The 57,384-nt window shown below is 67.0% G+C and carries 54 protein-coding genes (2 of these 54 cut by a window edge); 40 read left to right on the forward strand and 14 right to left on the reverse strand.

The features are described from left to right. From H276_RS0104115 to pimB, 4 genes are all read left to right on the forward strand, one after another. Positions 1–199, forward strand: the 3' portion of a protein-coding gene (locus H276_RS0104115) for a hypothetical protein (RefSeq protein WP_019970041.1). The gene continues 44 nt to the left of window position 1, outside the view; only the last 199 of its 243 coding nucleotides appear in the window; the start codon falls outside the window, past its left edge; its stop codon occupies positions 197–199. 172 nt (positions 200–371) lie between these two features. Further along, positions 372–1,514, forward strand: coding sequence for a peptidoglycan hydrolase RipC (gene ripC, locus H276_RS0104120; protein ID WP_026356570.1), 1,143 nt, complete (start codon positions 372–374; stop codon positions 1,512–1,514). After that, positions 1,483–2,352 (forward strand): hypothetical protein, encoded by an 870-nt coding sequence (locus H276_RS0104125; RefSeq protein ID WP_019970043.1) that lies wholly within the window; start codon positions 1,483–1,485, stop codon positions 2,350–2,352. Before ripC ends, H276_RS0104125 begins: the two co-directional genes overlap by 32 nt. A gap of 31 nt (positions 2,353–2,383) precedes the next feature. After that, positions 2,384–3,520 carry a GDP-mannose-dependent alpha-(1-6)-phosphatidylinositol monomannoside mannosyltransferase gene (gene pimB, locus H276_RS0104130; protein WP_019970044.1) on the forward strand — a complete coding sequence of 379 codons (1,137 nt, stop codon included), beginning with the start codon at positions 2,384–2,386 and terminating at the stop codon, positions 3,518–3,520. Positions 3,521–3,542: 22 nt separating this feature from the next. On the opposite strand, the gene H276_RS0104135 is transcribed toward pimB, so the two are convergent. Further along, a complete protein-coding gene (locus H276_RS0104135) occupies positions 3,543–5,339 on the reverse strand; it encodes a long-chain fatty acid--CoA ligase (protein WP_019970045.1) in 1,797 nt (598 codons plus the stop codon). Positions 5,340–5,437: 98 nt separating this feature from the next. Here H276_RS0104135 and H276_RS0104140 point away from each other — a divergent pair, with 98 nt between their 5' ends. From H276_RS0104140 to H276_RS0104160, 5 genes are all read left to right on the forward strand, one after another. After that, positions 5,438–5,827: a hypothetical protein gene (locus tag H276_RS0104140; protein ID WP_019970046.1), complete on the forward strand. Its 390-nt coding sequence runs from the start codon at positions 5,438–5,440 to the stop codon at positions 5,825–5,827. Positions 5,828–5,906: 79 nt separating this feature from the next. Further along, entirely contained in the window at positions 5,907–6,344 is a 438-nt protein-coding gene (locus H276_RS0104145) for an SRPBCC family protein (protein ID WP_019970047.1), read from the forward strand. A 1-nt stretch (position 6,345) separates the two neighbouring features. Next, positions 6,346–7,596: an ArsA family ATPase gene (locus H276_RS0104150; protein WP_026356572.1), complete on the forward strand. Its 1,251-nt coding sequence runs from the start codon at positions 6,346–6,348 to the stop codon at positions 7,594–7,596. Further along, positions 7,593–7,979 carry a hypothetical protein gene (locus H276_RS0104155; protein ID WP_019970049.1) on the forward strand — a complete coding sequence of 129 codons (387 nt, stop codon included), beginning with the start codon at positions 7,593–7,595 and terminating at the stop codon, positions 7,977–7,979. Before H276_RS0104150 ends, H276_RS0104155 begins: the two co-directional genes overlap by 4 nt. Positions 7,980–8,067: 88 nt before the next feature. Then, on the forward strand, positions 8,068–8,796 hold the full coding sequence (locus H276_RS0104160) for a 1-acyl-sn-glycerol-3-phosphate acyltransferase (protein ID WP_019970050.1): 729 nt from the start codon (positions 8,068–8,070) through the stop codon (positions 8,794–8,796). Positions 8,797–8,859: 63 nt separating this feature from the next. On the opposite strand, the gene H276_RS0104165 is transcribed toward H276_RS0104160, so the two are convergent. Further along, positions 8,860–10,155 (reverse strand): glycosyltransferase 87 family protein, encoded by a 1,296-nt coding sequence (locus H276_RS0104165; RefSeq protein ID WP_019970051.1) that lies wholly within the window; start codon positions 10,153–10,155, stop codon positions 8,860–8,862. A gap of 84 nt (positions 10,156–10,239) precedes the next feature. Between H276_RS0104165 and H276_RS0104170 the strand changes: the two genes are divergently transcribed. The 3 genes from H276_RS0104170 to H276_RS0104180 are packed head-to-tail and all read left to right on the forward strand — an operon-like array spanning position 10,240 to position 13,026. Continuing rightward, the gene (locus tag H276_RS0104170; RefSeq protein ID WP_019970052.1) at positions 10,240–11,091 is read left to right on the forward strand and encodes a hypothetical protein; all 852 of its coding nucleotides are present in this window, start codon (positions 10,240–10,242) and stop codon (positions 11,089–11,091) included. After that, a complete protein-coding gene (locus H276_RS0104175) occupies positions 11,091–11,633 on the forward strand; it encodes a polyadenylate-specific 3'-exoribonuclease AS (protein ID WP_019970053.1) in 543 nt (180 codons plus the stop codon). Before H276_RS0104170 ends, H276_RS0104175 begins: the two co-directional genes overlap by 1 nt. 4 nt (positions 11,634–11,637) lie before the next feature. After that, positions 11,638–13,026: a class II 3-deoxy-7-phosphoheptulonate synthase gene (locus H276_RS0104180; protein WP_019970054.1), complete on the forward strand. Its 1,389-nt coding sequence runs from the start codon at positions 11,638–11,640 to the stop codon at positions 13,024–13,026. An 18-nt stretch (positions 13,027–13,044) separates the two neighbouring features. Here the strand turns inward: H276_RS0104180 and H276_RS0104185 are convergent, their stop codons facing one another. Beyond that, on the reverse strand, positions 13,045–14,295 hold the full coding sequence (locus tag H276_RS0104185) for a protein kinase domain-containing protein (protein ID WP_019970055.1): 1,251 nt from the start codon (positions 14,293–14,295) through the stop codon (positions 13,045–13,047). Positions 14,296–14,331: 36 nt separating this feature from the next. On the opposite strand from H276_RS0104185, the gene H276_RS0104190 reads away from it, so the two are divergent. Next, on the forward strand, positions 14,332–14,736 hold the full coding sequence (locus tag H276_RS0104190; protein ID WP_019970056.1) for an Rv2175c family DNA-binding protein: 405 nt from the start codon (positions 14,332–14,334) through the stop codon (positions 14,734–14,736). A 142-nt stretch (positions 14,737–14,878) separates the two neighbouring features. Here the strand turns inward: H276_RS0104190 and H276_RS0104195 are convergent, their stop codons facing one another. The 4 genes from H276_RS0104195 to H276_RS0104210 all read right to left on the reverse strand — a co-directional run bounded on the left by H276_RS0104195 (position 14,879) and on the right by H276_RS0104210 (position 18,928). Further along, positions 14,879–16,414, reverse strand: a complete 1,536-nt coding sequence (locus tag H276_RS0104195) for an alpha-(1->6)-mannopyranosyltransferase A (protein ID WP_019970057.1) — start codon at positions 16,412–16,414, stop codon at positions 14,879–14,881. Continuing rightward, the gene (gene idsA2 / locus H276_RS0104200; protein WP_019970058.1) at positions 16,411–17,499 is read right to left on the reverse strand and encodes a bifunctional (2E,6E)-farnesyl/geranyl diphosphate synthase; all 1,089 of its coding nucleotides are present in this window, start codon (positions 17,497–17,499) and stop codon (positions 16,411–16,413) included. The genes H276_RS0104195 and idsA2 overlap by 4 nt, the downstream gene beginning before the upstream one ends. An 87-nt stretch (positions 17,500–17,586) precedes the next feature. Continuing rightward, complete coding sequence (locus H276_RS0104205; RefSeq protein WP_051111382.1) at positions 17,587–18,231, reverse strand: LppM family (lipo)protein; 645 nt, start codon at positions 18,229–18,231, stop codon at positions 17,587–17,589. Between the two features lie 82 nt (positions 18,232–18,313). Continuing rightward, positions 18,314–18,928, reverse strand: a complete 615-nt coding sequence (locus H276_RS0104210; RefSeq protein WP_026356573.1) for an N-acetyltransferase — start codon at positions 18,926–18,928, stop codon at positions 18,314–18,316. Positions 18,929–19,166: 238 nt separating this feature from the next. Here H276_RS0104210 and H276_RS0104220 point away from each other — a divergent pair, with 238 nt between their 5' ends. The 20 genes from H276_RS0104220 to H276_RS0104315 all read left to right on the forward strand — a co-directional run bounded on the left by H276_RS0104220 (position 19,167) and on the right by H276_RS0104315 (position 40,936). Further along, positions 19,167–19,565 (forward strand): DUF3040 domain-containing protein, encoded by a 399-nt coding sequence (locus H276_RS0104220; protein ID WP_018599515.1) that lies wholly within the window; start codon positions 19,167–19,169, stop codon positions 19,563–19,565. A 315-nt stretch (positions 19,566–19,880) separates the two neighbouring features. After that, positions 19,881–20,312, forward strand: a complete 432-nt coding sequence (gene mraZ / locus H276_RS0104225; protein WP_019970062.1) for a division/cell wall cluster transcriptional repressor MraZ — start codon at positions 19,881–19,883, stop codon at positions 20,310–20,312. Then, positions 20,287–21,435 carry a 16S rRNA (cytosine(1402)-N(4))-methyltransferase RsmH gene (rsmH, locus tag H276_RS0104230; protein WP_369758397.1) on the forward strand — a complete coding sequence of 383 codons (1,149 nt, stop codon included), beginning with the start codon at positions 20,287–20,289 and terminating at the stop codon, positions 21,433–21,435. The genes mraZ and rsmH overlap by 26 nt, the downstream gene beginning before the upstream one ends. Next, complete coding sequence (locus H276_RS0104235) at positions 21,432–22,496, forward strand: hypothetical protein (protein WP_019970064.1); 1,065 nt, start codon at positions 21,432–21,434, stop codon at positions 22,494–22,496. The genes rsmH and H276_RS0104235 overlap by 4 nt, the downstream gene beginning before the upstream one ends. Next, complete coding sequence (locus H276_RS0104240) at positions 22,493–24,394, forward strand: penicillin-binding protein 2 (protein WP_026356574.1); 1,902 nt, start codon at positions 22,493–22,495, stop codon at positions 24,392–24,394. The genes H276_RS0104235 and H276_RS0104240 overlap by 4 nt, the downstream gene beginning before the upstream one ends. A 43-nt stretch (positions 24,395–24,437) precedes the next feature. After that, entirely contained in the window at positions 24,438–26,012 is a 1,575-nt protein-coding gene (locus H276_RS0104245) for a UDP-N-acetylmuramoyl-L-alanyl-D-glutamate--2,6-diaminopimelate ligase (protein ID WP_019970066.1), read from the forward strand. Continuing rightward, positions 26,009–27,577, forward strand: coding sequence for a UDP-N-acetylmuramoyl-tripeptide--D-alanyl-D-alanine ligase (murF, locus tag H276_RS0104250; RefSeq protein ID WP_019970067.1), 1,569 nt, complete (start codon positions 26,009–26,011; stop codon positions 27,575–27,577). Before H276_RS0104245 ends, murF begins: the two co-directional genes overlap by 4 nt. Beyond that, complete coding sequence (gene mraY, locus H276_RS0104255; protein WP_019970068.1) at positions 27,574–28,653, forward strand: phospho-N-acetylmuramoyl-pentapeptide-transferase; 1,080 nt, start codon at positions 27,574–27,576, stop codon at positions 28,651–28,653. Before murF ends, mraY begins: the two co-directional genes overlap by 4 nt. 130 nt (positions 28,654–28,783) lie before the next feature. Continuing rightward, positions 28,784–30,226 (forward strand): UDP-N-acetylmuramoyl-L-alanine--D-glutamate ligase, encoded by a 1,443-nt coding sequence (gene murD / locus H276_RS0104260; protein ID WP_026356575.1) that lies wholly within the window; start codon positions 28,784–28,786, stop codon positions 30,224–30,226. A gap of 5 nt (positions 30,227–30,231) precedes the next feature. Then, positions 30,232–31,854, forward strand: coding sequence for a putative lipid II flippase FtsW (gene ftsW, locus H276_RS0104265; protein WP_019970070.1), 1,623 nt, complete (start codon positions 30,232–30,234; stop codon positions 31,852–31,854). Between the two features lie 17 nt (positions 31,855–31,871). Next, positions 31,872–33,017: an undecaprenyldiphospho-muramoylpentapeptide beta-N-acetylglucosaminyltransferase gene (gene murG / locus H276_RS0104270; protein WP_019970071.1), complete on the forward strand. Its 1,146-nt coding sequence runs from the start codon at positions 31,872–31,874 to the stop codon at positions 33,015–33,017. Between the two features lie 38 nt (positions 33,018–33,055). Beyond that, entirely contained in the window at positions 33,056–34,504 is a 1,449-nt protein-coding gene (murC, locus tag H276_RS0104275; protein ID WP_369758401.1) for a UDP-N-acetylmuramate--L-alanine ligase, read from the forward strand. Next, positions 34,501–35,460, forward strand: coding sequence for an FtsQ-type POTRA domain-containing protein (locus H276_RS0104280; RefSeq protein ID WP_019970073.1), 960 nt, complete (start codon positions 34,501–34,503; stop codon positions 35,458–35,460). Before murC ends, H276_RS0104280 begins: the two co-directional genes overlap by 4 nt. 172 nt (positions 35,461–35,632) lie before the next feature. Continuing rightward, the gene (gene ftsZ / locus H276_RS0104285; protein WP_026356576.1) at positions 35,633–36,787 is read left to right on the forward strand and encodes a cell division protein FtsZ; all 1,155 of its coding nucleotides are present in this window, start codon (positions 35,633–35,635) and stop codon (positions 36,785–36,787) included. A 43-nt stretch (positions 36,788–36,830) separates the two neighbouring features. Further along, complete coding sequence (gene pgeF / locus H276_RS0104290; protein WP_155942942.1) at positions 36,831–37,550, forward strand: peptidoglycan editing factor PgeF; 720 nt, start codon at positions 36,831–36,833, stop codon at positions 37,548–37,550. Further along, positions 37,547–38,392 carry a YggS family pyridoxal phosphate-dependent enzyme gene (locus H276_RS0104295; RefSeq protein ID WP_036460604.1) on the forward strand — a complete coding sequence of 282 codons (846 nt, stop codon included), beginning with the start codon at positions 37,547–37,549 and terminating at the stop codon, positions 38,390–38,392. Before pgeF ends, H276_RS0104295 begins: the two co-directional genes overlap by 4 nt. Continuing rightward, positions 38,376–39,017 carry a cell division protein SepF gene (locus H276_RS0104300; RefSeq protein ID WP_019970077.1) on the forward strand — a complete coding sequence of 214 codons (642 nt, stop codon included), beginning with the start codon at positions 38,376–38,378 and terminating at the stop codon, positions 39,015–39,017. Before H276_RS0104295 ends, H276_RS0104300 begins: the two co-directional genes overlap by 17 nt. A 134-nt stretch (positions 39,018–39,151) precedes the next feature. Beyond that, positions 39,152–39,442, forward strand: coding sequence for a YggT family protein (locus H276_RS0104305; RefSeq protein WP_019970078.1), 291 nt, complete (start codon positions 39,152–39,154; stop codon positions 39,440–39,442). 221 nt (positions 39,443–39,663) lie between these two features. Next, positions 39,664–40,485, forward strand: coding sequence for a DivIVA domain-containing protein (locus H276_RS0104310; RefSeq protein ID WP_019970079.1), 822 nt, complete (start codon positions 39,664–39,666; stop codon positions 40,483–40,485). Positions 40,486–40,540: 55 nt separating this feature from the next. Then, on the forward strand, positions 40,541–40,936 hold the full coding sequence (locus tag H276_RS0104315; protein ID WP_019970080.1) for a hypothetical protein: 396 nt from the start codon (positions 40,541–40,543) through the stop codon (positions 40,934–40,936). Here H276_RS0104315 and H276_RS0104320 read toward each other — a convergent pair. Next, positions 40,933–41,616: a phosphoribosyltransferase gene (locus tag H276_RS0104320; protein ID WP_019970081.1), complete on the reverse strand. Its 684-nt coding sequence runs from the start codon at positions 41,614–41,616 to the stop codon at positions 40,933–40,935. The genes H276_RS0104315 and H276_RS0104320 overlap by 4 nt on opposite strands. 27 nt (positions 41,617–41,643) lie before the next feature. Further along, entirely contained in the window at positions 41,644–42,366 is a 723-nt protein-coding gene (locus tag H276_RS0104325) for a type 1 glutamine amidotransferase (protein ID WP_019970082.1), read from the reverse strand. A 45-nt stretch (positions 42,367–42,411) separates the two neighbouring features. On the opposite strand from H276_RS0104325, the gene H276_RS22535 reads away from it, so the two are divergent. Continuing rightward, positions 42,412–42,795, forward strand: coding sequence for a DUF2784 domain-containing protein (locus H276_RS22535; RefSeq protein WP_019970083.1), 384 nt, complete (start codon positions 42,412–42,414; stop codon positions 42,793–42,795). 54 nt (positions 42,796–42,849) lie between these two features. On the opposite strand, the gene H276_RS0104335 is transcribed toward H276_RS22535, so the two are convergent. Both H276_RS0104335 and H276_RS0104340 read right to left on the reverse strand, forming a co-directional pair. Next, complete coding sequence (locus tag H276_RS0104335) at positions 42,850–43,521, reverse strand: response regulator (protein WP_019970084.1); 672 nt, start codon at positions 43,519–43,521, stop codon at positions 42,850–42,852. Continuing rightward, positions 43,514–45,142 carry an ATP-binding protein gene (locus tag H276_RS0104340; RefSeq protein WP_019970085.1) on the reverse strand — a complete coding sequence of 543 codons (1,629 nt, stop codon included), beginning with the start codon at positions 45,140–45,142 and terminating at the stop codon, positions 43,514–43,516. Before H276_RS0104340 ends, H276_RS0104335 begins: the two co-directional genes overlap by 8 nt. Before the next feature lie 110 nt (positions 45,143–45,252). Here H276_RS0104340 and H276_RS0104350 point away from each other — a divergent pair, with 110 nt between their 5' ends. The 4 genes from H276_RS0104350 to H276_RS0104365 all read left to right on the forward strand — a co-directional run bounded on the left by H276_RS0104350 (position 45,253) and on the right by H276_RS0104365 (position 48,794). Beyond that, positions 45,253–46,248, forward strand: a complete 996-nt coding sequence (locus H276_RS0104350; protein WP_036460567.1) for a tripartite tricarboxylate transporter substrate binding protein — start codon at positions 45,253–45,255, stop codon at positions 46,246–46,248. After that, positions 46,245–46,769 (forward strand): tripartite tricarboxylate transporter TctB family protein, encoded by a 525-nt coding sequence (locus H276_RS0104355; protein WP_019970088.1) that lies wholly within the window; start codon positions 46,245–46,247, stop codon positions 46,767–46,769. The genes H276_RS0104350 and H276_RS0104355 overlap by 4 nt, the downstream gene beginning before the upstream one ends. After that, on the forward strand, positions 46,770–48,311 hold the full coding sequence (locus H276_RS0104360) for a tripartite tricarboxylate transporter permease (RefSeq protein ID WP_019970089.1): 1,542 nt from the start codon (positions 46,770–46,772) through the stop codon (positions 48,309–48,311). It abuts the gene before it with no gap. A gap of 93 nt (positions 48,312–48,404) precedes the next feature. After that, on the forward strand, positions 48,405–48,794 hold the full coding sequence (locus H276_RS0104365) for a universal stress protein (protein ID WP_019970090.1): 390 nt from the start codon (positions 48,405–48,407) through the stop codon (positions 48,792–48,794). A 79-nt stretch (positions 48,795–48,873) separates the two neighbouring features. On the opposite strand, the gene H276_RS0104370 is transcribed toward H276_RS0104365, so the two are convergent. From H276_RS0104370 to H276_RS0104380, 3 genes are all read right to left on the reverse strand, one after another. Beyond that, on the reverse strand, positions 48,874–51,474 hold the full coding sequence (locus tag H276_RS0104370) for a LuxR C-terminal-related transcriptional regulator (protein WP_019970091.1): 2,601 nt from the start codon (positions 51,472–51,474) through the stop codon (positions 48,874–48,876). A gap of 120 nt (positions 51,475–51,594) precedes the next feature. Beyond that, positions 51,595–52,719, reverse strand: coding sequence for a catalase family protein (locus H276_RS0104375; protein ID WP_369758402.1), 1,125 nt, complete (start codon positions 52,717–52,719; stop codon positions 51,595–51,597). Next, positions 52,692–54,467 carry a peroxidase family protein gene (locus H276_RS0104380; protein WP_051111384.1) on the reverse strand — a complete coding sequence of 592 codons (1,776 nt, stop codon included), beginning with the start codon at positions 54,465–54,467 and terminating at the stop codon, positions 52,692–52,694. Before H276_RS0104380 ends, H276_RS0104375 begins: the two co-directional genes overlap by 28 nt. Before the next feature lie 463 nt (positions 54,468–54,930). Between H276_RS0104380 and H276_RS0104390 the strand changes: the two genes are divergently transcribed. Both H276_RS0104390 and H276_RS0104395 read left to right on the forward strand, forming a co-directional pair. After that, on the forward strand, positions 54,931–56,775 hold the full coding sequence (locus H276_RS0104390) for a S8 family peptidase (RefSeq protein WP_019970095.1): 1,845 nt from the start codon (positions 54,931–54,933) through the stop codon (positions 56,773–56,775). A gap of 18 nt (positions 56,776–56,793) precedes the next feature. Then, positions 56,794–57,384: the start of an alpha/beta fold hydrolase gene (locus tag H276_RS0104395; protein WP_051111385.1), read on the forward strand. The gene runs 774 nt beyond the window's last position; 591 of the gene's 1,365 nt are visible here — the first part of the coding sequence; it begins with the start codon at positions 56,794–56,796; the stop codon falls past the right edge of the window.

Here is a 57,384-nt window from a genome sequence, read left to right on the forward strand (position 1 = left end):
CAGCGTGACCATCGACTGCGACGACTGCGCGGTCCGCGGTCCCGGTTGTGAGGACTGCGTTGTCAGTGTGTTGCTCGGCGTGCCCGAAACGTTGCTGGACGACGAGCGGCGGGCGCTGGAGGTGCTGGCTGACGTGGGATTGGCACCGCGATTGAGGCTTGTTCCGATTCACCGAAACGGGACGCCCGGGGTCGCCTGACGACACGCACCGCCCGGCGCACAGGAAAATATTCCTCTGAGGCTGTTAGATTTGCATGTCCCGTCGGGGGATTTATATCTCTTGTGGACAAGACCGATACCGTTTCGTAACCTATCTGAGACCTAAGAGCAGTTCGAGGCGGCTCGCTAACGCCAGTTGTGAGGACGAAAACTTGAGGCACGACCGCGCGCACCGGCCCACAAGTCGTGTCAGGCGACCCGTTGCAGGCGCAATCGTGGGCTTGACCGTATTTACCGGCCTGCTCGCCGGCACCGCGCAGGCCGACCCTGCGCAGGATGCTCTGGCAAAGCTCAATGAGTTATCCAGGCAGGCGGAGCAGACTACCGAGGCGATGCACTCGGCAGAGATCGACCTGAGTAAAAAGGTTGCCGCACAAGAGGCTGCGGATAAGCAACATGCTGACGACGTTGCGGCCGTGGACACTTCCAAGGCGCAGCTGGCAACCTTTCAGACGGCAGTCGACAAGGTGGCTGCCGCCCAGTACATGGGTGGCCGGACGTCAGGCTTCGACGCGATGCTGACCGCCGATTCGCCGCAGCAGCTGATCGATCAGCTCGCCGTGCAACGGGTGATGGCCGCCGAGATGGCCGGGCAGATGCAGAACTACCGCGAGGTGGGGACGAAGGCCGCCGCCGCCGAGGCAGCGTCGGCCAAATCGGCCGCTGACGCCAAGACCGCGGCTGAGCAGGCCGCCGCGGTGCGCGCCGACTTGCAATCCAAGCAAAGCCGGTTGCAGGTGCAGATCGCCATCGTCAAGTCGCAGTACCAGGCCCTTACGCCCGGGCAGCGCGAGGCGCTCGCAGCTACCCCGCCCGCACCGGTGGCCCCGCCGCCACCAGCTCCTGAGGCATTACCGCCCGCTCAGGATCCCAGTATTCAGGCCTCGGCGCCCGACGGGATTCCGCCCGGCGACGTAGCACCGCCGGAGGCCGCGACTCCCGGCGGCAACGGGCATTCGGCAACCGTCATCCAGGCCGCGCTGAGCCGTATCGGCTCACCGTATTCCTGGGGCGCGGCCGGTCCCGGTTCGTTCGACTGCTCGGGTCTGGTGATGTGGTCGTTCCAGCAGGCCGGCATCTCATTGCCGCATTCCAGCCAAGCCCTGGCCGCGGGCGGGCAGCCGGTGTCGATGGACCAGATCCAGCCCGGTGACCTGGTCACGTACTACTCGGACGCTTCGCATGTCGGCATCTATATCGGTGACGGAATGATGGTGCACGCGTCGACTTACGGCACCCCCGTTCGGGTCGCCCCGGTCAACAATGCGCCGATCTACGACATTCGCCGGTACTGACCTGTCCTTCTCTCGCTCGGTACTGGGCACCGCGCTACTGGTCGAACTGGTCGCCGCGGCCGCGGTGATCTGGTCGGCTGCGCCGCCCGCCCACTCTCCGCCGGTCGCGCAGTCGGCTCAGGCTGTGGTGAACATGTCTCCTACGGTCAGCGTCCCCCAGCCGGTGACGTCGGTGGTCCTGCCGGACGGCCGCACCGCACAGTTGCTCGGACTGGGTGGAGAACGCACCGCGAAGCTGCTGGGCCGCTTGGACACCGAGCTGGGTACCGCTGTGGCGGTGGTAACTGCGTTCTGGGGAGCCGATTGGCCGCACGACATCGTCATCGTCGTCGCCGGATCCGACGACGAGTTCCGCGTACTGGCCGGCGGTGCCGCAGACATCGCCGCGACCACCACAGCCCAGCGCATCATGTTCGCCCCGGAGGCTGCCAATATGAGCCCGTCCGCGTTACGAATCGTGCTGCGCCACGAGCTGTTCCACTACGCGGCCCGGGCACGGACCGCGGCCGATGCGCCGCGTTGGCTCACCGAGGGCGTCGCCGACTATGTCGGCCGCCCCGCCGAGGCCCTCCCGGGCCCGGCACGTGCTGCCGAGCTGGCCAAGTTGCCCACAGACGCCGAACTGGACTCGATCGGTGCCGATCGATCGCTGGCGTACGACCGGGCCTGGTGGTTCAGCCGCTACGTGGCCGACCGTTACGGCCCCGATGCGCTGCGCGAACTCTATTTGCGCGCCTGCGGATTCGGTCACCCCGATGTGGCCGCCGCGGTCCGTGAAGTGCTGGGAAGCGATCTCACGGAGGTAGTCGCCGGCTGGCGGCGATGGCTGAGCCGCTAACCTGAACGCCAATGGGTAAGGTAACGGCGCAGTGACGCGGGTTCTGTTGGTCACCAACGATTTTCCGCCACGTCGCGGTGGTATCCAGTCGTATCTCCAGGCGTTCGCCGAGCAGTTGGTGAGCTCGGGTGAGCATCGGTTGACGGTGTACGCGCCGAAGTGGAAAGGCGCCGAGACCTATGACAACACGGCGTCTGGTTACCACGTGGTGCGGCATCCCACCACGCTGATGATCCCCGAACCGACCGTTGCCACGCGGATGTGCCGGCTCATCGGCGAACACGACATCGATACCGTGTGGTTCGGCGCAGCCGCGCCGCTGGCTTTGCTCGGACCGTTGGCGCGGCGGGCCGGGGCGAGCCGGGTGGTCGCAAGCACCCACGGTCACGAGGTGGGCTGGTCGATGCTGCCGGTGGCCCGCAGCGCGTTGCGCCGCATCGGCGACGACGCCGACGTCGTGACGTTCGTCAGCCACTACACGCGGGGACGGTTCGCCTCGGCGTTTGGACCCCGTGCCGCCCTCGAACACCTGCCGCCCGGCGTGGACACCGACCGGTTCCAACCCGACGAGGCGGCCCGCGCCGAAATGCGCAAGCGTTACGGCCTGGGCGGCAGCCCGGTGGTGGTGTGCCTGTCGCGATTGGTGCCGCGCAAGGGGCAGGACATGTTGATCCGGGCGCTGCCGGCGATCCGGCAGCGCGTGCCCGGCACTATTTTGGTTGTCGTCGGCGGCGGACCGTATCTGGACAAGCTCAAGCAGCTCGCACACCGCTGCTGCGTCGTCGAGCATGTGGTGTTTACCGGCGGGGTGCCGGGCGACGAACTGCCCGCACACCACGCGATGGCGGACGTGTTCGCGATGCCGTGCCGCACGCGGGGTGCCGGGCTGGACGTCGAGGGTCTCGGCATCGTCTATCTGGAGGCATCGGCCAGTGGCGTGCCCGTGGTGGCGGGAACCTCCGGCGGGGCACCGGAAACCGTTCTCGACGGGCAGACCGGCACCATCGTCGACGGCACCGACGTCACCGCGATCGCCACCGCGGTCGGTGATTTGCTGGTAGACCCGGGGCGGGCTGCCGCCATGGGCGTGGCGGGCCGACACTGGGTCGTGGACAACTGGCAGTGGCGGGCCAAGGGGACGCGCCTCGCCGAGCTGCTGACCGGCTGAGCCGATTACCGCCCGCGGCGCCTCAGCTGTAGAGCGCCGCGATCTCGTCGGCGAACTTCTCCGCGACCACCTTGCGCTTGACCTTCAGCGTCGGCGTCAGCTCGCCGGTTTCCTCGGTGAAGTCCACCGGCAGGATGCGGAACTTGCGGATGGCCTCGGCCTTGGACACCGCCTCGTCGGCCTCCTTGACCGCCAGGTCAACCTCGGCAACCAGATCTGGGTCGTCGGTCAGGTCGGCCACGGTTGCCGCGGCGTCCTTGCCGTTGTGGTGCTTCCAGCTCTCGAACGCCTCCGGGTCGATGGTGATCAGCGCGGCGATGAAGGGCTGCTGGTCACCGACGCACATGGCCTGGCTGATCAGCGGGTGCGCCCGCAGGCGGTCCTCGAGAACGGCGGGAGCGACATTCTTGCCGCCCGCGGTGACGATGATCTCTTTCTTGCGGCCCACGATGGTCAGGAAGCCGTCGTCGTCGATGGAGCCGAGATCGCCCGTGTGGAACCAGCCGTCGTGGATGGCCTCGGCCGTGGCCTTCTCGTTGTTCCAGTAACCGTTGAACACCACGCCGCCCCTGACCAGCACCTCGCCGTCATCGGCGAGCCGCATGCTGTTGCCGGACAACAACTTTCCGACCGATCCGACCCTGAGCGCACCGACCTGGTTGACGGTGATGGCCGCGCTGGTCTCGGTCAACCCGTAGCCCTCGTAGATGGTCAGGCCGACGCCGCGGTAGAAGTGCCCGAGTCGCGCGCCCAGCGGTGCGCCACCGGAGATCGAGGCGCGGCAGTTTCCGCCCAGCGCCGCCCGCAGCTTGCCGTACACCAGCTTGTCGAACAGCGCGTGCTTGAGCTTCAACAAGAGGTCAGGCCCACCGTGATCCTGGGCCTGGCTGTATTCGATCGCGGTGGCCACGGCCTGGTCGAAGATCCAGCCCTTGCCGTCGTTGCGGGCATTCTGCTCGGCGGTGTTGTACACCTTCTCGAACACTCGCGGCACCGACACCACCAGCGTCGGCTTGAACACCCCGAACATCGGGACCAGGTTCTTGATGTCGCTGCTGAACCCGAGCGCCACCTTGTTGGTGAACGCGGCGACGGTGATCGCCCGCGACAGCACATGGGCCAGCGGCAGGAACACCAGCATCCGTTCGCCCTTGGTCAACAGGGCCGGGAACGCAGCCTTGGCGCCGTGGATCTCGGAGAGCAGGTTGGCGTGGGTGAGCTCGCAGCCCTTGGGCAGACCGGTGGTACCCGACGTGTAGATCAGTGTGGCCGGGTCGGACGATTTGACCGCGGCGAGACGTGCTTCGAATTCGCTGGGGTCGACGGAGGTGCCCGCTTCAGCCAGTCCGTCGAGTGCGGCGGGGCCGGTACCCGCGATGCGCAGCACCTTGCGCACGGTGGGCACCTGATCATGTAACTGCTCGACGCGTTCGGCGTGCGCGTCGGTTTCGGCGATCACCAGTACCGCCGAGGAGTTGTCCAGTACGTGGCGGATCTGCTCGGCCGCCGAGGTCTCGTAGATCGGCACCGTGACCGCGCCGATGGACAAGATGGCGAAGTCGATGATCGGCCACTCGTAACGGGTCGCGGACAGGATCGCGACCCGGTCGCCGGGCTGCACCCCTTCGGCGATCAAACCCAAAGCAGTCGAACGGATCTGCGCCGCGGCCTGGGCACACGTGACATCGGTCCACGCGCCGTCGACCAGACGCTGGAAAATGACGTAGCCGGGATCGTCGCGCTCGTGGGTGTAGACGGCATCGACGACCGTGTCATGCTCGCCGATCTGGAACGATGCCGGAACGCTGTACTCACGCACGATCTGGGCCCCTTAGTCGCCGATGGCGGAACTTCCGCGCGCCAAGCCTAGTCGGCCGCGTGGATCACCCGGCAGCGCATGTGTGAAGCTAGTTACTCATGAACAGCGTCCAGATCGCGGATGAGACCTTCATTTGCGCCGATCCCGCCGATGTCGGGCGTGCCGTGGCGGATGCCGTCGCCTGGGGGCGCTGGTGGCCGGACTTGCAGCTGACGGTCATCGAGGACCGGGCCGAGAAAGGACAGCGCTGGACCGTGGCCGGCGCCCTCACCGGCACCATGGAAGTCTGGCTCGAAGAGGTGCTCGACGGGGTGATCCTGCATTACTTCCTGCATGCTGAACCGGCGGGCGCCGCGGCATGGGAGCTGGCCAAGATGGATCTGGCCAAGATGAATCATCAGCGCCGGGTGGCGGGCAAGGTGATGGCGTTCGAGATCAAGCAGCGGCTGGAGGCATCCCGGCCGATCGGGGTTCCCCGCCTGGCCTGACAATGGGTCGCAGGCGATTCGGGGGAGTAGATTTCTCCGCGAGGGCGGTAGCTCCGTGTGGCGGGCAGAAGGGCGTGCAGTGGCCGACAAGACGGCGCAGACCATCTATATAGAGGCCGATCCATCGACGGTGATCGACGTCATCGCCGATATCGAGTCTTATCCGGAGTGGGTGGCCGAATACAAAGAGACCGAAGTTCTCGAGGTCTATGAGAACGGCCTGCCGAAAAAGGCCCGGCTGGTACTCGATGCGGCGGTGCTCAAGGACACCATGGTGTTGTCCTACGTGTGGCCCGCTGACCGCAAGTCGGTGAGCTGGACGTTGGAATCGAGTTCGTTGCTGCGTGCGCTGGAGGGCACATACCGCGTGGCGTCCAAGGGATCCGGCACGGACGTCACCTACGAACTGTCGGTCGATCTGGTCATCCCGATGATCGGGCTGCTCAAGCGGAAGGCCGAACGTCGGCTCACCGACACCGCGCTGAAAGACCTCAAGAAGCGAGTCGAGGTGCACTGACCTGAGCGGCGATCGTGCGCGGATCAGCCTGTTCGTCGGCAAGGGCGGGGTGGGCAAGTCGACGCTGGCAACCGCGACCGCGGTACGTGACGCCCGAGCCGGGCTACGCGTGCTCATCGTCTCCACCGACCAGGCGCATTCGACGGGTGACGTGCTCGGCACGGTGCTGAGCCCGACCGGGCAACGAGCACCCACCCGGGTCTTGGCCGACGACGCCGATGTCGGCGGCGGATTCCTCGATGCGCTGGCGCTGGACACGCTTGCCCTGCTGGAGGCCCACTGGGTCGAGATCGCCGCTGTGCTTTCGGCGCGGTTCGGTGAATCGGATCTGGGCGATGTTGCGCCCGAGGAGCTTTCGGCGCTGCCCGGAATTCAGGAAGTGCTCGGTCTGTATGAGGTGGGTGAGCTTGCCGCATCAGGTCGGTGGGACCACGTCGTGGTGGACTGCGCCTCGACGGCCGATGCATTGCGGATGCTCACGCTGCCGGCCGCGTTCGGGCTGTACCTGGAGCGGGCCTGGCCTCGGCACCGCCGGCTGTCCGGCGGTGCCGATGATCCCGCGACGACGGCCATCGTGGCGTTGCTGGAGCGTATCGACGCCGGTGTCTCCCAACTCGGGGCCATGATCACCGACGGCACCTGGGTGAGTGCCCATCTGGTGCTCACGGCAGAGCGTGTGGTGGCCGCCGAGGCGGTCCGCACACTGGGTTCGCTGGCGCTGATGGGTGTTGGTGTGGCGGAAGTCATCGTCAATCAGGTTTTGGTGCAGGATGATTCGTTCGAGTACTCGAACCTTCCCGCGCACCCGGCGTTCGACTGGTACTCGGAGCGGATCGCCGAGCAGCAAGCGGTGCTCGACGAACTCGACGCGAACATCGGCGACGTGCAGCTCGTGATGGTGCCGCATCTGGCCGGTGAACCGATAGGCCCCAAGGCGTTGGGGGAGCTGTTGGAGTGCGCCCGCAGGCGTGACGGGTCACCGCCGCCGGGGCCGTTGCGCCCGGTCGTGGACCGGGAATCAGGGTCTGGGCTCGAGGCGGTGTACCGGCTGCGGCTAGAGTTGCCGCAGGTCGACTCCTCTGCGCTGACGCTTGGCCGGGTCGATGACGACTTGATCATCGGTGTTTCAGGTGTGCGGCGCCGGGTTCGGTTGGCGTCCGTGCTGCGGCGGTGCACCGTGGCGGACGCGCAGTTACGAGGCAGTGAGCTCACGGTGCGATTTCGACCGAACCCGGAGGTATGGCCTGTATGAGTGGGTCTCATCCCGATCTGGGCCCGGAACTACGACAGCTGGCGCAGGCCATCCTGGACCGCATCGACCCTGCAGTGCGGCTCGCAGCGGCCGGGTTGGCGGCAAGTGCTGCCGGAGGGCCGGGCAAATGCCAGCAGGTGTGGTGCCCGGTGTGCGCGCTGGTGGCGTTGATCAACGGCGAAGAGCATCCGTTGCTCGGGGCCGTCGCCGAGCACAGTGTGGGGCTGCTGACGTTAATCCGGGCGATCCTCGACAACGATGACGACGAGGACGCGACTGGACCGTCAGGACCTGACGGCGGATCGGATTCTCCGCCGCCCGATGGTGCGCCACCATTAGGGCCCGGCCGATACCAGCGTATTTCCGTCACTGTGGAGGATTGAGACCGTCCCTCTGCGAACGCGCGGTTCCGTGGTAGGCGCTACACCCCCTGGGTACAGTTGTCCGAGAGCATTCCGATGGGGAGGGTCCATGTGGTTCTGGTTCTACAAGTTCATCCTGATGGGCCCACTGCTGCGAATCCTGGGTCGGCCGAAAGTGACTGGGCTGGAACATATTCCATCGTCTGGCGCGGCAATTCTGGCCAGTAACCACCTGGCGGTGGCAGACAGTTTCTATCTGCCACTCGTGGTGAGTCGCCGGATCACCTTCCTGGCCAAGGCCGAATACTTCACCGGAACCGGACTCAAAGGTCGGCTCAACAAGTTCTTCTACTCGTCGACCGGTCAGGTGCCGATCGACCGCACCGACGCCGATTCGGCGCAGAGTGCGTTGAGGACCGCGGAGCGGATCCTCAGCAAGGGCAAGTTGCTCGGGATGTACCCCGAGGGCACGCGGTCACCCGATGGATTGCTTTACAAGGGCAAGACGGGTCTGGCGCGGTTGGCGCTGCAGACCGGCGTTCCGGTGATTCCGGTCGCGATGGTCGGAACCGACGTCGTCAACCCGCCCGGAAGCAAGATGTGGCGGTTCGGCCGGGTCGAGGTGCGCATCGGTAAGCCGATGGATTTCAGTCGGTTCGACGGACTGGCCGGCAATCGCTTCATCGAGCGCGCTGTGATCGACGAGGTGATGTACGAGCTGATGGGTCTCTCGGGCCAGGAATACGTCGATCTCTACGCCGCCGACGTCAAGGAGAACATTCCGAGTGCTGCGGTGGGCAATCCGGCGGCGCGACTCCCGCAGGCAGCCGCCGGCTGAGCCGGCAGTTCAGCTTGGGTCGGCTGAGCCGGCAGTTCAGCTTGGGTCGGCTGAGCCGGCAATTCAGTGATAGGACGCGACAGCCGTTTCGGCGCTCCGGTTCCCGGTGTGGCTCGCCGACGTCAGCCCTGTCACGGCGATCACGGCCAGCGCCCACCAGACATAGGAGCAGCCGACCAGCTGCCGCCACAGTGACGCCGTGGTCTCGTGGTGCGGGGACATCAAGGTGATGGGCGTCCAGATCATCAACGCGATCCCAGCCACCGTCACCACGGTGAGCAGGGCACTGCGCCGGCGGTAGGCGGTTATGGTCGTCACGATCAGGGCAGGCAGTGTCCAGACCCAGTGGTGCGACCACGACACCGGGGAGACGACCAGCCCGAACATCGCCACACTGATCAACGCCAGCATCGACGAGGCGTCGGCCTCGTCAGGATTTCCCGTGGCGACGCGTAGTGCCCGGCCAGCGGCCCATACGGTCAGCGCCAGCACCGCGAGGCAGGCCAGTACCCACAGCACGAACCGTGGCCCCTCGCTGAGCCCGAGGCGAGCCAGTACGCCTGCGATGTTCTGGTTGGTGTTCAGCGTGGCGGTGCCGATGCGGTCGGTGTTGCGGACGGTTTCGGTCCAGTACTCCACCGAATCCCGAGCAGCCAGCGCGAAACCGGCAAGTGTGGCGACGATGGTCGAGCCGACGGTCCACAGCAGGGTTCGGACGTCGCGGCGCAGTAGGAAGTAGAGCAGGAACACGGCAGGGGTGAGTTTGACTGCGATGGCCAGGCCCAACAGGATGCCGCGTGGCCACGGGGTGCGGCGTGGCACGCAGTCGGCGATGACCAGCGTCATGAGCACGACGTTGATCTGGCCGAACTCGAAGTTCGACCGGATCGGTTCGAGGTAGGTCACCGAGGGCGCGACCACTGCGGCTGCCAACCAGCAGCGGCGCAGCCAGGCCGGTTCAGATGTGACCGTGCTGTGCGGCCACACGTTCAGCCTGGTCAGCACCATGATGGTCGAGACGATCAGCAGCACCAGCGTTGTCAGCGTGATCGCAGCGCTGGCGGCAGGCAGTGGCAGCCAGGCGAACGGCGCGAACGAGATGGCCGCCAGCGGGGGATAGGTGAACGGTAGATCCAGGCCGCCCTGGGTGTGGAAGACGGCGCCGTCGGAATACAGCGGCTGACCGTCCAACCAGGCTCGTCCACCCATCCGGTAGACGTCGATATCGATGCGGTAGGGAGTGTGTCCCAGCAGCTTGTAACCCGCCCAGGCCAGTGCCGACACAGTCAGCAGCTGGAAAATTCGCCATGCGATGGTCGGTGCCCAACCAGCCCAGCCGGGCGCCTGCCGCTTACTCATGTCGTCAACAGACTATCGGTGGCTACCGGACACAGGTGCATCCACGGCCCCGACGCGCTCTGCCCGGCGGTAAGTTTTCTCAGCATGCACGTGACCGCCCATCTCTATCTCGTGATTCGCGATCGCATGCCCTTGCTGTGTTGTCTGGTGGCGTTCATTCTCACCTTCTTCGTCACCAGAACTGTGGTGCGTTACATCCGTCGGCACGCACACAGTGACAAGCCGCCCAAATGGTGGCAGCCCCGCAATATTGGGCACGGCACGTTGCACATCCACCACATGGTGATCGGGATCGTCCTGGTGATGGTCTCTGGGGTCACGATGGTCACGCTGGCGGTCAGCGGCGGGGTCCCCGAGTTCACCGTGGCGTCGACCTTCTTCGGCATCGGTGCGGCGCTGGTGCTCGACGAGTTCGCGCTGATCCTGCACCTCTCCGACGTGTACTGGGAGGAGGACGGCCGCACTTCGGTCGATGCGGTGTTCGTCGCGGTCGCCGTCGCCGGATTGCTGATCCTGGGTTTCAACCCGCTGTCGTTCTTCGATATCAATATCTGGCGCACGGATCAGACCGTGCTCGCCCGGACGGTCGTTGTGGTGGTCGCGGTTGTGACCCTGCTCCTCGCGGTCGTGGTGTTGCTCAAAGGCAAGGTGTGGACCGGATTGGTTGGTATGTTCATCACCCCGTTGCTGTTCGTCGGGGCTATCAGGTTGTCGCGGCCGCATGCGCCATGGGCGCGCTGGCGCTACACCGCAAGGCCTCGCAAGATGCACCGCGCGCTGGAACGGGAGCGCTGGCTGCGCCGCCCCGTCGTACAGGCCAAGCTGTGGGTGCAGGATACGATCGCCGGGACTCCGAAGTTTCCCGACGACGCCGAGGTCGACAAGCAGCTGGATCGGGAGATCCACGCGGCACCGGCGCCGGGGCAGGCGGCCTGATGCGCTATTTCTATGACACCGAGTTCATCGACGACGGTCGCACCATCGAATTGATCTCGGTCGGGGTGGCCGCCGAGGATGGTCGCGAGTATTACGCGATCTCGACGGAATTCAATCCGGATCGGGCCGGTACCTGGGTGCGCAAGCACGTGCTGCCGAAGCTACCGTCGCCATCCTCGAAGCTGTGGCGCTCCCGTCGCCAGATCCGCTCGGAGCTGGAGGACTTCTTCGGCGTCGATGGTGACGAGCCCATCGAACTGTGGGCCTGGGTGGGTGCCTACGACCATGTGGTGCTGTGCCAGCTGTGGGGCCCGATGACCGACTTGCCGCGGGCCATCCCGCGGTTCACCCGGGAGCTGCGCCAGTTCTGGGAGGAGCGGGGCTCGCCGAGGATGCCGCCGCGACCGAACGATGCGCACGACGCACTCGTCGATGCCCGGCACAATCTGGAAAGGTTCCGCATGATGACCGGGTTTGCCCCGGCGCCGCATCTCGAGGTCACGCAGGCCGCGGAAACAGGCGCTCACCGGCGGCTACCATGAACGGGTGAACTGGACCGTCGACATTCCCATCGAGCAGCTGCCGCCGTTGCCGCCGTTGACAGACGAGCTGCGGCAGCGCTTGGACGCGGCCCTGGCCCGGCCGGCTGCTCAGCAGCCGAACTGGGACGCCGATGCGGCCAAGGCCATGCGTACGGTCCTGGAGAGTGTGCCCCCGGTCACCGTGCCGTCGGAGATCGAAAAGCTCAAGGGCCTGCTCGCCGACGTCGCGCTCGGCAAGGCGTTCCTGCTGCAGGGCGGCGACTGCGCCGAGACGTTCGTCGACAACACCGAACCGCATATCCGGGCCAACATCCGCACGCTGCTGCAGATGGCCGTCGTGCTGACGTACGGCGCGAGCCTGCCGGTGGTGAAGGTGGCCCGGATCGCCGGGCAGTACGCGAAGCCGCGCACGACCGAGATGGACGCGCTCGGTCTGAAGTCCTACCGCGGCGACATGATCAACGGGTTCGCCCCGGACGCCGCGGTCCGCGACCACGATCCGTCCCGGCTGGTTCGCGCCTATGCCAATGCCAGTGCGGCGATGAACATGGTGCGCGCGCTGACCTCTTCGGGGCTGGCCTCGCTGCACCTGGTCCACGACTGGAACCGCGAGTTCGTCCGAACCTCGCCGGCCGGAGCCCGCTATGAGGCGCTCGCCGGCGAGATCGACCGCGGGTTGCGGTTCATGTCGGCGTGCGGGGTGGCCGATCGGAACCTGCAGACTGCGGAGATCTTCGCCAGCCACGAGGCGCTGGTGCTCGACTACGAACGCGCGATGCTGCGGCTGTCCGACGAACTGGACGGCACGCCCAGGCTGTACAACCAATCCGCGCACTATCTGTGGATCGGTGAGCGCACCCGCCAGCTCGACGGTGCACACATCGCGTTCGCCGAGGTGATCGCCAACCCGATCGGGGTGAAGCTCGGGCCGACCACCTCGCCGGAGCTGGCCGTGGAGTACGTCGAGCGGCTCGACCCGCACAACGAGCCTGGCCGGCTGACGCTGGTGACCCGGATGGGCAACAACAAGGTCCGCGATCTGCTGCCGCCGATCATCGAGAAGGTGCAGGCCACCGGTCATCAGGTGGTCTGGCAGTGCGATCCGATGCACGGCAATACCCACGAGTCGTCGACCGGCTACAAGACCCGGCATTTCGACCGCATCGTCGACGAGGTGCAGGGCTTCTTCGAAGTGCACCACGCCCTCGGTACACATCCGGGCGGTATCCACGTGGAGATCACCGGTGAGAATGTCACCGAGTGTCTCGGTGGGGCGCAGGACATTTCGGACTCGGACCTGGCCGGTCACTATGAGACGGCCTGCGATCCGCGGCTGAACACCCAGCAGAGCCTCGAGCTGGCGTTCCTCGTTGCGGAGATGTTGCGGGACTAGGTAATTCGGCCGCCTGGGCTAGATGAGCGTGGCGATGTTGCTGCCGAGCGTCCAAGCCGTGGCGGCGACCAGACCGGTGAGTGTCAGTACCGCGATCACCCAGAAGGCCAGTGCGCGTTTGGCGCGCTGCTGTGCCCAGTAGAACTCGCTCATCTCGATTCCCGCGAATTGCTTTGCTGCTGCGGGGTATTCGGCGTACTCGCGGGGATCGGCCGGAATCGGGTCCCAATCCTGGTCGCGGGTGAGTTCGCGGGTGAGTTGCCGGGGCGGCACCGCGACGGGTGGCGGGTTGGGGGATGGCGACGAGGTCACTTCCGTGCGTGCGCCCTGACGGCTGTGCATGCGCGTCTCCGCCAGGTGCTGCGCAGAGTTGTGTGGCGCCGGAACCCGGAAGCCGGGCAACTCGAGTTCGTCGACGATGGCTTGCAGATCGTCGCCCATTTCGTCGGCGTCGGCGTAGCGGTCCGCGGGGTCTCGGGCCGTGGCCCGGCGCACCAGATCGTCGAATTCCGCGGGCACCCCGGCGATTACGGTGCTCGGTGGGCGAACGTCATGGTCCAGCCGCCGGTAGGCGACCGCTAGTGCGGTGTCGCCCATGAACGGTGTGACTCCGGTCAGCAGTTCGTAGGTCAGGACGCCGACTGCGTAGACGTCGCTGCGCGGGTCGGCGTCACCGGTGCCGACCTGTTCGGGCGACAGGTACGCCGCGGTGCCCAGAATCACGCTGGTCGAAGTGATCTTGGCTTCGGCGACGGCGCGGACGAGCCCGAAATCGGCGATTTTCACATCGCCGTCATCGGAGATCAGCACATTCTCCGGCTTGATGTCGCGGTGCACCAGGCCGGCCCGGTGTGCGACGGCAAGCCCACCCAGCACCGGAGTCAGGACTGCGGACACCGCGTGCGGTGGCATCGGGCCCCGCTCGGTCAGCAACTCGCGCAGTGTCCCGCCCTCGATGAGTTCCATGACGAGAAAAGGCGGCTGCTGGGCAGTGCCCCCGCCGCCCTGGTCGTAGACGGCCACGAGGCCGGGATGGGTCAGCCGGGCCACCGCGCGGGCCTCGCGCTGGAACCTCGTCAGGAAATGGGCGTCACCGGCGTACCGGGAGTCCATCACCTTCAGGGCCACCGGACGGTCGAGTCGGGTGTCGAGCCCGCGGTACACCGTCGACATTCCGCCGGTGGCAATCGGGGTCTCAACCTGGTACCGCCCGTCCAGCACCGTGCCGACGAGCGGGTCCGATTGCTGGTTGGCCTCCACCGAACACATGTTACGAGTCGCCCGAGTGGTCCTAGAATCAGTGCGGTGAGCAGCATTCCGGCCGCCGATGACGTTCTGGATCCCGGCGAAGCCGTCTATGACATTCCGACAGTCGCCGACCTGCTCGGCATTCCGGTCAGCAAGGTGCATCAACAGTTGCGTGAGGGCCAGCTCATCGCGGTGCGTCGCGACGGGACGATCGTGGTGCCCAAGGTCTTCTTCGACGCCACCGGGCATGTGGTGAAATCCTTACCCGGTTTACTCGTGGTGCTGCGCGACGGTGGTTATCGCAGCACCGAGATCGTACGGTGGCTGTTCGCCCCGGACTCGTCGCTGACGATCAGCCGGGACGGGTCTACCGATCGGCAGGTCAACGCACGTCCGGTCGACGCACTGCATTCGCATCAGGCCCGCGAGGTGGTCCGCCGGGCCCAGGCAATGGCCTACTGACCGCCGCACCGCGGGCGGGCGTGTCTGCGCGCGACGCGCAAGGGCTATGCCGGCATTGCGCGCACCGTCGTCTCGCGTGAGGGTGCGCGGAGTGCTGTTGAAACACGGTGTGCCGGGCAGCAGACACGCACGCTCGGCGGAACTAGGCCGCCGCAGGCTCGGGTTCGTCGGCTCCCGCGGTGTTCGGCTCCGGCGCCCGATACAACGAGTACCAGGCCACCGCGGCGCACGCCGTGGTGAGCAGCACGTGGGCCCACGAATACATGCCGTGGGCGCCATCGGGTTTCCACATCACCGTGATCCAGGTGGAGAACCCGGCGATCGCCGCGATCGCGGGCCGGGTCTGGATCAACGCGGCGGCCACCGCCAGTGGCCAGGTGTAGTACCAGGGCAGCGCAGCCGGCACGAACAACACCACGACGACCATCGCGAGCGCGATGCCGGTGAGTGCTTCCCGGTCGGTGTGCCGGAACCGCCACCACAGCAGCGGCAGAGCGATCACGATCACGACGATCCCGATGATCCGCGCTACCTCGAGCACCGCGTAGAAGTTCACCGGGAAGACCAGGCCGCCAATGGCGTTGATGAGATTCGATGCCGCAGTCGGCACCGTCAGCCAGTTGATGATCTTCACCGAGCCGGCCAACGCCGTCAGCCAACCCAGCCCGACCCCGGCCGCGAGTGACAGCACCGCGAACACCGCCACGAAGATCAGCGCCGACGCTGCCGTGGCGAGTGCAAACGCCCGCAGCGGGGACAGATCGCGTCTGTCCCGCAGTTGCCGCATCCACACCCAGACCAGGAACGGGAGGGCAAGTCCCGCGGTGGCTTTCACCGCGACCGCCACCGCGATGAGACTGACGCCCCACACCGGGCGACCGGCGAAGGTCAGCGCGATCGCGGCCATCATCAGCCCGACCATCAGCATCTCGTTGTGTACGCCGCCCATCAGCTGAATGATCACCAGCGGGTTGAGCACGCAGATCCACAGCGATGCAGCCCCGTTGGCGCCGACGTGGCGGGCCACGCGTGGCGCCGCCCAGATCAACAGCACCAGGCCGGGCAGCATGCACAACCGCAGCAGCATGGTGCCCGAGACGATGTTGTTGCCCACCAACATCGTGACGAACTTTGCGACGAGGATGAAGGCCGGACCGTACGGCGCGGTGGTGGTGGTCCAGATCGGACTGACGTCCTCCAGCAAGGAGTTCGGGTTGTCCACCGGCCCGACCACATAGGGATCGAGGCCGTCCCGCAGCAGCGCGCCCTGGGCCAGATAGGAGTAGGTGTCTCGGCTGAACAACGGCACGCTCAGCAGCAGCGGAGCCAGCCAGAAACCCGTGGTGGCGATCATGGTGTATTCGGTTGCGGTCCGGTCGATCACCCGCCGGCCGAGCCACAGCCAGGCCCCGAGCATCAGCGCGACGCCGACCCACAACAGCACCGACGAGATCACCAGGCCGTGGCCGAACCGCAACCAGGACAGGTGCATTGACTCCAGCAGGGGATCATGCAGCCGGGTGCTGCCCGCGCCGAGCCCGCCGATGGTCAGCAGTACAGCCCCGAGGAACCCCAGCCGCGCCTGCGCCCCCTGAGGTGACATGGCGAATCCGGCCAAGCGCGAAAGATGATGCATCAGACCGCTGTTCGAGGTCTTAGATTCGGTCGGCGCGGTCATGCCGACCGGTTGGCGGCGAGCCGCGCCAGTTCGGCGATGCCGGCTTTGGCCTGGGTGTGCACGGGCGCGGCGGTCAGCACTTCGAGTGCACGCCGGGTGAGCATCCCGATGTGCTGTTCCACGGCGGCCAGTGCGCCGACGGATTCGATGGCCAGGCGCAGCTCGCGCACCTGGCCATCCGTCAGCTCGGTGCCGATCGTGGTGCGCAGCAGTTTGGCGGCGACGGGGTCGGTCTTGTCGGCCAGTTCCAGTGCTTCTGCGAGCAGCACGGTGCGTTTGCCGGACCGCAGGTCGTCGCCGGAGGGTTTGCCCGTGACAGCGGGATCACCGAACACCCCGAGAACGTCGTCGCGCAGCTGAAAGGCCACCCCGAGGTCGTTGCCGATCCGGTGGAAGATCTCCTGCACGTCGGGTCGGTCGGCGGCCGCGGCGGCGCCCAGCTGCAGCGGCCGGACCACGGTGTAGGACGCCGTCTTGTAGGTGTTGACGTTCATCGCCGAGGCCACCGATTCCGCACCGTTGGATTCGGCGACGATGTCCAGGTATTGGCCACCGAGCACCTCGGTGCGGATGTGTGCCCAGACGTCCTGAACCCGCAGGCGGGCGTCGGCGGGCAGGTCGACGGTGGCCACGATGTCGTCGGCCCAGGCCAATGCCAGGTCACCGAGCAGGATCGCGGCCGACAGGCCGAACTGTTCGGAGGATCCGCGCCAGTGCCGCTCGCGGTGCCATCCGGTGAACAGTCGGTGCACTGTGGGCAGGCCGCGCCGAGTCGCCGAATCGTCGATCACGTCGTCGTGGACCAGGGCACACGCCTGAAGCAATTCCAGAGCTGCGAAAAGGCGCAACGCCTCGCGACCGGCCGGGGAATCGGGAGAATCGGTGACCGCGCGCCAGCCCCAGTAGGCGAACGCCGGGCGCAGCCGCTTGCCGCCGCGCAGCACGAACTCTTCGAGGGTCGCGGTCAGCTCCGCATATTCGGTGCCGATGTAAGCGCAGTCGTGTCGACGTTCCTGCAGGTATTCACGCAACTGTTCGGTCACGGCGCCGGCCAACTCGGCAGCCGACGGTGCCGCTGCTTCCACGCTCAGCGCCCTGCCCCTTTCGTGTGCTCGTGGCCCCCGCGGTGTCTTCAGAGTAGAGCCTGCCACGGGCTTTTCCGGAACGCTTGCTCAGTCGCGCGCGGTCGCAGGCTCGCCCGGTTTCGACGAGCGGTCCCGGCTGTTCCAGGCCAGCGCCCCGATGACACCGGCGACCACGAACGCACCCACCGCCAGCCAGATGGCGGCGGTGGTGAACGAGCGGGCGCTCGGATCGGTGTAGCGGGCCTGGGCGTTCATCGTGCTCACCACACCCGGCCGCAGTTTCCACTCCACGATCGAGGAGCTCACCCGGTCACCGTTGGTCGAGGTCACCTCGCCCGGGAAGGACACGGTCAGGAGTACGTCGGCCTCGGGATCGTTGAGGGTGGTGAGATCGACGCGTCCCTCGAGGATGACGAGCTCGCCGGCGCGCCGCAGCGAGATGTCCACGCCTGCCGCGTCGCGGTTCATCGCGGCCAGTTGCGGCAGCTCGGAGAAGCTGAGGTCGGAGAACACGGCCTCTGAGCCCACATAGTCGTCACGGCTGTACGGGGTAACCGAGACCTTGGTGGCGAACGGCAGGTTGTTGAGCAGCTGCGGGCCCTTGTCGTTGGCGTCCCGGGGTTTGGCGGCGGCGATGATCTGGCCGGAGACACGGTCATCGGGCGACACCGTGAGCGACGTGCGGACGCGGACGCAGCCCACGGCCATCGGCAGCACCAGCAGCAACAACATCAGCAGTGCCGGCAGTCGGCTCTTGCTCCTGGACCATATGAACCGCTTGCGCACCTGGTCATCGTGCCAGATGGGGCGGGGGTCACAGCGGTAGGGCGCGGCCCAGGACGGCGAAGGCGCGGGGGTCGCCCGCGAAGTGGTAACCACGGATGACGTCGGTGAATCCCAGGCGGCGGTACAGCCGCCAGGCGCGGTTGGCCTCGCCGTTGATCTCCGGGGTGGACAGCAGCACGTGGGCTTCGGTGCGGCCGTTGAGCAGGCGTCTGGTCAGTGCTTCGCCCAGACCCCGGCCCTGGGCCCCGGGCTCGATATGCAGTTCGGTCAACTCGAAGTAGCTGGTCATCAACTCGTCGATGCGTGCCGGGTCGGCGCCGACCTGATGTAAACCGGCCACCACCTGCTGCTGCCACCACTGATCGGGCGCGCCGCAGTAGCCGTAGGCGATGCCGAGGAGTGGGGCAGCGGCCAACTCCTCGGTACCCGGCGTCGCGTCCTTGTCGGAGTTGGGCCGGGGGTCGGCGACCTCGACGGCGGCGACGCCTTTCCACCCCTGCCGCCGCGTGTGTTCCACCCACAGCGACGCCCGCTGTTCCTCGGTTCCGCGCGGGTAGCGCATGGCGTCGACGTACACCCGCAGCGCTTCGGGGAGCCGGCGCTGCATGTCGTCCGGCGACAGATCGATGAGATACATCGCCAATTCGGTTGCCTTTCCCGCGGCCGTCGGTGTCGTCACACTCAATTATCGAAGTCATTATCCGGGCGGTGAGGTGCTCGGTCGCGGTTGTGCGCAACGACATACAATCGACGACGAACGAGGTGGTACGGCTCGGATCGACCTCGTATCATTACTGTCAGGTGGCCGTGATGTCGGACACCTGAGGGTTTGGTCAGATTACTTCGGACAATGCGACGGCGGCGTCGGCAAGGAGGGACGAATGCCACTCTCCGATCATGAGCAGCGCATGCTCGATCAGATCGAGAGCGCGCTCTATGCCGAGGATCCCAAGTTCGCCTCGAGCGTTCGCGGTGGGAACTTACGCGCGCCTTCGGCGCGCCGCAGGCTGCAGGGTGCTCTGCTGTTCATCCTCGGCCTGGCGATGCTCGTCGTCGGTGTCGCCGTCAAGGCGACGATGATCGGCGGCTTCCCGGTCTTATCGGTTCTCGGCTTCGTGGTGATGTTCGCGGGCGTGGTGTTCGCCATCACCGGCCCGCGTGTCACGGGCGGACGTGACCACTCGGCTGCGGCACCCGGTTCACCGCGGCAGCGCCGCCAGCGTGGTGGTTCGTTCACCAATCGCATGGAGGACCGTTTCCGCCGGCGCTTCGACGAGTAGGCCGGGATTCGTCCAGGGGTAGCCCACGCGGGCTACCCCTTTTTTGTGCGTCGCGTCGGTCGCCGACACGCCAGTACGCAGCCGCGGATCGACACTTCCCCCACTTCGCCCCACTCCTCCTTCATGCTTATCGACCTGCGGGTTTTCTGTTAACTACTGGCTCGCTCAGGGGAATTCACGCCAGGTGATCTCTTCATCGGTGGCACATGTGGGGCTTCGCAACCAAGTTGTGTCGTCAATGGGAGCAAAGTGGGGGATTGTGGGGTAAAGTGGCGGTCAACGGGGAAACCGGAACCCCGTGTGGGAGGTGGCCAGATGTTTCTGGGCACCTACACGCCCAAGCTCGACGACAAGGGGCGGCTGACGCTGCCCGCCAAGTTCCGCGACGCGCTGGCAGGAGGATTGATGGTCACCAAGAGCCAAGATCACAGCCTCGCCGTCTACCCGCGCGACGAGTTCGAAAAGCTGGCCAGGCGCGCTTCACAGGCCTCTCGGAGCAATCCGGAAGCCCGTGCGTTCCTGCGCAACCTGGCCGCCGCAACCGATGAGCAGCACCCCGACGCGCAGGGCCGGATCACCCTGTCGGCAGATCACCGTCGCTACGCCAACCTGTCCAAGGACTGCGTGGTGATCGGATCGGTCGACTACCTGGAGATCTGGGACGCTCAAGCCTGGCAGGAGTACCAGCAGACCCACGAAGAAAACTTCTCCGCGGCCACTGATGAAACTCTGCGCAACATCATTTGATTCGGACGGTAACCCGAACGAGGCCCGTGCGGCGTGGCCTCTGCCCGAGCCGGCCCTGGCGTACTTCCCCAACGCCAGGTCCCAGGTTTCGGACAGAGACCTCGCCGCAGGGGCAGCCCTTAGCGGAGGTGTTGGTGTGGTCTCGGATGTGGGTGACCACGGTCATGTCCCGGTCTTGCTGGACCGCTGTGTCGAACTGCTCAGCCCTGCGCTGACCCGTCGCCACAGCGACGGATCCGACGCGGTGCTCATCGATGGGACTCTGGGCGCCGGCGGACATTCTGAACGGTTTCTCACCGAGTTTCCCGGTCTGCGGCTCATCGCCCTGGATCGCGATCCCAATGCCTTGGCCATCGCCGGTGCGCGACTGGCCCCCTTCGCCGACCGGGTGACATTCGTCCGCACCCGCTACGACGGCATCCCCGCCGCCATCGCCCAAGCCGGTGCTGACCGGGTCGACGGCGTGCTGTTCGACCTGGGTGTGTCGTCGATGCAGCTCGACCAGGTGCAGCGGGGGTTCTCCTACTCGGCCGACGCTCCGCTGGACATGCGCATGGATCCCGATGCCCGGCTGACTGCCGCCGAGATCCTCAATACCTACGACGCCAAGGAGCTGGCGCGCATACTGCGTGACTTCGGCGAGGAGCGGTTCGCCAGCAGGATCGCCGACAAGGTCGTCAAGCGGCGCGCCGAGCACCCGTTCGAGACAACGGCCGAACTGGTCGAGCTGCTCTACGAGGCCATCCCGGCGCCGGCGCGACGGACCGGGGGGCACCCGGCCAAACGCACGTTCCAGGCGTTGCGCATTGCCGTCAACGGCGAGCTCGATTCGCTGCGGGCCGCGTTGCCTGCCGCATTGGCGGCGTTACGGCCGGGCGGACGCATCGTGGTGATGGCCTACCAGTCGTTGGAGGACCGCATCGTCAAGAATGCGTTCGCCACCGCGACCGCATCACGCACGCCGCCCGGCCTGCCCATCGAACTACCGGGCCACGAACCGGAATTCGTGGCCCTGACCCGAGGCGCCGAGCGGGCCTGTGCCGACGAGATCGAACGCAATCCACGTAGCGCCCCGGCGCGGCTGCGAGCACTTGAAAAGGTTGGGGGAAGGGGCGGCTCATGAAGACCAAGCGACCGGCACCGGCATCGGAGCACACGCGTCGACGCAACGCGCGCAAGCCGGCTCGGGCCGCGGCCCGACGTGCCACCGAGGCCCCGCCCCGCACCCGTAGGCCCGGTACCGATCAGCGTCGCGCCGCGCCGGCGCCGGCAACCGGTCCGATCCCGCGGCCCAAGACTCAGCCGGTGCGCCCCAAGAGCACCAGTCAGGCCAAAGCCCGCGCCAAGGCCCGGAAAGCCAAGGCGCCCAAGGTTATTCGTCCGCCGCTGCGGGAACGCCTGCTGGTCAGGCTGGCCTCGATCGAACTGAACCCGCGGGAGCTGATCGCCAGGGTCCCGTTCGTTGCCCTCGTGATCGCGGCGTTGGGCTTCGGGTTGGGGGTCACGCTGTGGCTGTCCACCGGCTCCGCCGAGCGGTCCTATGAGCTGGGCCATGCTCGGCAGACCACGCAGGGACTGCAGCAGCAGAAAGAGGCACTGGAGCGCGATGTGCTCGAGGCGCAGGCCGCGCCCGCATTGGCCGAGGCGGCCAGGAACCTGGGCATGATCCCGTCACGCGACACCGCCCATCTGGTACAAGACCCGACCGGGAGTTGGACGGTGGTGGGCACGCCGAAACCCGCTGAGGGTGTTCCGCCGCCTCCGATGAACGTTCCGCTACCCGATCCGACCACGCCGCCGCCCGCGCCGCCCGCACCGCCGGCACCGCGTGTCATCGATCCGCGTGAGGTGACCGTGCACATGCCGGAGCCCGGCCAGGTACTGCCGGGACAACCCGCGCCGGCCCCGCAAATTGCCGCACCTCCGGCTGCACCGCTGGTCGCACCTCCGGCCGCACCGCTGGTCGCCGCACCTGCACCCGCACCCGCAGCCGCGCCACCTCTGCCCGCGCCTGTCGCCGACGCGCCGCCGGCCGTTGTACCTGCACCCGTCATACCGGCACCCGCCGCACCTGTTCCGGCCCCGGGCCCGCCCGTGGCCGGGGTGCCGTTGCCCCCGGGCCCGCCCCCCGGCGCCGGACAGTTCGCCCCGGCCGACGCCCCCGTCCCCGCACCGGCGGCATGAGGAGGCGGCCGCAGCCGCCCACGAAGGCGGACCTGACCGGCCAGGGTCGTCCGGCGCGGGCCCGGCGGGTCCGTATCGCCAGGGCAAGCGGTTCGGGCAGTGGATCATTCATGTTCCGGCACCGCGCCGGCAACATCGTCATCTTCGCCGTGCTGGCGATCGCGGTGGCACAGCTGTTCAGCCTGCAGGTTCCGCAGGCGGCAGGCCTGCGGGCCGAGGCCGCCAGCCAGCTCAAGGTCACCGATGTCGAACCGGCACTGCGGGGCAGCATCGTCGACCGCAACGGCGACAAGCTGGCCTTCACTATCGAGGCGAGGGCACTGACCTTCCAGCCGGTCCGGATCCGCAAGCAACTGGCCGACGCCAAGGCCAAGTCGCCGAAGGCGCCAGATCCGGATCGCAGGCTTTCCGACATCGCGAACGAGGTGGCGGCGCGGCTGAACAACAAGCCCGACGCGAAGACGGTACTGCGCAAGCTGAAGAGCGACGACTCGTTCGTGTATCTGGCCCGAGCGGTCGATCCGTCGGTGGCCAACGCCATCATGGACAAGTTCCCCGAAGTAGGTTCGGAACGGCAGGATCTGCGCCAGTACCCGGGTGGAGCCCTGGCGGCCAACATCGTCGGTGGTATCGACTGGGACGGCCACGGGCTGCTCGGGCTCGAGGATTCGCTCGACGCCGAACTGTCGGGCTCGGATGGGTCGCTCACCTATGACCGGGGTTCCGACGGTGTGGTGATCCCCGGTAGCTACCGCAACCGCCACGACGCGGTCAACGGGTCCACCGTGGAGCTGACGCTCGACGACGACATCCAGTACTACGTGCAGCAGCAAGTCCAGATGGCCAAGGACGCGTCCGGCGCCAAGAACGTCTCAGCGGTGGTGTTGGACTCGAAAACCGGTGAAGTGCTGGCGATGTCGAACGACAACACGTTCGACCCCTCCCAGGACATCGGCCGTCAGGGCGACCGGCAGATGGGCAATCTGCCGGTGTCCTCCCCGTTCGAGCCGGGATCGGTCAACAAGATCATCACGGCGTCCACGGCGATCGAACTCGGCCTGACCACGCCCGACGAGGTGCTGCAGGTCCCGGGTTCGATCAACATGGGCGGCGTTACCGTCCGGGACGCCTGGAACCACGGTGTGATGCCGTACACCACAACCGGAGTGTTCGGGAAGTCGTCCAACGTCGGCACGCTGATGCTGGCTCAGCGCATCGGGCCAGACCGGTTCTACGACATGGTCCGCAAGTTCGGGCTGGGGCAGCGCACCAACGTCGGCCTACCCGGCGAGAGCTCCGGTCTGGTCCCCCCGATCGACCAGTGGTCGGGCAGTTCGTTTGCGAACCTGCCGATCGGCCAAGGTCTTTCGATGACGCTGCTGCAGATGACCTCGATGTACCAGACCATCGCCAACGACGGCGTGCGGATGCCGCCGCGGATCATCAAGTCGACCATCGGCCCGGACGGCAGCCGCAAGGACGAGCCCCATCCCGACGGGGTGCGGGTGGTCTCGCCAGAGACCGCGCGCACGGTGCGCAACATGTTCCGCGCGATCGTGCAGCGCGATCCCATGGGCTACCAACAGGGCACCGGTCCGCAGGCTGCCGTCGAGGGCTACCAGATTGCCGGCAAGACCGGCACCGCCCAGCAGATCAACCCGGCCTGCGGCTGCTACTACGACGACGTCTACTGGATCACCTTCGCCGGTATGGCTCCGGCGGACAACCCGCGGTATGTGGTCGGCATCATGATGGACGCGCCGCACCGCGCGGCGGACGGCTCGCCGGGGTCGTCGGCGGCACCACTGTTCCACAACATCGCCTCCTGGTTGCTGCAGCGCCACAATGTGCCCCTGTCTCCTGACCCCGGTCCACCACTGACGCTGCAGGCGACCTGACACCGCAGATCGCCGGATCGACGGTAGGTACTGTGGCAGGGCCATGAAGCCGCGTCCCAGCCATCCCGCCGGCGAACTTCTCGTGTCGCTGGCTGAACAGATCCAGGCCGTTCCCTTCGATGCGTCCCGGCTGCCCGAACTCCGGGTGACCGGTGTGACGCTGCGCGGCCAGGATGCTCGCCCGGGTGATCTGTTCGCCGCGCTGCCGGGTTCGGCCGCGCACGGCGCACGCTACGCGGCCGATGCGGTGTCGCGCGGTGCGGTGGCCGTGTTGACCGATGCGGCCGGTGTCGCCGAACTCGAGGACTCGCTCGGCGTGCCGGTGCTGGTTCATCCGGAACCCCGCTCGGTACTCGGCCAGGCCGCGGCCGCGGTCTACGGCAACCCCGCCGAGCGGCTGCGGGTCATCGGTGTCACCGGAACCTCGGGGAAGACCACCACCACCTATCTGGTGGAGGCCGGGCTGCGGGCGGCGGGCCGGGTCGCGGGTCTGATCGGCACCGTCGGGGTCCGTATCGACGGCAACGATCTGCCCAGTGCGCTGACCACCCCGGAGGCGCCCGATCTGCAGGCGCTGCTGGCTGTCATGGTCGAGAGCGGGGTGGACACCGTGGTGATGGAGGTGTCCAGCCACGCGTTGATGCTCGGCCGCGTGGATGGGGTGCGCTTCGCCGTCGGCGGGTTCACCAACCTGTCCCGCGATCATCTTGACTTTCACCCGACGATGGCGGACTACTTCGAGGCCAAGGCCCGGTTGTTCGATCCCGCGTCGCCGAATCACGCGGCCGCAGCCGTGATCTGTGTAGACGACGACGCGGGGGTGGCCATGGCCGAGCGGGCCGACGACCCTGTGACGGTGAGCGCGACGGGCCGGCCGGCGGACTGGGCGGTGCAGGCGGTCACAGCGGCGGGACCGGGAGCCCAGGAATTCATTGTGGTCGACCCCGCCGGTGTGCACCACGAGCTGGGCGTCGGGCTGCCCGGTCGCTACAACGTGGCCAACGCCGCGCTGGCGTTGGGTCTGCTCGACGTCGTCGGGGTTTCGCCCGTACAGGCAGCGCCCGGACTGCGCAGTGCGGCAGTCCCCGGTCGACTGGAGGCGATCGACCGCGGCCAGCCGTTCCTGGCGTTGGTCGACTATGCCCACAAGCCCGGTGCGCTGCGGGCGGTGTTGGAGACGCTACGGACCGCGGGCGCGGCGACGGGGCAACACCGTACCCGGCTGGCAGTGGTCTTCGGTGCCGGGGGCAACCGGGACGCCGGCAAGCGTGAGCTGATGGGGAGCGTGGCCGCCGAGCTGGCCGACCTGGTGGTGATCACCGATGACAATCCGCGTGACGAAAATCCCGCGACGATCCGGGCCGCCATCATGGCCGGCGCGGTCGCCGGAGCCGCCGACGTGGTCGAGGTGGGTGACCGGCGGAAAGCCATCGACCACGCCGTGGCCTGGGCGCGGCCGGGCGACATCGTGCTGATCGCCGGCAAGGGTCACGAGTCCGGGCAGACCAGCGGTGGCCAGACCCGCCCCTTCGACGATCGCACCGAGCTCGCGGCGGCACTGGAGGCGCTGTCGGCAGTGGGGGCAGAGGTCGGGGAGCCAGGGGAGTCGGGCGCATGATCGAGATGACAGTCGCCAGGGTCGCCGAGATCGTCGGCGGCGAACTGGCCGACATCACCGCCGAGCAGGCGGCGCAGACGCGGGTTACCGGCACTGTCGAGTTCGATTCCCGCGCAGTCGGTCCCGGTGGGCTGTTCCTGGCGCTGCCGGGGGCCCGGTCGGATGGTCACGACTTCGCCGCGGCTGCGGTGGCGTCGGGGGCGGCGGCGGTGCTGGCCACGCGGCCGGTCGGCGTGCCCGCGATCATCGTCCGGCCTGAACCCGGGGCGGCCGACGCGGCGTCGGGAGCCCTCGAACACGACACCGACGGATCGGGCGCGGCGGTGCTGGCCGCGCTGGCGCGGCTGGCCGCCGCAGTGGCCACCGAGCTGGCCGAGGGCGGGCTCAAGATCATCGGTGTCACCGGATCGTCCGGTAAGACGTCGACCAAGGATCTGCTGGCCGCGGTGTTGTCCCCGTTGGGGGAGGTGGTCGCCCCGCCGGGTTCGTTCAACAACGAACTCGGCCATCCGTGGACGGTGCTGCGCGCCACCACCGACACCGACTACCTGATCCTGGAGATGTCGGCGCGCCATCCCGGCAACATCGCAGCACTGGCCGCGATTGCCAGGCCGTCCATCGCCGTGGTGCTCAACGTCGGTACCGCCCACCTCGGCGAATTCGGCTCGCGCGAGGTCATCGCCAAGACGAAAGCCGAGCTGCCGCAAGCTGTCCCCGAGACCGGCGTGGTGGTGCTCAATGCCGACGACACCGCGGTGGCGGCCATGGCCGCCCTGACCGACGCCCGCGTGGTGCGGGTCTCGCGCGAGCCGGGGGCGGCGGTGGACCTGTGGGCCGGTCCTGTGACGCTCGATGGATTGGCCAGGCCGCGGTTCACCCTGCACACCGCCGCCGGGCAGGTCGAGCTCGCGTTGGCGGTACACGGCGACCATCAGGTGTCCAATGCGCTGAGCGCGGCGGCGGTCGCGCTCGAATGCGGGGCGACGCTGGAGCAGGTCGCCGAGGCGCTGTCGGGCGCCGGGCCGGTCTCGCGGCACCGCATGCAGGTGAGCACCCGGGCCGACGGCGTGACGGTCATCAACGATGCGTACAACGCGAACCCCGATTCGATGCGGGCCGGGTTGAAGGCGCTGGCCTGGATGGCCAGTGAAAAGTCCGGCGAAGGCGCCACTGTGGGCCGGCGCAGCTGGGCGGTTCTCGGTGAGATGGCCGAGTTGGGTGAGGATGCGATATCCGAGCACGATCGCATCGGCCGGCTGGCGGTGCGCTTAGATGTTTCTCGACTCATCGTCGTCGGAACCGGAAGGTCGTTGAGCGCCATGCACCACGGAGCGGTAATGGAGGGCTCATGGGGCTCGGAGTCCAGGATGGTCGCCGATGCTGACACTGCACTGCACCTGTTGCGCGCCGAGCTGCAGCCCGGTGACGTGGTGCTGGTGAAAGCCTCCAATTCGGCGGGGCTCGGCGTGCTCGCCGACACCCTGGCGGCTGACGCCGGAGGCGTCGGTGAGGCGGCCGACGCCGGAGGCGTCGATGAGGCGGCTGACGCCGGAGGCTGCGGATGAAGCTGATCCTCATCGCCGTCGGCATCGCGTTGACGGTGTCCATCCTGCTGACCCCGGCGTTGATCCGGTTGTTCACCAAGCGGGGGCTGGGCCACGAGATACGGGAAGACGGCCCGGCCAGTCACGCCAAGAAACGCGGGACCCCGTCGATGGGCGGGGTGGCCATCGTCGCCGGCATCTGGGCCGGTTACCTGGGCACCCACCTGGTCGGCATGGCGATGGGTGGGGACGGTCCGTCGGCGTCGGGCATGCTCGTGCTCGGTCTGGCCACCATGCTTGGCGGTGTCGGTTTCCTCGATGATCTGATCAAGCTGCGCCGGTCGCGCAACCTGGGGCTGAACAAGACCGCCAAAACGGTCGGTCAGCTGCTTGCCGCGGTGTTGTTCGGCGTGCTGGTCCTGCAGTTCCGCAACAATGACGGGCTGACACCGGGCAGCCCGGAGTTGTCCTATGTGCGTGAGATCGCCACGGTCACGCTGGCGTCGTGGGTGTTCGTGCTGTTCTGCGTGGTGATTGTCAGTGCATGGTCGAATGCGGTGAACTTCACCGACGGTCTGGACGGCCTGGCCGCCGGCGCGATGGCGATGGTCTGCGCGGCGTACGTGCTGATCACCTTCTGGCAGTTCCGTAACGCCTGTGCCACCGCACCCGGGCTGGGCTGCTACAACGTGCGCGACCCGCTGGATCTGGCGCTGATCGCCGCCGCGGCGGCGGGTGCCTGCATCGGCTTCCTGTGGTGGAATGCCGCCCCGGCCAAGATCTTCATGGGTGACACCGGCTCGTTGGCTCTGGGTGGCATCATCGCCGGCCTGTCGGTGATGAGCCGCACCGAGATCCTCGCGGTGGTTCTGGGCGCGCTGTTCGTCGCCGAGGTCACCTCGGTGGTGGTCCAGATTCTCGCGTTCCGCACGACGGGCCGCAGGGTGTTCCGCATGGCGCCGTTCCACCACCACTTCGAGTTGGTCGGTTGGGCGGAGACGACGGTCATCATCCGGTTCTGGTTGTTGACGGCGATCGCCTGTGGGCTGGGCGTAGCCCTGTTCTACAGCGAATGGCTGACCGCTGTCGGGGCCTGACGTGGCCGGGCGGCCCGCACGTGAGGAGGACAGAAAACGGCCCGCACGTGAGGAGGACAGAAAACGGCCCGCACGTGAGGAGGACAGAAGACTTCCCGCACGTGAGGAGGACAGAAAACTTCCAGCGCCGTTGATCGCGGGTGCGCCGGTGCTCGTCACGGGCGCAGGCATCACCGGCCGGGCCGTGCTGGCCGTGCTGGCGCCGCTGGGGGTCGCCGCGACACTGTGTGACGACAACGTCGAGGCCCTGCGGTCGTACGCGGACGAGGGTGTCGCCGTCGTGGATCCGGCCGGGGCTGTTGCTGCGATCGGGGATTTCGCGCTGGTGGTGACGAGTCCAGGATTTCCACCGAGCGCGCCGGTGCTGGCTGCCGCCGCGGCCGCGGGTGTGCCGATCTGGGGTGACGTCGAGCTGGCCTGGCGTCTGGATGCGGCGGGATGCTTCGGGCCACCGCGGCGCTGGCTCGTGGTCACCGGGACCAACGGCAAGACCACGACCACCTCGATGCTGCACGAGATGCTCGTGGCGGCCGGCCGACGCAGCGTGCTGTGCGGCAACATCGGTGACCCCGTGCTGGCGGTGCTCGATCAGCCTGCAGAACTGCTGGCCGTCGAGCTGTCGAGCTTCCAGCTGCATTGGGCGCCCTCGCTGCGGCCCGAGGCCGGTGTGGTGCTCAACGTGGCCGAGGACCATCTCGACTGGCACGGGTCGATGGAGGCCTACGCGCGCGACAAGTCCCGCGTGCTCGACGGCGGGGTGGCCGTGGTGGGGCTCGACGATCCGGTCGCCGCCGGGCTACTCGGCTCCGCGGGTGCGCCCGTGCGGGTCGGTTTCCGGCTCGGTGAGCCGGCACCAGGGGAGCTCGGGGTGCGTGCCGGCAAGCTCATCGACCGGGCGTTCGGCAGTGACGTCGAGTTGGCTGACGCGGCGACCATCGGGGTCGCAGGCCCGGTTGGCGTGCTCGACGCGCTGGGGGCGGCAGCGCTGGCGCGGGCCGTGGACGTACCGCCCGAGGCGATCGCGGCCGCTCTCGCGTCATTCCGGGTCGGTCGGCACCGGGCCGAGATGGTCGGGACTGTCGACGGGGTGCGCTACGTCGACGATTCGAAGGCCACCAATCCGCACGCCGCGCAGGCTTCGATCACCGCATACCCGCGGGTGGTGTGGATCGCCGGCGGGCTCTTGAAGGGCGCTTCGGTTGATGAGCTGGTACGACACGTCGCGGGCCGGCTCGCCGGGGTGATCGTGATCGGGCGCGACCGCCGAGCGGTTGCCGAGGCGTTATCGCGACACGCACCGGATGTCCCCGTCGTCGAGCTTGTGGCGGGGGAGGATTCTGGGGTGCTTGAGACTAGTGGGTCTATTGGTAAACATGTGACTCGTGTGATCGAAGTGGCGGGGCGGCCGGTCTCCGAAGCTGTCATGGCCGCCGCCGTCGACGCCGCCCGCCAGCTGGCGAGGCCTGGCGACACGGTGTTGCTGGCCCCGGCCGGAGCATCCTTCGATCAGTTCAGCGGCTACGGCCAGCGCGGCGACATGTTCGCTGCGGCCGTGCACGCTGTCACCGGGTAACTGCTGTGGGCAACATCCTCAACCGGCTGCGGCGCCGCGGCGGTGCAAAGGGTGAAGGCGATGACGCCGGCGCAGAAGCCGCCGCCGATCCGGCCGCGGGCAGCTCGGAGTCTGCTGCGACGGTGAGCGAGCCGCGCACGCGGTTCGGGGCCTGGCTGGGTCGGCCGATGACGTCGTTCCACCTCATCATCGCGATTACGGCTTTGCTGACGACACTTGGCCTGATCATGGTGCTCTCGGCGTCGGGCGTGTACTCCTACGACATGGACGGCTCACCCTGGGCGGTGTTCGGTCGCCAGGTGATGTGGACGGTTGTGGGTCTCATCGCGTTCTATGTGGTGCTGCGCGTGCCGATCAAGACGATGCGACGGTTCGCGTTCCCCATGTTCGCGATGACGATCATCGCGTTGATATTGGTGCTGATCCCCGGCATCGGCACCTACTCCAACGGTTCGCGCGGCTGGTTCGTGGTCGCCGGGTTCTCCATGCAGCCCTCCGAGTTGGCCAAGATCGCGTTCGCGATCTGGGGTGCGCACCTGCTCGCATCGCGGCGTCTGGAACATGCGTCGCTGCGGGAAATGCTGATCCCGCTGGTTCCCGGGGCGGTGGTCGCGTTGGCACTGATCGTCGCCCAACCGGACCTCGGTCAGACGGTGTCGATGGGCATCATTCTGCTGGGCCTGCTCTGGTACGCCGGCCTGCCACTGCGGGTGTTCGTGACTTCGCTGCTGGCGGCGGTCGCCGCGGCAGCAGTGCTCGCGATGTCCGCGGGCTACCGGTCCGACCGCGTGCAGTCCTGGCTCAATCCCACAGCGGATGGTCAGGGTTCGGGCTATCAGTCGCGTCAGGCGCGGTTCGCACTCGCCAACGGCGGCGTGTTCGGCGACGGGCTGGGACAGGGCACCGCCAAGTGGAACTACCTGCCGAACGCGCACAACGACTTCATCTTCGCAATCATCGGTGAGGAACTCGGCCTGGTCGGTGCGGTCGGACTGCTCGCCCTGTTCGGCCTGTTCGCCTACACCGGTATGCGGATCGCGCGCCGCTCGGCCGACCCGTTCCTGCGGCTGCTCACCGCGACCACCACGCTGTGGCTGGTCGGTCAGATGTTCATCAACGTCGGCTATGTGGTGGGTCTGCTACCGATCACGGGTCTGCAGCTACCACTGATATCGGCTGGCGGATCAGCCCAGGCGACAACGCTTTTGATGATGGGTCTGATCACCAATGCGGCCCGGCACGAGCCCGAGGCGGTCGCTGCGCTGCGCGCCGGACGGGATGACCGGATGAACCGCCTGCTCCGGCTGCCGATGCCCGAACCGTATGTGCCGACCCGGCTGGAATCGGCCCGGGACCGCCTGCACACCCGCAAGGTTGTGGCAGCCGCCAAGGCCAGGCCGCCCCGCAAGGCGGACCGCAAACCGGACCGCAGAATCGATCGGCGCCCCGACCGCAAGGCGGTGGACAGCCGGCGTAAACCTCAACCGACCGATCGAGCGGTGCGCCGCTCCGGGCGGACGGGCGCCCAGCAGCCGGCTGGGGGCGGAAGGGCAACGGTCCGATATGGTTCGGGCCAACGTAACCAGGGCCGTGGGGCCCGAGCACTGGAAGGTCAGCGTTACGGGTGAGCGAGGCTTCACGGGGGATGTCGCGACGCGATGGGCGGGCCATCTCCGTCGTCCTGGCCGGCGGTGGCACTGCCGGCCACGTCGAGCCGGCGATGGCGGTGGCCGACGCGTTGCGCGCTCTCGACCCTGGTGTCCGGATCACGGCACTGGGCACGGCGCGTGGCCTGGAAACCCGGCTGGTGCCCGAGCGTGGCTATGACCTCGAGCTGATCACACCCGTGCCGTTGCCGCGCAAGCCGTCGGGAGATCTGGTCCGGCTGCCACTGCGGGTCCGCACGGCCATCCGCCAGACCCGCGCGGTGCTGTCCGGTGTCGACGCCGACGTGGTGGTGGGGTTCGGCGGGTACGTCGCGCTGCCCGCCTATCTGGCGGCGCGCCGCGGCGTGCTGAGCCGCCGTCGGCAGGTGCCGGTGGTAATCCACGAGGCCAACGCGAGTGCCGGGCTGGCCAACCGGGTAGGCGCCCGTTCGGCGAGCCGGGTGCTCTCCGCGGTGCCTGATCCCGGGTTGCGCCGTGCCGAAGTGGTCGGGATGCCGGTGCGGGAAGCGATCACGTCGCTGGACCGCGCGGCGCTGCGGCAGGCCTCGCGAGCGCATTTCGGCTTCGCCGAGGATGCCAAGGTGCTGCTGGTGTTCGGTGGTTCGCAGGGCGCCCAGTCGATAAACCGGGCGGTCTCGGCCGCGGCCGACCAGTTGGGTGCGGCGGGTATCTCGGTGCTGCACGCCCACGGTCCCAAGAACACCTTGGATTTGCCGGAACCCCCTGGTGCGGAACGGCCCCCGTACAAGGCGGTGCCATATCTGGACCGGATGGACCTGGCCTACGCGGCGGCCGACCTGGCCATCTGCCGCTCGGGCGCGATGACGGTGGCGGAGGTGACGGCCGTCGGCCTGCCGGCGGTATATGTCCCGCTGCCGATCGGCAACGGAGAACAACGGCTCAACGCTCAGCCGGTGGTGGCAGCGGGTGGCGGGATGCTCGTCGACGACGCCGAACTGAGTCCCCAGTACGTGGCCGACACCGTCGTCGGGCTGCTGATCGACGACGCCCGGCTCACCGCGATGACGGCGGCGGCCTCGCTGTCGGGGCATCGTGATGCTGCGCGCCGGGTGGCCCAAGTCGTCTTCGACGTGGCGTTGGACGGACGAAAGAAGCTGCAGTGAACGGCAATTCGCTACCTGTCGAGCTGCAGCGGGTGCACATGGTCGGCATCGGCGGGGCCGGTATGTCCGGCGTGGCGCGGATCCTGCTGGATCGTGGTGCGATGGTGTCGGGTTCGGATGCCAAGGAGTCACGCGGCGTGGTGGCACTGCGGGCTCGCGGTGCGGAGATCCGGATCGGCCATGACGCCTCCTCGCTGGACCTGTTGCCGGGCGGTCCTACCGCGGTGGTGACCACGCACGCTGCGATTCCCAAGACCAACCCCGAGCTGGTGGAGGCGCGCCGTCGGGGGATCCCGGTGATTCTGCGTCCGGTGGTGCTGGCCAAGCTGATGTCCGGGTACACCACGCTCATGGTGACGGGGACCCACGGCAAGACCACCACCACCTCGATGCTCATCGTGGCCTTGCAGCACAGCGGTTTCGACCCGTCGTTCGCCGTGGGCGGTGAGCTGGGCGAGGCTGGTACCAATGCGCATCACGGCAGCGGTCGCTGTTTCGTGGCCGAGGCCGACGAGAGCGACGGCTCGCTGCTGGAGTACACCCCGGATGTGGCGGTGGTGACCAACATCGAGGCCGACCACCTGGATTTCTTCGGCAGTGAGGACGCCTATGTCGCGGTGTTCGACGCTTTTGTCGAACGGATCGCGCCGGGTGGAGCGCTGGTGGTGTGCACCGACGATCCCGGGGCGGCCGCATTGGCGAACCGCACGGATGCACTCGGAATCCGGGTGCTGCGGTACGGCAGTAGTCCCGGAGACGACCTGGCCGGCACGCTGCTGAGCTGGGAGCAACAGGGGACCGGTGCGGTGGCGCACATCCAGCTCTCTGGCGAGCCGCATCCGCGGACGATCCGGCTCGCGGTGCCGGGCCGACACATGGCGCTCAACGCGCTGGCCGCGGTGCTGGCCGCGGTGGCGGTCGGTGCGCCCACGGAGGTGGTGCTGGACGGGCTGGCCGGTTTCGAGGGTGTGCGCAGGCGCTTCGAGCTGGTCGGCAGCACCGACGGCGTCCGGGTTTTCGACGACTATGCGCACCATCCCACCGAGGTGCGCGCCACGCTGGCGGCGGCCCGGTCGGTGGTGACGGCCACCGGCGGTCGGCTGATCGTTGTGTTCCAGCCCCATTTATATTCGCGCACAGAGACTTTCGCACCCGAATTCGGTTCGGCTCTCGACGCTGCCGACCAGGTGTTCGTGCTCGACGTCTACGGCGCGCGGGAACAGCCGATAGCGGGTGTCAGCGGTGCCACCGTCGCCGGGCACGTCGGTGTCCCGGTGACCTACGTCCCGGATTTCTCGGCGGTGGCGGCCGCGGTAGCGGCGGCGGCCCGCCCGGGTGACGTGGTGATCACCATGGGTGCCGGGGATGTCACCATGCTGGGCAGCGAGATTCTCACTGAGTTGCAGATCAAGTCGAACCGCAGTGCACCCCGCACGCGAGGAGGACCGGATTCACCCCGCACGCGAGGAGGACAGGGAACGCCGTGACCGGACCTGATCCCGAAACGGCAGAGTCCGACGAGGAACAGGCACCCGCGGAGGGCGGGACGATACCGCCTGCGGCGGCTGGTGCCGAATTGCCGCCTGCGGCGGCTGGTGCGGAACTGCCGCCTGCGGCGGCGGAAGACTACGAGGGTCCGCGCCGGCGGGCGCGTCGAGAGCGTGAGGAGCGCCGGGCGGCTCGCGATCGGGCGATAGCCATCGAACAGGCACGTCGGGAGGCCAAACGCCGGGCGGACGGTTCGGTCGGCGAATCGGCGAAAGCGCCTTCCTCGGGCGCGATTCGGGGTGTGAAGGTGCTGTTGTGGTCGGCGCTGGCGAGTGTGGTGGCGGTGTCGATCGGCCTGTTGCTGTACTTCACCCCGATCATGTCGGCCCGCAATGTGGTGGTGGCCGGGCTCTCCACTGTGAGTCGCGAGGAGGTGCTGGCGGCCGCTGCCGTCCCGTCGGGTGCCCCGCTGTTGCAGGTCAACACCGACGCGGTCGCCGAGCGCGTGGCCGCGATCCGGCGTGTCGCGACGGCGCGGGTGCAGCGCGAGTATCCGTCGACGCTGCGCATCACGGTGGTCGAGCGAGTTCCAGTGGTGGTCAAGGACTATCCGGACGGCCCGCACCTGTTCGACCGCGACGGAGTCGATTTCGCGACCGGTCCGGCACCGTTGTCGTTGCCCTACCTCGATACGGACAATCCCGGACCGAGCGATCTGCCGACACTGGCCGCCCTCAAGGTGATTCTGGCGCTGCCGCCCGAGGTGGCCGGACAGGTCGGCCGCATCGCCGCTCCGTCGGTGGCGTCGATCACGCTGACCCTGACCGACGGTCGGATCGTGGTGTGGGGCACGAACGATCGGACCGACGAAAAGGCGATGAAGCTGGCGGCTTTGTTGACCCAGCCCGGACACACCTACGACGTCTCGAGCCCGGATCTTCCGACGGTCAAGTAGAAATTGCCGCGCGGCACGTCGGCGCGCCTGACGCGTTCACACGGGTTGGCCCCCTACGGTTCTGTTTGCGCGGAACTACTTGACATAACTCTAAGCCTATGGTTGAGGTTGAGGGTTTACAGGAGAGGGGTTCGGCGTCACGAACACCCCAGACCAGGGAGGAAGACGATCCATGACCCCCCCGCATAACTACCTGGCAGTGATCAAGGTGGTTGGCATCGGCGGCGGCGGCGTCAACGCCGTCAACCGGATGATCGAACAGGGCCTCAAGGGCGTTGAGTTCATCGCGATCAACACCGACGCGCAGGCGCTGTTGATGAGCGATGCCGACGTCAAGCTCGATGTCGGCCGCGATTCCACCCGTGGGCTCGGCGCCGGAGCAGACCCCGAAGTGGGCCGCAAGGCAGCCGAGGACGCCAAGGACGATATCGAAGAACTGTTGCGCGGCGCCGACATGGTGTTCGTCACCGCCGGCGAGGGCGGCGGCACCGGCACCGGTGGCGCGCCCGTCGTGGCCACCATCGCGCGCAAGCTCGGCGCGTTGACCGTCGGCGTGGTGACACGGCCGTTCTCCTTCGAGGGCAAGCGCCGCAGCAACCAGGCCGAGGCGGGCATCACCGCACTGCGCGAAAGTTGCGACACCCTGATCGTGATCCCCAACGATCGGCTGCTGCAGATGGGCGATGCCGCAGTGTCGCTCATGGATGCGTTCCGCAGTGCCGACGAGGTGCTGCTCAACGGCGTCCAGGGCATCACCGACCTGATCACCACACCCGGACTGATCAACGTCGACTTCGCCGACGTCAAGGGCGTGATGAGCGGTGCCGGTACAGCGCTGATGGGCATCGGCTCTGCTCGCGGTGACGGCCGTGCGCTCAAGGCTGCTGAGATCGCCATCAACTCACCGCTGCTGGAAGCCTCGATGGAGGGCGCGCAGGGTGTGCTGCTGTCCGTCGCGGGTGGTAGCGATCTCGGGTTGTTCGAGATCAACGAGGCCGCCTCGCTGGTGCAGGACTCGGCCCACCCCGAGGCCAACATCATCTTCGGCACGGTGATCGACGACTCGCTCGGCGACGAGGTCCGGGTCACGGTGATCGCGGCGGGCTTCGATTCCGCCGGTCCCAGCCGTAAGCCCGTGGTCGGCCCGGGCCAAGCCCCGACGCAGCCGATCGCCACCGCGCACGCAGGCAAGGTGACCACGTCGCTGTTCGAACCGACGGATGCGGTCAGCGTGCCGGCGCATACCAACGGTGCGACGGTCAGCATCGGCGGTGACGGCGGTATCGCTGACGACGATGTCGACGTCCCGCCGTTCATGCGGCACTGAGTCGGGCCCGCGACAGCTGGCTGCTGATTCGGATACTGGGATTGTGAGTGTTCGTATACGTCGGGTGACCACCACTCGTTCCGGTGGTGTCTCGGCTCCGCCCTTCGACTCCTTCAATCTCGGCGACCACGTCGGCGATGATCCGGCCGCGGTGACGGTCAACCGTCGTCGATTGGCCGTCGCGATCGGCGCGGACGCCGTGGTCTGGATGAACCAGGTCCACGGTGATCGGGTGGTCACCGTGACCGAACCGTCCGCATCGGGTGCCGCAGTCGATAATGCTGACGCATTGGTGACGACCACGCGCGGTTTGGCATTGGCGGTGGTGACCGCCGATTGCGTTCCGGTATTGCTGGCCGATGCCCGCGCGGGCGTCATCGGCGCGGCGCATGCCGGTCGGGTGGGCGCGCAAAAGGGTGTCGTGGTGCGCACATTGGAGGCGATGCTGGCCGTAGGTGCACACGTTCAGGACGTCACCGTCCTGCTCGGCCCCGCGGTCAGTGGCCACAATTATGAGGTACCTGCCGAGATGGCTGACGAGGTCGAGGCGGCGTTGCCGGGTAGCCGCACCACCACCGGACGTGGCACGCCGGGTTTGGACCTCCGTGCCGGAATAGCCCGGCAACTAAAGGATTTGGGCGTCTGCGCGGTCGACGTGGATCCGCGCTGCACGGTCGATGACCGAACCTTGTTCAGCCATCGCCGGGACGCTCCGACCGGACGCCTGGCGTCGCTGGTGTGGATGGAGTCGAGCCGCCGATGAGGACCGAGCAGCGGTCGCGCGATGCCGATCGGGTCGGCGAATTGACCACTGCGCTGGGGGCGGCGCGGGCGCGGCTGGCGCGGGCCGCCGAATCGGCCGGACGAAATGTCAATGAGATCGAATTACTTCCCATTACAAAGTTCTTCCCGGTCACCGATATACGTATTTTGCATCGGTTGGGCTGTCATGCATTCGGGGAATCCCGCGAACAGGAAGCGGCCGCCAAAGTCGCGGCGCTACGTGAGGAATTGCCCGACGAGCCGGTTCGCTGGCACATGGTGGGCACCATTCAGCGGAACAAGGCGCGCGCCGTCGTCAACTGGGCGTACGCCGCGCACTCCGTCGACAACGTCCGGCTCGTCGGTGCGCTGGACCGCGCGGCGACTGCCGCACTTGCCGGCGGTATTCGGACCGAGCCGTTGCGGGTCTACCTGCAGATCAGCCTCGACGGGGACATCGAGCGCGGCGGTGTCGACATTTCACGGCCCGATCTGGTGGATGAACTCTCTGCGGCGGCCAATGTCGCAAAGGGTCTCAAGTTCGTCGGGTTGATGGGGATACCGCCACTGCAGGCCGATCCCGAGGAGGCCTTCGCTCGGCTGGCAGGGGAGTTGGAACGGGTGCAGCGGGACTACCCGCAGCGCCTCGGACTGTCGGCGGGGATGTCGAAGGACCTGGAGATCGCCGTGCGACACGGTTCGACGTGTGTGCGTGTCGGTACCGCGCTTATGGGACCGCGGCCACTAACGTCACCACCGATAGTCACACCAGTCACACCTTCATCACAGACATCAAAACTCCACGGTCAGCAGAAGGGTCGCCGAGATGAGCACACTGCATAAGGTCAAGGCCTACTTCGGCATGGCGCCGATGGATGACTACGACGACGAGTACTACGAGGACGACGACCGTGGTGCCGCTCGTAGCTATACCCGGCGACCCCGTGAGGATCGCTTCGAGGAAGAGGGTTACGCCTACGAGGGCCGGGAGTTCGACGAGGGGCCGGCTTACCGCGCGGGTTACCCCGGTGGCGGTTACGCCGAGGAGCCCCGGTTCGAGTCGCGGATGCGCGGACCGCGCGAATTCGAGCGCACCGCACCGCGATTGGGCACATTGGCCGGTTCCACCCGCGGGGCCTTGGCGATGGATCCCCGTCGGATGGCCGAGCTGTTCGAAGCGGGCAGCCCGCTGTCGAAGATCACCACGCTACGGCCGAAGGACTACAGCGAGGCGCGCACGATCGGCGAGCGGTTCCGCGACGGCACCCCGGTGATCATGGACCTGGTTTCGATGGACAACGCCGACGCCAAGCGACTGGTCGACTTCGCCGCCGGCCTGGCCTTTGCGCTGCGCGGTTCATTCGACAAGGTGGCGACGAAGGTCTTCCTGCTGTCCCCGGCCGATGTCGACGTGAGCGCCGAGCAACGCCGTCGGATCGCTGAAGCCGGCTTTTACGCCTACCAGTAGTCATTCACGTCTGCGCAGCCGTCCGGCCTTAAAGCGTGGCCGGGTAGGCTGGCGGCGTCGCGCAATCGGCTGGTAGCACCGCTGAGGCGACGTGTATCGAATGTCACACATCTGCCTGAGTGAGGTCGGCCCCGTTGTCGCTGCTCTTCGAGATCCTGTTCTTCGCGCTGTTCATCTTCTGGCTTTTGCTCATCGCGCGGGTCGTTGTGGAGTTCATCCGGTCGTTCAGTCGAGACTGGCACCCCAGGGGGCTGACCGTAGTGATCCTGGAGGTCATCCTCACCCTCACCGATCCGCCGGTGAAGCTGCTACGCCGCGTCATCCCGCAGCTCACGATAGGTTCGGTCCGGTTGGATCTGTCGATCATGGTGCTGCTGCTCGTGGTGTTCATTGGCATGCAACTGGCCCTCAGTGCGGCCGGCTGACCGGGGTGCTGCGGAGCGTCCAGCCAGGACCCAGATCGTTTGCCGGAGAGTCCGCAAAGGCGCAGGAAGATTGAAATTCACTCTTAAAAATCGGCCTCGACTGCAACCGCCGGGTCTGGTGTGACAGGATGGACGCCAGTTGCGTGCAAACAAGGCTCTACACAAATTAGGCTCTACACTTTGAGATCGGTTGACGGTCCAAGATTCCAAGGGGGCAGACAATGCCGCTCACACCGGCGGACGTCCACAACGTCGCGTTCAGTAAGCCGCCCATCGGCAAACGCGGATATAACGAGGACGAGGTCGATGCCTTTCTCGATCTGGTTGAGAATGAGCTGACCCGACTTATAGAAGAGAACGCAGATCTGCGGCAGCGGGTCGCCGAGCTCGACGCAGAGTTGGCGTCGGCGCATTCGGGCAGCGGTGGCGCGGCCCAACCGGCCAAGCCGGTTCCGCTCTACGAGCCCGAACCCGAGCCGGCCCCGGCGCCGAAGCTGGTCTACGAGGCACCGGCAGCGCCTGCTGCGCCGTCGGTGACCAACGAGGACACCGCGGCGCGTGCCGCCCGTGTTCTCAGCCTGGCTCAGGACACCGCCGACCGGCTCACCGGCTCCGCCAAGGCCGAGTCGGAGAAGATGCTGGCTGACGCCCGGGCGCAAGCCGATGCCATGGTCAGCGATGCACGTAAGACGGCCGAGACCACGGTCACCGAGGCCCGCCAGCGTGCCGATGCCATGCTGGCCGACGCACAGACGCGTTCGGAGACTCAGCTGCGTCAGGCTCAGGAGAAGGCCGATGCGTTGCAGGCCGACGCCGAACGTAAGCACTCCGAGATCATGGGGACCATCAACCAGCAGCGCACGGTGCTGGAGGGTCGACTGGAACAGCTGCGGACGTTCGAACGTGAATACCGCACCCGTCTGAAGACATACTTGGAATCACAGCTCGAAGAGCTCGGTCAGCGCGGTTCGGCTGCGCCGGTCGATTCCAGTGCCAACAGCGACGCCAGCAGCTTCGGCCAGTTCAACCGGGGCAACAACTGACCTCAGACCGGCACGCCACCGTTGGTCGGGCGACCGACCTAGCTAGGGTTGAACGATGCTGATCATTGCGCTAGTGCTTGCCGTCATAGGCTTGGCTGCGCTGGTGGCCGCCGTGGTGACAAGCAACGAGCTGATCGCTTGGGTGTGTATCGGCGCGAGTGTGCTCGGAACGATCCTGCTGATCGTCGACGCGCTTCGGGAACGCTCACGCGGTGCCGCCGATAGGTCGGGGGACGAGGCCGCGGTCGCCGATGCCGGCGAGGGCGCCGTGCAGGACTATCCCGATGATCCTGTGGAGGCGGAGGCCGAAGAAGCTGAGCCGGAAGAAGCTGAGTCGACCGCGGAATCCGAACCCGCCGACGAGGTCGATGAGGCGGATGAAGCCGTCGAGGACGACGAGCTCGACGGTGAACCGGCTGCCGACGAAGCGGCCGAGGAACACAAGAGCTAACTGGACGCATCGACTGTCGGCGTAGCCAGCAGGCGACGCACCTCGTCGTCGGTGACCTGGTGAAAGTCGGCGAATGCCTGCCCGACGGCCGAGAAACCGCTGGGCGTGCTCGCGCACACCACCTCGTCGGCTTCCCGGGCAAGTTCTCGGCATGCCGAGGACGGCCCCACCGGTACCGCAACCACCAGCCGGCGGGCGGCGCGCACGGCCCGTACCGCGGCGAGCATGCTCGCACCGGTTGCGATGCCGTCATCGACCAGGATCACGGTCCGCCCGGTCACCTCGGGGGCCGGGCGACTGCCGCGATACGCCTGCTCGCGCCGGGTCAGTTCGGCTGTCTCCCGCTCGATCGCGGCATCGAGTTGGTCGTCACCGATGCCGAGCCGCTGCACAAGCTGCGCGTTGACCACGATTCCGCCACCGCTTGCCAGCGCGCCCATCGCCAACTCCGGCCACTGCGGCACACCCAGCTTGCGCACCAGGAACACATCCAGCGGGGCCTGTAGGGCAGCTGCCACTTCCCAGCCGATCGGTACGCCGCCGCGAGCCAGGCCCAACACCAGCAGCCCAGACTGGCCGCGGTAGGGCGTCAGCTCCTGGGCCAGGACCCGGCCAGCCTCGCGGCGGTCCTGGAACACCCGCCCGGCACCGTGCCGGACGGCACTGCTCCACGCACACATGGCAAATCTGAACTTCCACTGACCACCCTACGGCTGCGGCTTGGCGTGGACCACCCGTGTCAGGTAACTGCGTACCAATGCGCGGACGCGTTGCGCCGCGTCGTCGCTGAGTTCCTTTGTCTCGATGCGCAATTCGTCGTGGGTCCGGCCGACCTTGGCGGCTGCGCCGTCGCGGTCCTCAGCCAGCCAGTACTCCAGTACGGCCGAGTCGAGCTCGGGGTGGAACTGCAGGGCCAGTGTCCGGCCCAGCACGAAGCCCTGGGATGCGTTGCCGTTGCGGGCGATCTCGGTGGCGCCCGGCGGCACCGTCCAGCGGTCGATATGCCACTCGAACCACGGTCCGGGCGGGATCAGCTCGGGATCGTCGGTGCTGACCTCGTACCAGCCGATTTCCGGTGAATCGGAGCTGCCGACCGACCCGCCGAAGGTCTGCGCCAGCAACTGGCCGCCGAAGCACACGCCGAACAGGCCCACTCCTGCGTCGGCGGCCTCCCGTAGCAGAGTCATCAGCGTTCCGACCCAGCTGGCGCGCAGGGTTTCGTCGTACACCGACCAACGCGCGCCCAGCAGGACCACCACGTCGTAACGGGTCAGGTCGGGAAACTCCACCTCGGCTGCCGGGGTGTCGAGACGGTCGGGGTGCACCACGTCGAATGTGTCGATGTCGAAACCGCATTCGCCGAAGGCATCGCCGAGCATCGCCTCCGGCGCCGTCGGATCGTTGCGGATGAACAGTACTCTCGATGTCACGCCACACATTATTGCGCGAACCCGCTGTGAACAGGGGCTTGGGCCATGACGGTGTACTCGGTGCTGGTCGCCCTCACCGTCGGGGTTCACTTTGGCTTTATCGCCTATCTGGTGCTGGGTGGGTTCATCGCTTGTCGGTGGCCGCGCACAATCGCGCTGCACGTAGCGGCCGCGCTGTGGGGCCTCGGCAGCGTCGCCCTCGGGTTGCCTTGCCCGCTTACCGATCTCGAACGCTGGTCACGGACCCGGGCCGGCTTGCCACCACTGCCATCCCAGGGGTTCATCGCGCACTACATCACCGGCGTGCTGTATCCGGCAGGCTGGGAATCGGCTGTCCAAGTGGTGGTGTTCGGGGTTGTCGTGGCGTCGTGGGTGTTGTTTGCGATCGGGCGGCGTCGAAAGTCACCCGCTGGGACGCAGGGTCGGTGATGCCGAACGCCGGTATCACCGACGAGGCTCGGCAGACGCGCATGGCAGGCCATCTCAGTGGCGATCTGGCACCGGCCGGTACCGACGTTCCGGCCGGCCGGTGCCATACTGCAGTCGCAGTTCCAGCGTCCCGACGCTCAGATAGTGCTCCAGGTAGCGTCGGGCGCTGACTCGCGAAATTCCCACCAGCTCCGCGCATTCAGCGGCCGAGACCTCGCCTGCGGTGCGCACGGCCCTCAGGACCAGGCCGCCGGTCTCGGCGCCCAATCCTTTCGGCAGAGCGACCCTGGTGGCCGCGGTGCCGCCGAACAGCGCATCGATCATGGACTGGTCCGCGCCGCCGTCGGCTGCGAGCACGTCGGCGCGCGCCGCGTATGCCAGCAGCTTGGCCCGCAGCTGATCGAACTCGAATGGCTTGACCAGGTAGTCGGCGGCACCGCCATCCAGTGCGCCGCGCACGGTGTCGATCTCGCGGGCGGCGGTGATCATGATGACCCCGACGTGGTTACCCTCCGACCGCAATCGATGCAGTACGTCAAGGCCGGTCATGTCGGGCAGGTACACATCGAGCAGGATCAGGTCGGGTGCCAGATCGGTCACCGCGGACAGGGTCTCCGTCCCGCTCCGGGCCACACCGACGGTGCGGAACCCGTGAACACGTTCGACGAACCGACGATGGATCTCGGCAACCATGAAGTCGTCGTCGACCACCAGTACGTCATGCATGGGTGCTCCGCTCGGATCTGTCGCGGGATGTGGCGGGCGTGGCCCCGGGCAGTCGTACCGTGAATACCGCACCGTCGGCTGGGCGGTCGGTAACCTCGACGGTTCCACCGTGCTGCGCCGTCACCAACCGCACCAGGGCGAGTCCTATGCCGCGCCCACCCGGTACGTCCGGCTTGGAGGTGACGCCGCGGGAGAAAATGGTCTCCCGAAGATGTTGCGGCACACCGGGACCCGAATCGGTCACAATCAACAGCAGGCCGTCGGCATCGTCGACATGGACGCACACCTGAGCCGCCGTCGAGCCGACCGAAACGTCTACGGCGTTGTCGACCAGGTTGCCCAACAGGGTGATGACATCGGTGGCCAGTACCGGGTCGAGTGCCGTCAGGTGACTGCCATTCGACAGGGTGAGGGTGACGCCGCTCTCGGCTGCCAGCGAGGTCTTCGCGATCAGCAGTGCCGCCACCGCGGGATCGTAAATACGTTGTGTCACAAAGTCGTTGATTTCAGCGCGACGGCGGGTGAGGGTGCCCACCAGATCGCGCACAGCGTCGAACTCGCCGAGCTGGGTCAGCCCAGAGATAGTGTGCAGCTGATTGGCGAATTCGTGGGTCTGAGCGCGCAGGGTGTCGGTGACGCTGCGATGCGACGACAACTGTGCCTGCAGCGCGGCGAGTTCGGTGCTGTCGCGCATGGTGGTGACGGTACCGATGCGCTGGCCCTGGCTGCTGGCCGCACGCCGGTTGAGCGCGAGCACGTGGGTCCGGGTGGTGATGATCACGTCGTCCTCGCGGCCTGCCCCGCCTTCCAACAGGAATCCCGACACGGAGGGTTCCAGGCCGATGTCGTCGACGCGGCGGCCCACCGCGCTGTCGTTCACGCCCAGCAGCTCCTGAGCGCTGTCGTTGAGCACGGTGATCGTGCCGTCAGTGCCAACCGCGACCACACCCTCGCGGATGCTGTGCAGCAACGCTTCCCGATGATCTGCCAGGCCGGCGATCTCGGCGATCTCCAGACCGCGGGTATGCCTCTTGATGCGGCGGGACAAGAGCCAGGAGGCCACCAGGCCGAGCGCGGCCCCGATGCCGAGATAGAACAGCAGCCGCTCGCCGGCCCCGCTCAGGAGCTGCCACGTCGACGGATACCGCTCGCTGACGGAGACGATGGCGAGTGCGTCGCCGTCGGTGGACAGGAGCGGAACCTGGCCCACCAGGCTGTGCGCGCCGGCGATGTCGCTGTCACCGAACCACGCTCGGCCTTCGTCGGCGCGGCTGGCACCCAGATCGACCCGCTCGCCGAGGCGCTGGGGATCCGACGATGCCCGTACCGTGCCGGTGGGATCGATGATCTCGGCCAGTTCGGCCCCGGACAGCGCCACCGCGCGGTCTACCTCGGGGGCCAGGACGGTGCCGGCGAACGGATCGTTGTAGCGGTCCCGCACGATCGATGTGGAGGCGATGTTCTCGGCCACGGCGATCAAGCGCTGCCCCCGCACGTCCCGGAATTCGCGGGTGGACTGTGCGACCGACACGGCTGCCACCGCGACCAGCACCACCGCGACGACCAGCATCTGAAAAGCCAGGAATTGGCCCGCCAGGCTCCGGCCCCGGAGCAGGCGCATGGCCGCGGACCGTGAACTCAATGACCAATACTTCCTTTGCGAACTCATCAGTGACCTGGATCACGTCACGATTCAGTATTACCGAGCATCCAAATGATTGGGGACAGTTGATGACGTGTCGAAGAAGACACCCGGGGCCAGTGCTGGCGGTAATCGTGACGCTGGTTGCGGCGCTCGCACTGACCGGCTGTGGGGTGACCCGCAACGACGACACCCGCGGGCTGCACAGGCTGCGCATGATGGTGCCGAACAGCCCGGGCGGTGGCTATGACCTGACTGCGCGTACCGCGGTGAAGATCATGGAGGACACCGACATCACCGGACGGGTCGAGGTATTCAACGTGATCGGCGCCGGCGGCACGGTCGCCATGGCCCGGCTGATGAACGAAAAAGGCAACGACGACCTCATGATGACGATGGGTCTCGGCGTCGTCGGTGCCTCCTACACCAACGGGTCGAAGATAAAGGCTTCGGACGCAACGGCGTTGGCGAAGCTGATCGAGGATCCGGGTGCGGTCTTCGTGCCCGCCGATTCGCCGTTGAAGACGATCGACGACTTCGTCGCAGCGTGGAAGGCGGATCCGTCGAAGGTCACCATCGGTGGTGGCTCGTCACCGGGCGGCCCCGATCACCTCTTTCCGATGGAACTGGCCAAGGCCGTCGGTGTCGAGCCGAAATCGGTCAACTTCGTCACCTACGACGGCGGTGGTGATCTGCTGACCGCGCTGCTCGGCAAGAAGATCACCGTCGGCACCTCCAGCCCGGGTGAACTCATCGATCAGATCGAGGCCGGCCAACTCCGGGTGCTCGCGGTGTCCAGCGAGGAGCGGGTCGAGGGCATCGACGCCCCCACCCTGAAAGAGGCAGGAATCGACCTGACCTTCGCGAACTGGCGCGGAGTTCTTGCGCCGCCGGGAATATCCGACGATGCCAGACAAGCGATGATCAAGGCGCTGGAGGACCTGCACGGCACGCAGCAGTGGCAGGAGGCACTGGTGAAGAACGGCTGGACCGATGCGTTCATCACCGGTGCGGAGTTCGAACAGTTCTTGAAAGACCAGGACGAACGCGTTTCGTCGACGCTCACCGAGTTGGGGCTGATATGACCGCCGCACCAGAACCACGAGAGATTCAAGGCACCAGATCGGTCGACAAGGCCCAGTACATCGTCTGTGTGGTGATGGTCGCGGTCGGCGCCTACCTGATCTACGACGCACTGACGCTGACGGCGAGTTTCGCCAAGGTCGACCCCGTCGGCCCGAAGTTCTTCCCCGTGGCCATCGGCGTCATCCTGATCTTGTTGGCGATCATCCTGGCGATCGCAATTCCCCGTGGATCGGTCGGTGAGGCTGACGCCGGCGAGGACGTCGACCCGAACTCGCCGGGGGACTGGCGCACCGTCGGCCTGCTCGTGGGCTTGTTCGTGCTGCTGATCGTGTTGGTCAAGCCACTGGGCTGGGCGATCGCCGGGGCACTGTTCTTCGGTGGTGCGGCCACCATCCTCGGCAACCACCACTACGTCCGCAACATCGCGATCGGTGCGGTGCTGTCGGTGCTGACTTTCTACGGCTTCTACTCCGGGCTCGGAATTCCGTTGCCTGCAGGCATCTTGGACGGGATTCTGTAAATGGAGAACTTCGACTGGTTGATGCAGGGGTTCGCCGAGGCGGCGACTCCGATGAATCTGCTGTACGCCTGCATCGGCGTGCTGCTGGGCACTGCAGTGGGCGTGCTGCCGGGCATCGGACCCGCCATGACGGTGGCGCTGCTTTTGCCCGTGACCTACAACGTCAGCCCCAGCGCGGCGTTCATCATGTTCGCCGGCATCTTCTACGGCGGCATGTACGGCGGGTCGACCACGTCGATCTTGTTGAACACTCCGGGTGAGTCGTCGTCGGTGATCACCTCGATCGAGGGCAACAAGATGGCCAAGGCGGGCCGAGCGGCCCAGGCACTGGCCACCGCGGCGATCGGATCGTTCATCGCGGGTGCGATCGGCACTACGCTGCTGGCCGCATTCGCGCCGGCGATCTCACGTTTCGCGGTTACCCTCGGTGCGCCCTCCTATCTGGCGATCATGCTGTTCGCGCTCGTGGCCGTCACCGCGGTACTCGGGGCTTCCAAACTGCGTGGCGCGATCTCGCTGTTCCTCGGTCTGGCGATCGGTGTGGTCGGTATCGACTTCCTGACCGGCCAACCACGCGCGACGTTCGGTATGCCGCTGCTATCCGACGGTATCGACATCGTCGTCGTCGCGGTGGCGATCTTCGCACTCGGAGAGGCGCTCTGGGTGGCCGCACATCTGCGCCGACGCCCCGCCGAAGTGATCCCCGTGGGCAGGCCATGGATGAGCAAGCAGGACTGGGGACGGTCGTGGAAGCCGTGGCTGCGCGGCACCGCGTACGGATTCCCCTTCGGCGCCTTACCTGCCGGCGGCGCCGAGTTGCCTACTTTCCTGTCCTATATCACCGAGAAGAAGCTCTCCAAGCATCCCGAGGAGTTCGGTAAGGGCGCGATCGAAGGCGTGGCGGGGCCCGAGGCGGCCAACAACGCCTCTGCCGCAGGCACACTGGTGCCGATGCTGTCGCTGGGGTTGCCCACCAACGCCACCGCGGCGGTCATGCTGACGGCCTTCGTGTCCTACGGAATCCAGCCCGGCCCAACCCTTTTCGAGAAAGAGCCGCTGCTGATCTGGACGCTCATCGCGAGCTTGTTCATCGGCAACTTCCTGCTGCTGGTGCTCAACCTGCCGCTGGCGCCGATCTGGGCGAAGCTGCTGCGCACCCCGCGGCCCTACCTGTACGCGGGCATCCTGTTCTTTGCGACGTTGGGTGCGCTCGCGGTCAACGTGCAACCGATGGATCTCGCGCTGCTACTGATGTTCGGCCTGCTCGGCCTGATGATGCGCCGTTTCGGATTGCCCGTGCTGCCGTTGATCATCGGCGTGATCCTGGGGCCGCGTATTGAACGGCAGTTGCGCCAAAGCCTGCAGCTCGGTGGCGGCGATTGGAGCAGCTTGTTCACCGAACCGGTCGCGATCGTCACCTACGTGCTCATGGCTCTCCTGTTGCTGGTGCCGTTGGTGCTCAAGCTGATGCACCGGAGTGAGGAGAGTTTGTTGGTTGTCGAGGACGACACGGATCAGAAAGAGAAGGCGGCCCACTCATGACTACCGACGAGCGCTTGCGCGAGGAGAAGACAACGACCGAGCGCTTGCGCGAGGAGAAAAAATGACCGACGAGCGCTTGCGCGAGGAGAAATAATGATCGTCGTCGGTTACAGCGCAGACGAGTTCGGGCAGGCAGCCGTCGAGCATGCCATCGCCGAGGCCCGCCTGCGCGACACCGGATTGCTGGTGATCAACGCGACTTCCGGCGAGTCATACGTCGACACCCGGTTCGCCCGCGCAGGTGAGGTCCACACCATGGAGGAACATCTGCGGGCGAGCGGGGTGGCGTTCGAGCTGCACCGCCCTGTAGGCGTCGACACTGTCGCAGAGTTGCTCAAGGCGATGGACCGCCCCGACGCCGAGTTGCTGGTGATCGGTATCCGGCATCGCAGCCCGGTCGGAAAGCTGCTGCTGGGTAGTGTGTCGCAGCAGCTGCTGCTGGAGTGCGCAAAGCCCGTGCTGGCGGTCAAACCCCCCGAGTAACGCCGCCGAGCAGACACCTAAGTACGCGACACACCGCATTTCGGGTACCTGCGTGACTGCTCGCGAGGGGAGCTGCGCGTTACTGGCCCAGATCGCTCCACACGATCTTGGCCAGTTGGTCGCGGTCGGCGACCCCGAGCTTGATGCAGGCGCGGTAGATGTGGCCTTCGACGGTGCGCACCGACACGGTGAGCCGCTCGGCGACGTCGCGGTTGGACAGGCCCCCGGCGACCAGTCCGGCGATTTCGCGTTCACGGGCGGTCACCGGCAATGGTCGTGCTGCCGATCGGATGGCGGGGGTGGCCGCGCCGCCGCACCGGGCGGCCAGATGCAGTGCGTGGGCCGCGGATTCGGTACTGCGGCGGCGCTCGCCGGCCCGGTCGTGCAGGGGGACGGCCTGAGCCGCGGCATCGGCAGCCGACAGGTTCAGGCCGGCCTGCTCGAAAGCCTCCGACACCGCGTCCAGCTCGCGCGGATCCGCTGCGGCGACGGCAGCCGCATGCCGGGCGTAGAGCACGGCGAGTGACCCGTCGATGCGGCCGGCCAAGGCCTCCAACCGGCGGGTGACGGTCCGGTCGCCGAAGCGTGCGGCATGGTGCAGTGCCTCGGCCTCGACTGCGAATTGCGCGGACGAGTGGGCGGCATCGGCGGCTGCGCGGGCCAGGTCGATGGCCGAGCGGTGCCCGCCCTTGGCGGCGGCCACCCACGCCTTGGCGATGGTCCATTGCGGATCATGCAGTGCCATATGGGGGCCTGAGTGCTCCGTCGCGTCCTCGAGCACGCGTTCGGCCTGTTCCGGGCTGCCCACTGCGGCGTAGGCCCGGGCCAGCAACAGCCGGCCGACCAGCTGCCAGGGCAGTGACGATTCCGCGTTCAACGCGGCCAGAGCCTGCTCCAGCACGGTGATCGCATCCCGGAACTGGCCGCGGTAGGTGGCTACCAGACCAGTCATCATCTTCGCGATCGCCCAGCCGACAAACTGTCCGGCAGTGGAGAATTCGGCGTACTCGGCGGCCCGCTGCTCAGCCAGGTCCAGCTCGCCGAGATGGGTCAGCGCCAGCACGTCGCCGTAGTGGACCATCAACCGGATCATGCCGTCGGTGGATTTGCGCTCGGCCCGGCAGCGCGCGGCGATCGGCTCGAATGCGGTACCGCGACCCGCTACCGGCATCGCCAGCCCAGCGCCCAGCGCTGCGAAATCGACGGCCTGCTTCGGTGCCGCGGGGTCGGCCAGTACCCGCTCGGCGGCGGCCAGCCCGGTGTCGATCTTGTTCTCGTGGACGGCCATTGCCGATCCGGCGGCTTCGACCACCAGGCGCAGGCTGGGATGGGTGACCCGGGAACGTAGCAGCTCCAGCAGCCGGTCCGCCCGGGCGACGTCCCCCATGGACCAGAACAGGATCGACAGCCGCGGGATACCCCACTGCACGAGTTGCAGCTCGTCCATGTCGTCTGGGGAGAACCGGGCGAGCACGTTGTCGGCCTGCGCGGGATGGCCCTGCCACAGCAGCGCCCTGGACAACAATTCGGCGGCGGGCAGACCACCGCCACGGTCGAACGCGGCGCGGGCCAGCCGCTCGCCGAGGGGAAGGTTGGACAGGAAAACCGCATCCTTGGCCGCCGTGATCAACAGGTCGGCGGCCGCGGGCTGATCGCTGTCGACGCACAGCTGGGCCAGCCGGATTCTGCTTGCGGCCGTGTTCAGTTGGCGTTCGGCCAGGATACCGACGATGTGGCCGCGCAGCTTGCGGGCCGAGGCGGTACCGACGCGTCTGCGAACCACCTCACCGAACAACGGATGATTGAACCGGGCATTGACCTGGCGGTCGTCCTCGGTGATGCGGATCAGGCCACGCAACTCGGCCGCATCCACGGCATCCTCGCCGGCCAGTTCGGTCAGGGCATCGATATCCAGCGGCTCACACAGCGACAACAGTTTCAGTGCGTGCAGCACGTCGGCACCGGCGTGCGCCAGACGATCGTCGAGCAGTTCGGCAAGCCCGGACGGGATGACGGTGGGGCCGCGGAACTGCCATACACCGTTGACCTCGGTGAGCGTCCCGGCGTCCACCGCGCCTTCGACCATGTTGCGCAGGAAGAGGGGATTTCCTCCGGAGGATTGCCACATCACGTCGGCGCTGAGACCCTCCAGTGTGCCGCCGAGCACGGTTTCGATCAGCGCGATGCTCTGTTCCTTGCTGAACGGCTGCAGTTCGAGGCGCTGCAGATACCCGTCTTTCCACAGCGACGTGACTGCGTCGGGAACCGGCTCACCGGTGCGCACCGTGGCCACCACGCGGCCGGTGCGCTCGACGGCGATCTGATGCAGCAGGGTGGCCGAAAGTTGGTCGAGCAGGTGGGCGTCGTCGATTCCGACGATGGTGTCACCTTCGGCGGCAATGGATTCCCGCGCGGACCCCAGCAGTGCTATCGGGTCGCGGGAGGCCGACGGACGCACCCAGGATGCGAAGGCGCCCAGCGGAATGCTGCGCGATGACTCTGTGCACGCCGTCCAGTGCACCTTCTTTTCCATCGAATACGTGACGGCCCGGGCCAGGGTGGTCTTGCCGACACCGGCCGCACCGACGAGCACGACGCCGCAACTATCCGAACTGCTCAGTGCGGAGCGGATGGCCGCGTCTTCCGCGGGTCGGTCCAGCATCTGCCAATACCCGGGCATGGATCCATAGTCTAGGTGCCGGTGGCTGATGCCGCGGCCGCTGGCGGTGTCAGCGACGTGACACTTCGGCTGTTGGTGCTGGATTGCAGGCATGGGGCAAAGGTTTCAGGGTTTGCGGTCTCATGTGTCCGGGAGTTGGGCGATGTCGGTCGGCTCGAGGCTGGGGGCCCGGTTCACCTCGTGCCGATAGATCGACGAGGCGTCGTACACATCTTTCTTCAGCCGGTTGATGGAGCCGAGCGGGCGGTGCGCGGCCAGAGCGCGCCAAGAATTGAACGACAGCACGTCGTCGCCGAACGCGCGCCGCTGCGGGCCGGCCGGGTTTTGCTGGTGGAAAACAATTTTCGCGACGGGGCGGTGCGGTGAGGCGTCTTCGGGCCAGGGGACCGTGGCATCCTCGATCGGCATCGTTTTCGGGTCGGTGCAGAGCTGGACGCTCAGCTCGTACTCGGCGGTGTGGGTGGACAGGAAGTCGATGATCAGATCACGGTGGGCATCCTGGTCGGCGTCTTTCGGAAGTAATTGGTTCTCAAGGGCTTTGACCTCTGGTGAGAGCGGCGCGTATCGGAGCTTGGCCACGTAGTCGCCGTAGCGGATCGGCGCCGAGGAGTAGAACGTCTCGCCGAGGATGGGCCGGTTCTCGGCGACGAACACTGCCACGTTGGGCGGGATCGGCACACCGATTCGCTTGAGCCCGGCCAGGATGTCGCTGCCCAAGGCCATCACGCTGTCGGGCAGGCGGGCCAACAGGGTGGCCGTCGGCATGCCCTTGACCAGATAGTCGTGGGCGTCGGCGAACAGGAATTCCCGGTGGGTCACCATGATGAAGTCCTGGGTGGTGGCGTCGTCGCCCGACCGGGCGCGAGGACCTTGCACACCGAGCACTTTGATGGCCAGGCCACGGACGCCGCGCACGCGGTCGCTGCGCAGAACGCCCGAGGTGGTCGACAACCGAGCGATCAGCGGGTACGTGCGCGGTTCGGCGAACAGCCCTTGGGCCAGAGGGCCCGGCAGGTCCGGATAGACGGTCAGCTCACCGCGCAGGATTGCGTGGCTCTTGGCATGGGCGTCGCGCAGCCCGTGTTTGAATTTCTTGTAGGCCCGAACGTTGTTCTTGTGCAACGCGTCAACAATCTTGGCGATCACCTCGGCCTCATCGGGCCTCGGCTGTTCCAGATCGTCGCGGTAGCGAACGAACGTCGTCTCCTCGGATACGGTCATCGTGCAGTGGCCTCTCTCGGAGATGCGGCGCCGACCGGGTTCCATGGTGTGAACGGATTGCGCACGCCCTCAAGCGCGGGGCCGAGCTCCCGGAAGTGCCGCAGCAGAACCGTGCGCATGTTGTTGTCGCGGATCCAGGCCATGCCCACGTCGGTGTAGATCTCTCTGCGGAAGCTGTCGGTGAAGAACCGGTCGCTCTCCAGCCGCCGCGACGCCATCAGGATGAACACCCGAAACGCGGTGTCGCTGAAGCCGAATCCGGGCGGTTTCGGTTCGGCGTAGAGGCCGATCATGAGATCTACCGCCTCGACGTCGTCGTAGACCTCCCGCAACTCGGCGGCCAGGCTGCGTTCACCGGTGAGTTCCTCGAAACTGGCCGCCGGCCTGAGCCGGAACAACCGTCGAAACTCGTTGTATCGCGGGACCCCTCGTTCCCGCGATCGGATGAGATCGATGGTGGCCAGATCGAGGAACTCACCGTCAATGTGCTGCAGATGCTGCAGGTGGTGCGGATAGTTGTGCAGGTTCAGGGCGCCCGGATTGGCGCGACCGAACGAGTACAGCAGATCAGTCATCGACGTCTCGGTGAACCGGGCGCGGACGTTCTGCACGGTCAGGTCCGGCAGTTCGTGTTCGGAGAGCACGATGTCGTCGACGGCCGAACGGAAGGTGAAGGTGTCCGGGACCAACGGATGCATCCGGTACACCGCGACGAACTCCTCGGTAAGTGCATACGGGATGCCGTGGTGGTTGGTGGGCGATCCGGGGATCCCGTGCAGCAGAACGCTGCTGGTCAACCGGCCGAAGCGGCGTGCGAAACCCTCGCCGAGAAGCCCGAACCAGTTTGCCCGCATGGCCGCGACCGTGGTGGGGTGCGCGATGATCGCCGTGGTCCAGTCGACGGTGTGGATCTTGGCCATCAATGCGGCGTTGATCAAGCGAGCTTTGTCGTAGAGCTGCTGCGGTGACAGCTGCGGGTAGGCCTCGGCGAGTCGGTCGCGGATGGCATTGTGCTCGCGCATGAACAGCGAATGCAGCAGTGCCAAGCCGACCCAGAAGTTGGCCGCCGTGCCGGTCAGGTCCACCGTCGCCTCTACGTCGGGCGGCGGCAGGCCGGAGTCGTCCAGGCGCAGTCGCCCCGTATCAGGGCACCGCAGTGCGTTCGCGAATGCCGGTGTGCTGCCGTAGATTTGTGACGAGTCCCACCAGTGGGTCTCCTGGGTGGTGAACGTGGCCGGGCCGGCGGGATCGGAATGCGGGTCCGGGGCGGTCCGGCCCACCCGCATGGGACGGTGGGGCCACGGGTCGTCGTCGGCCAACGGTACAACCCACGGCCTGGTCGGCGCGGTGCCGTGACTGAACCAGTCGTGCACCTCGAACTGGATCCACGCGGCGGCCAGCACATTGAGTGTGGTGGCGGGTTGAAACTCGGTCCGGGCCAGCAGCGTTCGGCTGATCAGGCGTGGGTTGGGCTCAAGCAACTGCGTCGCCGTTTCCGGATACTGATGTGCCGGCGGGACATTGCGTCCGAAACGGCATCCCAGCGCTCCCATCTGCGGCATGCCCAGATCGTTGTGCCTGCCGTCGCGGGTACGGGCGACGAGGTAGTTACCCGGATCGTCGTCGCCGGGGTCGGGAACCGGACCGGGGTCATAGAGGTTCTGGGTACGCAACTGGTGACGCAGGCCGATCAGCACGCCGAGACCGAGCACCGTGGGTAGCCGGAACCAGCCGATGGTCTGGTCCACGAGCTGGGCGAACCGGGCGGCCATGTCGGCCAACCGGCTCGGGCGCCGAGCCGTGGTCACCATATCCGTTTTCCCCATCCGCGCACGTTTGGAATGTTGCCGCAGCGGACCGGAAAGCACATGAGTAGTGCGCTACTCGAACCGACCCGAGCCCCGCGAGAGCCCGACGACTACTTGCGTGGGCAATGGGGTAATACCCATTGAACTGGAGTAGTGCGCCACTCGTGTCAGGTGTATCGGCAGGGTCGTACGTTTTCTGGTATCGGCAATAGATCTTGCTGACGGGAGAACCAGAGATGTCCGAGATGTCTGTGACCTCGACCGACCGAGAGTCGAGCCGGCCATGATGGCGTGGCTCGCCGTACTACCGGTTTTGCTGCTCATCACCGTGGTGCTTGGCGTGTACGACCTGCAGCGCTGGCTCGAGCGCTGGGACCACGACCGGCACCTGTCGGATTGAGATCGATGCCATGCCAGGGGTAGCCCGGTGACCGCAGTCGAAGATCCATGGCTCGACCGGGTGCATTGCGCGCTCGGGTGCCTGGCCGCGCTGGAGGTTCGGGCGGACCTGCAACGTATCCGGGAGGCGGTGGCCGCGCGCTTCGCGTCCCGGTTCGCCGCCGAGGACCGCCCCTGTGTCGCCGGCAGCCCGAAGTGGCATGGTGAGGTCGATCGGGCCGTCGAACAACTCATCGGAGCCGGCGTCGCTGCCCAGCCCGCCGGGGCCGCTACTCCCGTGCAGTTGACGGCGGCGGGTCGGCGCGGTGTCGATGCGGCCTGTGCGTCGGCCTTGGCAGCTGACGAACGTGCGCTCGCGCCCGCGGCCCAGGCTGTTGTCGGGCTGGGCCGTGATCCGCTCCTGGCCGGAGTGATCACGCCGCCGCTGCGAGCGAAGTTTCTTGTTCCTCCTCATGGTGATCCCGCCACGGCCCGAGATGTGCTGTGGCCGATCATGATCGAATTGAACCTGCGTTATGCAGGTGGCATGGACGCGGCGATGCAGCGGGTGCGCGACCTGTGGCAACTGGTCGGCGGCGTGGAGGTGCCGGTGCCCGTCGCCGGACAGTACCTGGTGGGCGAGTTGACCACCGGCCAGATCGAGGGGTTGGTATCCGCCGACGCGGTACCACAGCGCTGGCCGGAGCGGGCGGTCTACCGGGTCTGGCCCGACTTCGAGACCCACCCGCTCATCGACGCGTCCTCCACCACCATCAAGGCCGTCCCGGCGCAGCGAGCGTTCGACAGCTTCGGTGACGGGATCGTATGGGCGGTGATCGATTCCGGGATCGCCGGCGATCATCCGCACTTCATGGGGCATCAGACCCTGAACGACCCGGCGGTAGCCGATCTGCATCGCGACTTCACCGCCGGTGAGCAGATCCAGTCCGCTCTCACTGACGACGACGGGCACGGCACCCACGTCGCGGGCATCATCGCCGGGGGATTGGTGGGGTTCAAACCCGAGGACGTCTACGTCGCCGAGAAACGCTTCAATGTCGGCGCCCCGGGCGGGGATGACCCGATCCTGCAGCAGCGGGCGGTCGCCGATGTCAGCAAGCTGGCCGGGATGGCGCCGCGGGCCAAGCTGGTCAGCCTCAAGGTGCTGGGCCCGGGTGACCAGACGTCGCGCGTGAGCCGCGTGATGCGGGCCCTGGACTACGTCCGTGAGGTCAACGCGCGCAGCGAGAGAATGCCCCGCATCCACGGCGTGAACCTCAGCCTGGGCTACGAATTCGCCGCGGAGTGGTTCGCGTGCGGGCAGAGTCCGCTGTGTCTGGAGGTCGACAAGACCGTGCGCTCGGGAGTGGTCGTCGTCGTCGCGTCGGGCAACACGGGTTACGTGTCGTTGAACCCGTTGTTCGCCAGTGACGTCACGAAGTTCAGCGCGGACATGACGATCAACGATCCGGGTAACGCCGAACGGGCCATCACGGTCGGCGCGACCCACCGGGATTCACCGCACACCTATGGGGTTTCGTACTTCTCGTCGAAAGGGCCGACCGGTGACGGGCGGCGCAAGCCGGACCTCGTGGCGCCGGGGGAGCGCATCACCTCGGCCGCGGCAGGCAAGAACCGCATCAGCGTCCAGCAGCAGACCGAGGCGCCGATCGCGGACGGGGTGGCGCTGTACGTCGAAGCCACCGGGACCAGCATGGCGGCCCCGCACGTGTCCGGCGCTATCGCGGCATTCCTATCCGTCCAGAGCGAACTCATCGGCAAGCCCGAGGACATCAAACGCATCTTCGTCGAATCGGCGACCTCGCTGGGCCGCGACCCAGCTTTCGAGGGCAGCGGTCTGGTCGACCTGCTGCGCGCACTGCAATCGGTATGAGTGGCGAAAGGAAAACTGATGGACAACATCGAGAGCATCGACGGCAGACCGCTGTTTCGACTGGTGTTCGACGCTGACGGTTATATCGATCCGGTGACCTCGGCTGCGTTGACCGAGGGTATCCGGGCAAGTGCGCTCACCGATCTGGTGATCTTCTCGCATGGTTGGAACAATGACGAGGCCGCCGCGACATCCTTGTACGAGCGGTGGTTCAAACTGCTGTCGCCGCAACTGGATCCGTCCTACACGGTTGGTTTCGTCGGGCTCCGGTGGCCGTCGCAGCTGTGGCGCGACGAGCCGATCCCGGACTTCGCCGATGGACAGGACACCGACGACGAGGGTGCCGTCGCACTCGCGCAGGCTCCGACCTTTCCCGCAGGCGCGCCGACGATCGACCCTGCCGAACTCGCCGACCTCAAGGCGATGTTCCCTCGCGGCAGTGCGGATCTCGACGTGATCGCCGGGCTGCTGGCCCAGCCGCCCACCACGATACGGGCCACGCAGATGTTCGCCGCGCTGCGGGCCTTCAACGCCCACACGCAGACCGGATTCACCGACGGCGAAGTAGATCCGGCCCGCATGCTGCCCCCTGGCACCCCCGGAATGCTT

Origin of the sequence: Mycobacterium sp. 141 (assembly GCF_000382405.1) — a bacterium.
Lineage (GTDB): Bacteria > Actinomycetota > Actinomycetes > Mycobacteriales > Mycobacteriaceae > Mycobacterium.

Excerpts from the sequence above, each read along its gene's own strand:
- H276_RS0104125 (WP_019970043.1), top strand. The coding sequence starts at position 1,483 with ATGCGCCGATCTACGACATTCGCCGGTACTGACCTGTCCTTCTCTCGC.
- H276_RS0104140 (WP_019970046.1), top strand. The coding sequence starts at position 5,438 with ATGAACAGCGTCCAGATCGCGGATGAGACCTTCATTTGCGCCGATCCC.
- H276_RS0104155 (WP_019970049.1), top strand. The coding sequence starts at position 7,593 with ATGAGTGGGTCTCATCCCGATCTGGGCCCGGAACTACGACAGCTGGCG.
- H276_RS0104160 (WP_019970050.1), top strand. The coding sequence starts at position 8,068 with ATGTGGTTCTGGTTCTACAAGTTCATCCTGATGGGCCCACTGCTGCGA.
- H276_RS0104165 (WP_019970051.1), bottom strand. The coding sequence starts at position 10,155 with ATGAGTAAGCGGCAGGCGCCCGGCTGGGCTGGTTGGGCACCGACCATC.
- H276_RS0104170 (WP_019970052.1), top strand. The coding sequence starts at position 10,240 with ATGCACGTGACCGCCCATCTCTATCTCGTGATTCGCGATCGCATGCCC.
- H276_RS0104175 (WP_019970053.1), top strand. The coding sequence starts at position 11,091 with ATGCGCTATTTCTATGACACCGAGTTCATCGACGACGGTCGCACCATC.
- H276_RS0104185 (WP_019970055.1), bottom strand. The coding sequence starts at position 14,295 with ATGTGTTCGGTGGAGGCCAACCAGCAATCGGACCCGCTCGTCGGCACG.
- H276_RS0104195 (WP_019970057.1), bottom strand. The coding sequence starts at position 16,414 with ATGACCGCGCCGACCGAATCTAAGACCTCGAACAGCGGTCTGATGCAT.
- H276_RS0104205 (WP_051111382.1), bottom strand. The coding sequence starts at position 18,231 with ATGTTGTTGCTGCTGGTGCTGCCGATGGCCGTGGGCTGCGTCCGCGTC.
- H276_RS0104220 (WP_018599515.1), top strand. The coding sequence starts at position 19,167 with ATGCCACTCTCCGATCATGAGCAGCGCATGCTCGATCAGATCGAGAGC.
- mraZ (WP_019970062.1), top strand. The coding sequence starts at position 19,881 with ATGTTTCTGGGCACCTACACGCCCAAGCTCGACGACAAGGGGCGGCTG.
- rsmH (WP_369758397.1), top strand. The coding sequence starts at position 20,287 with ATGAAACTCTGCGCAACATCATTTGATTCGGACGGTAACCCGAACGAG.
- H276_RS0104235 (WP_019970064.1), top strand. The coding sequence starts at position 21,432 with ATGAAGACCAAGCGACCGGCACCGGCATCGGAGCACACGCGTCGACGC.
- H276_RS0104240 (WP_026356574.1), top strand. The coding sequence starts at position 22,493 with ATGAGGAGGCGGCCGCAGCCGCCCACGAAGGCGGACCTGACCGGCCAG.
- H276_RS0104245 (WP_019970066.1), top strand. The coding sequence starts at position 24,438 with ATGAAGCCGCGTCCCAGCCATCCCGCCGGCGAACTTCTCGTGTCGCTG.
- murF (WP_019970067.1), top strand. The coding sequence starts at position 26,009 with ATGATCGAGATGACAGTCGCCAGGGTCGCCGAGATCGTCGGCGGCGAA.
- mraY (WP_019970068.1), top strand. The coding sequence starts at position 27,574 with ATGAAGCTGATCCTCATCGCCGTCGGCATCGCGTTGACGGTGTCCATC.
- murG (WP_019970071.1), top strand. The coding sequence starts at position 31,872 with ATGTCGCGACGCGATGGGCGGGCCATCTCCGTCGTCCTGGCCGGCGGT.
- murC (WP_369758401.1), top strand. The coding sequence starts at position 33,056 with ATGGTCGGCATCGGCGGGGCCGGTATGTCCGGCGTGGCGCGGATCCTG.
- ftsZ (WP_026356576.1), top strand. The coding sequence starts at position 35,633 with ATGACCCCCCCGCATAACTACCTGGCAGTGATCAAGGTGGTTGGCATC.
- H276_RS0104295 (WP_036460604.1), top strand. The coding sequence starts at position 37,547 with ATGAGGACCGAGCAGCGGTCGCGCGATGCCGATCGGGTCGGCGAATTG.
- H276_RS0104300 (WP_019970077.1), top strand. The coding sequence starts at position 38,376 with ATGAGCACACTGCATAAGGTCAAGGCCTACTTCGGCATGGCGCCGATG.
- H276_RS0104310 (WP_019970079.1), top strand. The coding sequence starts at position 39,664 with ATGCCGCTCACACCGGCGGACGTCCACAACGTCGCGTTCAGTAAGCCG.
- H276_RS0104315 (WP_019970080.1), top strand. The coding sequence starts at position 40,541 with ATGCTGATCATTGCGCTAGTGCTTGCCGTCATAGGCTTGGCTGCGCTG.
- H276_RS0104320 (WP_019970081.1), bottom strand. The coding sequence starts at position 41,616 with ATGTGTGCGTGGAGCAGTGCCGTCCGGCACGGTGCCGGGCGGGTGTTC.
- H276_RS22535 (WP_019970083.1), top strand. The coding sequence starts at position 42,412 with ATGACGGTGTACTCGGTGCTGGTCGCCCTCACCGTCGGGGTTCACTTT.
- H276_RS0104335 (WP_019970084.1), bottom strand. The coding sequence starts at position 43,521 with ATGCATGACGTACTGGTGGTCGACGACGACTTCATGGTTGCCGAGATC.
- H276_RS0104340 (WP_019970085.1), bottom strand. The coding sequence starts at position 45,142 with ATGCGCCTGCTCCGGGGCCGGAGCCTGGCGGGCCAATTCCTGGCTTTT.
- H276_RS0104350 (WP_036460567.1), top strand. The coding sequence starts at position 45,253 with ATGACGTGTCGAAGAAGACACCCGGGGCCAGTGCTGGCGGTAATCGTG.
- H276_RS0104355 (WP_019970088.1), top strand. The coding sequence starts at position 46,245 with ATGACCGCCGCACCAGAACCACGAGAGATTCAAGGCACCAGATCGGTC.
- H276_RS0104360 (WP_019970089.1), top strand. The coding sequence starts at position 46,770 with ATGGAGAACTTCGACTGGTTGATGCAGGGGTTCGCCGAGGCGGCGACT.
- H276_RS0104365 (WP_019970090.1), top strand. The coding sequence starts at position 48,405 with ATGATCGTCGTCGGTTACAGCGCAGACGAGTTCGGGCAGGCAGCCGTC.
- H276_RS0104370 (WP_019970091.1), bottom strand. The coding sequence starts at position 51,474 with ATGCCCGGGTATTGGCAGATGCTGGACCGACCCGCGGAAGACGCGGCC.
- H276_RS0104380 (WP_051111384.1), bottom strand. The coding sequence starts at position 54,467 with ATGGCCGCCCGGTTCGCCCAGCTCGTGGACCAGACCATCGGCTGGTTC.